32 protein-coding genes are annotated in these 45522 nt (G+C 43.1%); 12 read left to right on the plus strand and 20 right to left on the minus strand.

Annotated features, from left to right (window positions below; all coding sequences use genetic code 11):
• Window positions 1-169 precede the first annotated feature (169 nt).
• Both HUZ36_RS20360 and HUZ36_RS20365 read right to left on the minus strand, forming a co-directional pair.
• A complete protein-coding gene (locus HUZ36_RS20360) occupies window positions 170-2290 on the minus strand; it encodes an ATP-binding protein (RefSeq protein WP_368659809.1) in 2121 nt (706 codons plus the stop codon).
• A gap of 134 nt (window positions 2291-2424) precedes the next feature.
• Window positions 2425-3945, minus strand: coding sequence for a CYTH and CHAD domain-containing protein (locus HUZ36_RS20365; protein ID WP_176033836.1), 1521 nt, complete (start codon window positions 3943-3945; stop codon window positions 2425-2427).
• Between the two features lie 298 nt (window positions 3946-4243).
• Between HUZ36_RS20365 and HUZ36_RS20370 the strand changes: the two genes are divergently transcribed.
• On the plus strand, window positions 4244-4855 hold the full coding sequence (locus HUZ36_RS20370) for a TIGR04211 family SH3 domain-containing protein (protein ID WP_225740757.1): 612 nt from the start codon (window positions 4244-4246) through the stop codon (window positions 4853-4855).
• A gap of 145 nt (window positions 4856-5000) precedes the next feature.
• Here HUZ36_RS20370 and HUZ36_RS20375 read toward each other — a convergent pair whose 3' ends face one another.
• The 5 genes from HUZ36_RS20375 to HUZ36_RS20395 all read right to left on the minus strand — a co-directional run bounded on the left by HUZ36_RS20375 (window position 5001) and on the right by HUZ36_RS20395 (window position 12247).
• Window positions 5001-5660, minus strand: coding sequence for an outer membrane beta-barrel protein (locus HUZ36_RS20375; RefSeq protein WP_176033837.1), 660 nt, complete (start codon window positions 5658-5660; stop codon window positions 5001-5003).
• Window positions 5661-5857: 197 nt separating this feature from the next.
• Window positions 5858-7288 carry an alanine/glycine:cation symporter family protein gene (locus HUZ36_RS20380; RefSeq protein ID WP_176033838.1) on the minus strand — a complete coding sequence of 477 codons (1431 nt, stop codon included), beginning with the start codon at window positions 7286-7288 and terminating at the stop codon, window positions 5858-5860.
• Window positions 7289-7333: 45 nt separating this feature from the next.
• Window positions 7334-8245: a citrulline utilization hydrolase CtlX gene (gene ctlX, locus HUZ36_RS20385; RefSeq protein WP_176033839.1), complete on the minus strand. Its 912-nt coding sequence runs from the start codon at window positions 8243-8245 to the stop codon at window positions 7334-7336.
• A gap of 84 nt (window positions 8246-8329) precedes the next feature.
• Complete coding sequence (locus tag HUZ36_RS20390; RefSeq protein WP_176033840.1) at window positions 8330-9706, minus strand: alkaline phosphatase PhoX; 1377 nt, start codon at window positions 9704-9706, stop codon at window positions 8330-8332.
• A gap of 135 nt (window positions 9707-9841) precedes the next feature.
• Window positions 9842-12247: a TonB-dependent receptor gene (locus HUZ36_RS20395; RefSeq protein WP_176033841.1), complete on the minus strand. Its 2406-nt coding sequence runs from the start codon at window positions 12245-12247 to the stop codon at window positions 9842-9844.
• Between the two features lie 66 nt (window positions 12248-12313).
• Between HUZ36_RS20395 and HUZ36_RS20400 the strand changes: the two genes are divergently transcribed.
• The 4 genes from HUZ36_RS20400 to HUZ36_RS20415 all read left to right on the plus strand — a co-directional run bounded on the left by HUZ36_RS20400 (window position 12314) and on the right by HUZ36_RS20415 (window position 17842).
• Window positions 12314-12805, plus strand: coding sequence for a Fur family transcriptional regulator (locus tag HUZ36_RS20400; protein WP_147390289.1), 492 nt, complete (start codon window positions 12314-12316; stop codon window positions 12803-12805).
• 11 nt (window positions 12806-12816) lie between these two features.
• On the plus strand, window positions 12817-14151 hold the full coding sequence (locus HUZ36_RS20405; RefSeq protein WP_176033842.1) for a dihydroorotase: 1335 nt from the start codon (window positions 12817-12819) through the stop codon (window positions 14149-14151).
• Between the two features lie 285 nt (window positions 14152-14436).
• Entirely contained in the window at window positions 14437-15357 is a 921-nt protein-coding gene (gene folE2 / locus HUZ36_RS20410) for a GTP cyclohydrolase FolE2 (RefSeq protein ID WP_176033843.1), read from the plus strand.
• Window positions 15358-15697: 340 nt separating this feature from the next.
• Window positions 15698-17842 carry a M3 family metallopeptidase gene (locus HUZ36_RS20415; RefSeq protein ID WP_176033844.1) on the plus strand — a complete coding sequence of 715 codons (2145 nt, stop codon included), beginning with the start codon at window positions 15698-15700 and terminating at the stop codon, window positions 17840-17842.
• 271 nt (window positions 17843-18113) lie between these two features.
• Here HUZ36_RS20415 and HUZ36_RS20420 read toward each other — a convergent pair whose 3' ends face one another.
• The 3 genes from HUZ36_RS20420 to dinB form a co-directional block, all read right to left on the minus strand.
• Entirely contained in the window at window positions 18114-19646 is a 1533-nt protein-coding gene (locus HUZ36_RS20420; protein ID WP_176033845.1) for a M17 family metallopeptidase, read from the minus strand.
• Window positions 19647-19715: 69 nt separating this feature from the next.
• Window positions 19716-21401 carry a carbon starvation CstA family protein gene (locus HUZ36_RS20425; protein ID WP_176033846.1) on the minus strand — a complete coding sequence of 562 codons (1686 nt, stop codon included), beginning with the start codon at window positions 21399-21401 and terminating at the stop codon, window positions 19716-19718.
• Between the two features lie 110 nt (window positions 21402-21511).
• Window positions 21512-22567, minus strand: coding sequence for a DNA polymerase IV (dinB, locus tag HUZ36_RS20430; protein WP_444428459.1), 1056 nt, complete (start codon window positions 22565-22567; stop codon window positions 21512-21514).
• A gap of 221 nt (window positions 22568-22788) precedes the next feature.
• Between dinB and HUZ36_RS20435 the strand changes: the two genes are divergently transcribed.
• The 4 genes from HUZ36_RS20435 (at window position 22789) to HUZ36_RS20450 (ending at window position 25721) form a co-directional block, all read left to right on the plus strand.
• Window positions 22789-23841 carry an aldo/keto reductase gene (locus tag HUZ36_RS20435; protein WP_147391080.1) on the plus strand — a complete coding sequence of 351 codons (1053 nt, stop codon included), beginning with the start codon at window positions 22789-22791 and terminating at the stop codon, window positions 23839-23841.
• An 81-nt stretch (window positions 23842-23922) separates the two neighbouring features.
• Window positions 23923-24435, plus strand: a complete 513-nt coding sequence (locus HUZ36_RS20440) for an NUDIX hydrolase (RefSeq protein WP_147391079.1) — start codon at window positions 23923-23925, stop codon at window positions 24433-24435.
• Between the two features lie 73 nt (window positions 24436-24508).
• Entirely contained in the window at window positions 24509-25198 is a 690-nt protein-coding gene (locus HUZ36_RS20445) for a hypothetical protein (RefSeq protein ID WP_176033848.1), read from the plus strand.
• A gap of 40 nt (window positions 25199-25238) precedes the next feature.
• A complete protein-coding gene (locus tag HUZ36_RS20450; RefSeq protein ID WP_128731297.1) occupies window positions 25239-25721 on the plus strand; it encodes a LabA-like NYN domain-containing protein in 483 nt (160 codons plus the stop codon).
• A gap of 86 nt (window positions 25722-25807) precedes the next feature.
• Here the strand turns inward: HUZ36_RS20450 and HUZ36_RS20455 are convergent, their stop codons facing one another.
• The gene (locus HUZ36_RS20455) at window positions 25808-26518 is read right to left on the minus strand and encodes an SIMPL domain-containing protein (protein ID WP_147391077.1); all 711 of its coding nucleotides are present in this window, start codon (window positions 26516-26518) and stop codon (window positions 25808-25810) included.
• A gap of 253 nt (window positions 26519-26771) precedes the next feature.
• Here HUZ36_RS20455 and HUZ36_RS20460 point away from each other — a divergent pair, with 253 nt between their 5' ends.
• Together HUZ36_RS20460 and HUZ36_RS20465 are read left to right on the plus strand one after the other, a co-directional pair.
• Window positions 26772-29438, plus strand: a complete 2667-nt coding sequence (locus HUZ36_RS20460; protein WP_176033849.1) for a bifunctional acetate--CoA ligase family protein/GNAT family N-acetyltransferase — start codon at window positions 26772-26774, stop codon at window positions 29436-29438.
• A gap of 241 nt (window positions 29439-29679) precedes the next feature.
• Window positions 29680-30627: an ion transporter gene (locus tag HUZ36_RS20465; RefSeq protein ID WP_128731002.1), complete on the plus strand. Its 948-nt coding sequence runs from the start codon at window positions 29680-29682 to the stop codon at window positions 30625-30627.
• Here the strand turns inward: HUZ36_RS20465 and HUZ36_RS20470 are convergent.
• The 3 genes from HUZ36_RS20470 to HUZ36_RS20480 are packed head-to-tail and all read right to left on the minus strand — an operon-like array spanning window position 30622 to window position 35739.
• Window positions 30622-35091: an EAL domain-containing protein gene (locus HUZ36_RS20470; RefSeq protein WP_176033850.1), complete on the minus strand. Its 4470-nt coding sequence runs from the start codon at window positions 35089-35091 to the stop codon at window positions 30622-30624. The genes HUZ36_RS20465 and HUZ36_RS20470 overlap by 6 nt on opposite strands.
• Window positions 35092-35110: 19 nt before the next feature.
• A complete protein-coding gene (locus tag HUZ36_RS20475; protein ID WP_128731004.1) occupies window positions 35111-35536 on the minus strand; it encodes a GNAT family N-acetyltransferase in 426 nt (141 codons plus the stop codon).
• A complete protein-coding gene (locus HUZ36_RS20480) occupies window positions 35536-35739 on the minus strand; it encodes a DUF3283 family protein (protein ID WP_125250475.1) in 204 nt (67 codons plus the stop codon). Before HUZ36_RS20480 ends, HUZ36_RS20475 begins: the two co-directional genes overlap by 1 nt.
• Before the next feature lie 163 nt (window positions 35740-35902).
• Here HUZ36_RS20480 and HUZ36_RS20485 point away from each other — a divergent pair, with 163 nt between their 5' ends.
• Window positions 35903-36592, plus strand: coding sequence for a transporter substrate-binding domain-containing protein (locus HUZ36_RS20485; RefSeq protein ID WP_254879608.1), 690 nt, complete (start codon window positions 35903-35905; stop codon window positions 36590-36592).
• On the opposite strand, the gene HUZ36_RS20490 is transcribed toward HUZ36_RS20485, so the two are convergent.
• The 6 genes from HUZ36_RS20490 to HUZ36_RS20515 all read right to left on the minus strand — a co-directional run bounded on the left by HUZ36_RS20490 (window position 36576) and on the right by HUZ36_RS20515 (window position 45190).
• The gene (locus HUZ36_RS20490; RefSeq protein WP_125250476.1) at window positions 36576-36824 is read right to left on the minus strand and encodes a DUF1289 domain-containing protein; all 249 of its coding nucleotides are present in this window, start codon (window positions 36822-36824) and stop codon (window positions 36576-36578) included. The two genes, HUZ36_RS20485 and HUZ36_RS20490, sit on opposite strands and share 17 nt — an antisense overlap.
• Before the next feature lie 304 nt (window positions 36825-37128).
• Window positions 37129-38553 carry a dihydrolipoyl dehydrogenase gene (lpdA, locus tag HUZ36_RS20495; protein ID WP_176033851.1) on the minus strand — a complete coding sequence of 475 codons (1425 nt, stop codon included), beginning with the start codon at window positions 38551-38553 and terminating at the stop codon, window positions 37129-37131.
• Window positions 38554-38764: 211 nt separating this feature from the next.
• A complete protein-coding gene (aceF, locus tag HUZ36_RS20500; RefSeq protein WP_176033852.1) occupies window positions 38765-40654 on the minus strand; it encodes a pyruvate dehydrogenase complex dihydrolipoyllysine-residue acetyltransferase in 1890 nt (629 codons plus the stop codon).
• 11 nt (window positions 40655-40665) lie between these two features.
• Window positions 40666-43332, minus strand: coding sequence for a pyruvate dehydrogenase (acetyl-transferring), homodimeric type (aceE, locus tag HUZ36_RS20505; protein WP_176033853.1), 2667 nt, complete (start codon window positions 43330-43332; stop codon window positions 40666-40668).
• A gap of 70 nt (window positions 43333-43402) precedes the next feature.
• Window positions 43403-44152, minus strand: a complete 750-nt coding sequence (pdhR, locus tag HUZ36_RS20510; RefSeq protein WP_125250480.1) for a pyruvate dehydrogenase complex transcriptional repressor PdhR — start codon at window positions 44150-44152, stop codon at window positions 43403-43405.
• 285 nt (window positions 44153-44437) lie between these two features.
• On the minus strand, window positions 44438-45190 hold the full coding sequence (locus HUZ36_RS20515) for a substrate-binding periplasmic protein (RefSeq protein ID WP_128731010.1): 753 nt from the start codon (window positions 45188-45190) through the stop codon (window positions 44438-44440).
• Window positions 45191-45522: the final 332 nt, after the last annotated feature.

A 45522-nucleotide genomic window follows, 5' to 3' on the forward strand; every position in this document is an offset into this window, starting at 1 on the left:
AAGCTGCTTTATGTGGCAAGACTTTACTAAATATCGCGATGTAAAATCGCTCCCACATGCAGTGTATAAACTCAGGTAGGAGCCACTTTATGTGGCGAGACTTTACTAAATCGCGATATAAAATCGTTCTTATCTGTACTACCTAGCTCTAGGTAAAGATAGACTAACATTACTCACAAGGTATAATAACACTCACTTTCAGCCCGCCTAATTCGCTGTGCGCTACTGTGATATTGCCACCGTGCAAATCAACCAACTTTTGGCAAATGGATAAACCCAGACCTGAACCACCAAGATCTCGACTACGAGACTTATCACACCGGAACAAGCGCTCAAACAAACGCCCTAAAGCTTCATCGTCCACTCCAGGACTTGAATCTTCAATGACACAGTAGAGTTGCTGATTCCGATAGCCAATATCCACGGAAACTTCACCTGGCTTGTCGGTATAATTTACGCTATTGCGAGCTAAGTTATTAAATACTTGAGCCAGCCTTGTTACATCAATGTCGATTTCCAGATCGTCTGGAAGTTCAATATTGGCGTTAAATTCAAGCCCTTCATCCGTCACAAAATCATCAATATCTTCTACAAAGCCAATAAACGCTTGTTTGGCATTGGCACGCTCTAATGCAAGATTAAGACTGCCAGTATCGGCCTGCGCAAGTTCGTAAATATCTTTGATTAAAGTGTTAAGCGTATCGAGGCGGCGGTTAAGCACTTTGTAGCTCTGCTTTGGGTTTTCCACCAAATTATGTTCCAATGATTCAATATGTAGTTTAAGTACAGTAAGCGGCGTTCTCAATTCGTGGGATATATCAGCAAGCAGTTGCTGTTTTAAATCCAAAGCTTTGTTGAGTAATTGTTTTTCCAGCTCCAGTGCACGACGTTTGTTTCTCGCTAGTAATAAAAACGCACTCAAGAAAATAATTAAAACACCGACTCCGGCTGCCGTAACAATTTGCTGGATGCGCTGCTCGGCAAGCTCAACCTCACGTTGTGTTTTTAGACTCTGTAACTCAAATTGGTTTTTCTGATACTCTGTATCCAATTGATAAGCAAGCGCTTTTTGGCTAGCTTCTTTTTCTAACTGAGAGATCTTGGATTCGGTATATTGCAACTGATAGTTAAGCGCGGATTCAAAGTCACCTTGTGCACTATAAGCGTCTTTTAAGACACGCAATGCGGTTTCTTTGAGGCCAAGATATGCTTCTTCTTCAGCAACGATCTGCTTCATGCTCTCAATAAAAAATTCAGCACGCTCTGGCAACACAATTTGTGCATACGTTGTCATCGTTTCTTGATAAAGAACTTTACTTTGGATAGGGTCGATAAGCTCAAGTGCCTGCTCAACAAATACTTTGGCTTCTGTTTTGTTACCTTCTTTGAGTTTAAGCTCAGCAAGGTTGCTCTTGGCCCAACCTTGATTTCTGGTATGTTTATGAGATTCAAAAATTTCGTAAGCCTTTTCAAACGATGCCTGCGCTTCATCAAAACGCTTAAGTTTGATTTGCTCACGACCGATACGGATCAAGGTATAAGCCGAGTAAACAACAGATCCACTTTCAAGGTCGTAATGATAGGCTGTTTGATAGGCTTGAAGAGACTTCTCGTGATCCCCAATCACCTGATGGGCTCCACCTAGGTTATAGTAAACTTGGGCAAGTAGTGCCGTATTTTGTTGTTGTTGACTTTTCAACACCGCAATTGATTGCTGCAACAATTTAAGTGCTTTATCTGGTAAAGAAAGGTCGGAATAAACGTCAGCTAATTGGGTGATAGACGAAACCTGTAAATCCGCAAACTCATATTTTTTTGCCACTTCAATCGATAACTCATAACTCTCTATAGCATCTTTATAACTACCATTATTTTTGTAAGCACCCGCACGGAACCGATAAGCATGGCATAACAACCGATGCATATTAAGTGCAGATAGCTGAGACACAGCTAAGTCTAAATAGCTAATCGCATCGCTGAACTTCCCCTCTTTGAGCATGAGGTCCCCATAGGTCAACGAGTACTTTGCCTCATATTGTGGCAAATGATACGTAAGCAATATTTGCTTGAAGCGCTCAGCCCAGCGGTGCGCATCCTCTAATTTAAAATCATTTTTTAATGCGACGGTTACTTTATGGTGTACCTCTGCTATTTCTTCAGGCGCAAGAGTCGATTCAAGCACCAAATCAACTTTTTGCAGAGCTTGCTCGCGAGTTTCTTTTTGCTGAAGCTCTTTGATGAAAACTTCATATAAACGTTCATTTGCTTGACTAAATGGTGCTAACAACACACATATCCAAAGCAAAGTTATTTTAATATATGACACCATTTTGCCTTTTTAATTGTCGCTCAAGTCGGTTTAGTTTAAAGGGAGTATGCATGACAGTACACATTAAAAAAAGCGGGTTGCCCCGCTCTTTTTAATCAACACCAATAAGGTTCAGATAGCATTGAAGATTGCCGGCTTTGTTCCATGGCACTCACTAAAAAATCAGATTTTTGTTTTAGCCACACTTGTACTTCTTGTAATGCGTCAGAATTTTGGTTTTGGCAAAGTTGATGCAAATAAGCCAAGGTTTCAAGTTCATAGATGCCATACACCACATCAATCCATGGCGTTCTAAATGCTTTGCGTGCTTCTTTATCGTAAAGTTTGCCTAGGCAATTGCCACTAAGCAGCGTGTTTTCTAGTTTTGCTCTTACTTGTAAGTAATCATATTCTGATAGCGTTTTTTCTTGCGGCAACAGGCTTTTCAACGCTTGCCAATCTTTATCAAAAAGTTGATTAGCAATATCAGTAACTGGCAGCTGCGCTGCGCTCAGTGCCTTTTGATCCCAATTTTTACGCCAAGCTCTATCAACCAACCAGCGCGTCAACGAGAGGATCAACCGGTTATAACGGGTACAATGAAATAAGTCTTCAATGTCTGTCGGTGTTGGCTGTACATCCTGTAAATCGGTGATCACATGAGCTAACTCAGGAAATTGATTTAGCTTTTTATAATAAGCATGACGCTTTGAAGTATAAGTTTTAAGGTGGATGGCATTCTCAACCCAAGCCAACTCTGACAACAACCACTTCAACTCATTGCGAATACTCTCAGTTAAGCTTTTATCCACGATATCATCAAATAGCCAAAACGCATGACGAATAAGTGAAATGCCATCAATGACTCGCTTAAGTGTTTTTAAGCTCGGTTTATTGAAATAACACTGTTCATGCTTTTGTACAAATTGGATCCCGTAGCTTACCGTCGCGATGAGTGCTTGCTCTTGCGTCGCTTGAGATTTAAGAGGGACAAAACCTATAAATTTATTTGGTTTCAGCGGCTTGTCGTCCGCTATTCGATAACCTCTAGCTGCTTTAGAGTATAACCCTAAGCGCATGCCTGCTTGTTTTATCAGGTGATCAGCCAAAAGAAATAAATCCTCTTTATTTCCCTCAATTAATTCTATCTCGAGCTCATTGATTGGCTCAATTTGGCCGTTCGCGGCGATCTCGCCTTTATCTAATACCGCTTCTATCTTAGTACCAGAATCCGTCTCCAATAGCCATGTACGACGAATAAAATTAGTACTGAAGATCGGGAATATATTCTGCGTAATGGATTCCAACTGCATGCCATGAGGCCAAATGTTAGCATCAAAAGCATGTAAGTCTGGACGCCCTGACTGAATAGGTAAGTTATATTCAGGCCGCTGATGTAACCCACCAACAACCTCTCCTGCAAGTTTAATTGTTTGTTCACACTCATCGTTACAACAACGAGTTCTTAAACCAATATCTAGCGCTCGTAATTCACGATTGGGCGTATCAAAGTAAGCATTCGTTAAATTTTTAGCGGGTTTGTTGGTGACCGTTTTTGCAAACTGTGTGAGAAGTGCAGGGATCAGCGGAACTTCATTATCTGAAACCAAGAATTTCAGTTCTATTTCAGTGTCCATTAGGGCAGTGTTTTACCTATTTGTCTACGGGAAGATCAAAATATACAAAGGAAGCCGAGTTTGCAATCTTTTTATCTGATGAAAATCCCGCTAAATATGTGCTAAATCAACAAATAGTTTGGATAAATTCGCTAAATGTCGGGATTTTTGATACGTAAGCTTAGCTCTCACGCTTTAGTAATTTCCAGTATGTAATCAATTATTTCGGCTTATTCAAAATAAACAAAGCCTTGCTATTAAGCTGTGAAATCCCTACTATTTTGTAAACTTTACCACCCTAAGAATAAAAGGCCCACGCATGTTCAACCTTAAGCAATTTATCATTGCGAGCCTGCTCTTAATAAGCTTTACCATTTTTGCTGAAGAGCCTGCCGACACTACCCCAGCAAACCCACCGCAGCCAAATGGCTATATAAGTGACAATCTTTATATTTTCATGCACACAGGTCCAAGTAAAAATTATCGGATTTTAGGCTCTGTGGATGCAGGCACACCAATCACTATACTTAGTGGCGCTGAAGATGGATTTGTCCAAATTAAAGATGACAAGGAAAGAGAAGGCTGGGTAGAGAGTAAGTTCATTACCACTGAGGCCGGACTAAAACAACAGCTTGAGAACCTGAATCAAACGCTGGTTGATACTCAAACAGCGCTCAATGACGCTCAGCAACAACTGCCCATCTTACAACAAAATAATACCAATTTACTTGCCGAAAACGTAGCGTTACAAGAGACCATTTCCGGACTTGAACAGCAACTTCAAGATGAACGCTTGTCACAGCAGCAAAAAGTCCAAAAAGAACAGCACCAGCTGCTGACTTACGGAGGTATCATCGGGATTAGTGGCATCATTATCGGTGTGATCCTGACACTATTTTTATCTCGTAGAAAGCGCTACGATGGCTGGTGATAGCTAATCATCGCTGGGTTTGGGTAATCTCATCATTGAGAAGAGCCCAAACCCGATTACCAAAATAGATGATACAAAACCAATCAATTTGACCAATTTTAAATAGATCCCTGACGCTAATTTCTCAGCGACGAGAATCTGCGGTTTAAAAAGCCCAACCGAGCACTATGGATAATTCGTGTAAATTATGCTCATACTTAACGATGCCCCCATACTCATATTCTTGCGACTCTTTAATATTTATAAGGGCGTATTCTAAACCTGCATAGAGATTGTCTGTAAGTTGATAATTAAATCCTACAGCAGTATAAATATCATTACCACTATCACCTGAGCCGGTATTATCTGGAGAAACTAATTGTGCGGGGAGCACATCTTTGTATTTCCAGTGTGCAATTCCCACTCTTATATTCGCATTAACTTTGTTAGACAACGCTATTTTACCCTTAACTCCAAGTCTTAGAGATTCAGTATCAATAGGCAAGACAACGTTATATGAAGTTGTAAAGGGACCCTCATTACTTCCAGGGATTGTGGTAGACCTATGAACTGTATATTCGGCAGGTGCTTCCCCATGATAGTGTTTAGAGATTTCAAGAGCTAACTGCTCGGTAAGCTCGAAACCCAGTCTAAGTCCAAATGAATCAGACATGGCAGATGACGCGCGCTTACTTCCGTCAAAGTCGTCCTTCGCATAAAGTTCACTATTGGCTTTACCAATAAGTGCTTCTGAGTATACGTTGATCTCAGCTTCTGCATAAATAGGTAAGGATAGTAATACCAATCCAAATAGTTTTATTTTCATTATCACATCAAAATTTACAGATTAAAAAAAGAGCAATATTTAATTTAAAATATTGAAATAAAAAGCGCGCGGCAGTATACACTGAATATAAAAAAATTAAATAGAGTAAATGATAGAAAATATAACAACACTTTTACTTCAAAACTCCTGTGAATAAACTGGGGTAAAAAGCCCTCCATAACCCTTCTTTCAACGTTTTAAGCTGAGTGATTCTCACGACTATTATCCCAAACTCCTGACTCGGTTACTCCTTGTATTTTTACCTTTTTGGTGTCAAATACCGGTGCTTTACCTTTCATACTTTGACTATGGTAATCGGTTGTAACCGCCAAAATAGTAGGCGTAAGGCGGACAATCGCGATGACGTTAACTACGGTCATTAACCCTAGTGCAATGTCAGCTAGATCCCACACTTGCTTAAGTGTCGCAGAGGCGCCCCAAAGCATCATACATAAGTAACACGCGGTATAGATTGAACGACCAACTTTATTATCTAAATGGAATAAATGTAAGTTACTTTCAGCGTAGGCATAATTTGCTACTACGGAAGTAAAAGCAAATAAAGTGATTGCTGCCGCGACAAAATACACGCCCCCTGCGGCAAAGTGGGATGTCATCGCAGATTGTGTTAGGCGTATACCTTCCATCTCACTGCCGATATCGATATCGGCTAAGAGAATTATCACAGCGGTACAGCTACATAGTACGATTGTATCAAAGAAGACCCCTAGCATTTGAATATAACCTTGAGTCACAGGGTGGTTGGGTATCGGTGTCGCACTGGCTGACGCGTGCGGCACACTTCCCGCTCCAGCCTCATTTGAATAAAGGCCGCGCTGAATGCCATTTTTAATGGCTGCACCAAGAGCGCCAGCTCCCGCTTCTTGCAAACCAAAAGCACTGCGCAAAATATCTAACAGCATGCCCGGCACTTGCGAGTAATTTATCACTGTGATGACGATGGCAACGAGCACAAAGACTAATCCCATTACGGGCACCACTTTTTCGGCAAATCGAGCAATCGCTTTAAAGCCACCAAGGATGATTGCACCTGCAAGTACAGTGATCACAATACCCGAGTACCCAGTTGGGATATTAAATGCGTAATTAAGCGCGTCGGTAATGGTGTTCGTTTGCATTGCGCTGAAGGTAAAGCCGTAGCCCAAAAACAAACACAGTGCGAAGCATATGGCCAGTGCCCTACTACCTAGCCCCATTTGGATATAATAGGCAGGGCCTCCTCTAAATTCGCCTTGACTATCACGTACTTTATAGACTTGACCAAGCACACTTTCAGCAAAACCGGTTGCCATCCCCAAAATAGCTATCATCCACATCCAAAATATAGCGCCACTACCGCCAAGAGAAATAGCGACCGCCACACCTGCCAAGTTCCCAGTACCGACCCTTGCGGATAGCCCGGTACATAATGCTTGAAAAGAACTGATATTATCTTTATCGCCTTTGCTACTGCCTTTTAATAGGCTAAACATGTGGCGAAATTTAACCACTTGTATTCCTCGCAAAAGAATAGTGAACCAGAACCCTGCAAATAACAGGATATAAATAAGTATCTGGCCTTCTCCCCATAAGAGCCCATTGATACTCTTAACTGCACTTTCAAACATAGGCGGTTCCTATTTTATTATTATTTGCCATTTATCTAGTATTTTTTAACGGTTATTTAAATGGACTCCAGCAATCATACAACGCACCGAGCCACCTGCGGCTTCAATTGTCGGTATATCAATAGCAACTAGCTTAGCTGACTTTTCAATGGCAGTAATTTGCTCTGGTAATAGCGCCCGATAAGCCGTAGTAGAAAGCGCAAGTATGCGACCGGTGCTCCCTTGCAACTCAATTGCGTTGCCACAAAAATGTTGGATTTGCTCATAAGATAGCTCAATTAGCGTGTGACCGCTTTGCGTTAAACAGGCAACAAGTTTTGTCCGCTGATGTTCAGGCACCATATCTAGACATATCATGGCGAAGTCGGTCGCAACACACATTAAGACATTAGTGTGATAAACCGATACTTGGTTTTTATCATAGGCATTAAATATCTCGGCTTGTAGCCCCAATTGCTGACAAACCTGATTAACTAAATCTGTGTTGGTGCGCTTAGACTTTACCGCATAGGCCACTTTTGTTTGATGGTCGATAACCATTGAGCCGGTGCCTTCAAGGAATATTTCTTCAGCGGTTAGATGACTATAGTCATTGATATTTGTCACCTGATACTGAGCACGTAAAAAATCGATAATGTCGCTGCGCACTTCAAGCCGTCGATTTGGTGCATACATAGGATAAATCGTCAATTGACCATCACTATGAGTCGAAAACCAATTGTTAGGAAATACTGAATCAGGAGTCTTCGTAGAGGTGTCCTCAAATAAGTGCACTTTCACGCCAGCTAATTCTAACGTGTGCACTGCGTTACTGACCTCAACATAAGCTCTATTGTTAGGGTTGTTTTCGCTACAAGCTTGCTGAAAAGCGTTATCTTGCATGGTTTGGGGGTTTGAAGTGAAATGGTGTGGGCGGATCATCACCACCGCTTGAGGTGCTTGGAATATTGTTGTCATACTGCACTCGTTATTTTGGTGTTGTCATATTCCTCACCAGTGTAACCACACCAAAAGATAATTTAAATTGTCCAAACAAGTTAATTATGTACTGGATTCATTGAAGCACTCCCAAGGTCCAACAATCGCTAGTGTCGTAGTTGGTGAGTAGACATTGACAAATAACGTACCTCCATCTGGTGAAAAACAAGCGCCTGCAAGTTCAGTTTGCTTGGTTAATCTAGCAAAATTGTAAAGTTCACCATTTGGTGTCACTCCTCTTAGGTAGTTATTTACAATATCCGAGTACTGATCCTCACACACAATTAAATGACCTTTTGGTGATACAGTGAGATTATCACCAAAGTTATAGAGAGACTGGCTAGTGCTTTCCACAAATAAAGATAGCTTTCCTGGACTGAGATGTTCTTTTTCTGTCCCTTCAAATTCAGATGGCTGATATTTCATCACTTGCCCTAGCTGCTTTTTCCCACCATTGGTGCAGCAGAAATACAGTTCTTTTTCACCCCAATGGATCCCTTCACCTCGAGCAAATAACGCTGCTCCACTTCGATAAGCACGGATCCGTAAATCGTCTTTAGCACTTTGCGGGTCGTCCAAATCTATCCACTCAACGATAAACTCCTGATGAAGTGGCATCGCTTTTTTATTCCAATTTCGACTATCAAATTGCGGGCTTTCTTTCACAACCAACGCTTGTAGTTTCCCGCCTTTGTGAAGCTTTGCTTTTTCGTTTGGAATAAAGCGGTAAAACACACTGTCTCCCCGGTCTTCCGTGAGATAAACAATACCTGTTTTGGGATCAACAGCAGCAGCTTCATGATTAAACCGCCCCATTGCTTTTAGAGGTTGTGGCTTAATTAAACCCTTTGCAGTCGCTGGTACTTCAAAAATATATCCGTGATCTTGTGTAAAACCATCATTTTTAGTTGCAGTTGTTTCTTCACAAGTAAGCCAACTCCCCCAAGGCGTTATTCCACCAGAGCAGTTGCGAATAGTGCCAACCAAGGATAAATATTCTTGTTCTTTTTGACGTGTTTTTAGGTTATAGACAATATGACTTGTGCCACCTGGAAGCGCGATGCCTGAGCCATTTGTATCAAAAGCAAGCTCACTTTTATGTTGGCGAATACTATTATCAGCTTTTGCTAAATCTGTTGGTTTCAATTCATGATTGCGGATCAATGCAACCCGCTCTTCATCTAAAGCAATACAGCCCATACCATCGGCTTTATCTGGTACAGTAAAACCATCGGACATTTCATCCCCAAGGCTTGATACTATTTGATAACTGAAACCTTGGGGCAAATCGAGTAAGCCATTGGGGTCAGTGATCAACGGTCCATACCCAGCTATCATCGTGTTAAAATCTAATAGTGGCACTCTGCCAAATGCGCTTTTAGAAAGGCCAATAAATGCGAGGGTGCCTGCCCCCCTTAAAAACCCTCGACGTGAAACCATAATTTCCCCTGCTGATTGTGAATCGTGTCGGTAATAATCTAGTGCTACACATAGTTAAAATCTATGTTGTTGCATAACTCAGTGACTTATGTACCTGTATGGCTTTAGCTAACAGGTACATAATGATTGAGATTCTTAAAAATAGCCGCGAATACCAAGTGCAAAACTGCGACCCGGACGAGGACCAATATCTTTTAAAAATGAGCTATGTACTCGAGCTTCTGTATCCGTTAGGTTACTTCCCCTAAGATAAATAGAGAGATCTTGATTGAACACCGAAAGATCATAAGAGATGCTAGCATCAACTAGGGTATAACCGTCGGTCGTGGTTTCTTCTGGTGCAATCCGGTCCTGCTCTTGATATCGAGTAATATGGATATGTGCACTGAGGTTATCCGTCTGATAACTAAACTGCGACCCAAAGCGCAGAGGTGGTGTACGAGGTAAATCGCCGCCTTCTTCTAACCTGGCACGCACAAAGTCTGAGAAAACATCAACTTTCAACTCGTCGGTCAATTGCCAAGCAACTTGCGCTTCAAAACCGTGCAAAACCACATCATCTGTCTTGAATAAATAAATAGGTAATTCGGAAGCATGATCGTGCTCATGTTCATGATTATGGTCGTGGTCGTGGTCGTGACTATGGCCATTCTCGGCGTAAAACCCAGTTTCTATTTGATAGTAGTAGTTATCTACTTGGTTGTAAAAAGCATTAAAAATAAAGCCTATATCACCTTGGGTTTTTCGCACTGTAATATCAATATTGTGCGACTTTTCTAGCGCTATACCTTTCTCATCGAGTTCGAAATGACCGTACTCATCCATTTTAAACAAAGCACCAACTTCATAAGTGCTAGTTCCTATGTGCGGACCAAAGGAAAATAACTCCGATGAAGAAGGAGCTCGTTCAGAGTGTGAAACAGATAACCCAAGGTTATAATTTTGCGCAAAGTCCCATACAAGACCCGAAGATAAACTGATAGGAGTAAACTGGTGCTCAACCGCATATATCTTTGTTGCTTCTGAATCGTGACCGATGTGGTCATGCATTTCAGTATCGTGCGAGTGGGCATCAATACTCGGTAAAGGCACATTACTTGCGGTGATCTCCACTTGCTCAATACGACCACCTAACTGCACTAAAAAATCACCAAATCGCCTTTCCTCCATTACTCCTATCGCAAGTGTTTGGGTATCAGATGGCGGCGTAAACGCCTCACTACCTTGAGCTTCAACATCACTGTGTTTGTAATGTAAGCTTACGCCACCAGTCCAAGCGGACAGAGGCTGATGTAGTAAATCAACTTTTAACTCATTGGTATCATTCTTAAATGTTGTTCCAACCATGCCGTGCTCAACTTCAGCATGTTCATACTCTGTAAAACCAGCACGCACATTCACTTTATCAAGCCAACCTTTGTTAAACTTGTACTCGCTTAATAGTTGCACTTTTGTTTGTGTTAAGTCGGCAAAAACCTGCTCTTCAGCCTCATTATGTGCTTCTTCATCACCATGCGTATGTCCCGGAATGCCGTATTTGCGGTTAAATTTCTCAACAGCCACACCGACATAACCTTGATCAAATAAGTAACTTGAGCCAACAGTAAAACCATCAGACTCTTCAGCACTATTTGCTACTTTATAGTGATGTTCATCATTGTCATTCCCTTCACTATGCTCATGAATTTCAGCAGGAACAGGTACTTCGTAATCATTAGATTCTCGCCAGAATGCATCAACATATAAGGCCACAGAACCAATACCCGATGTCGCATTAAACGAGGCTGTATTTTGGTCATCAACAGAATTACTTTCCAGATTCCATTCTCCGCGAGTTGTATTATCGGTTGGAACTCTTGTATCGACGACGTTAACCACTCCTCCAATCGCACCGCTACCATAAAAAAGAGTTGCAGGTCCTCGCAACACCTCGATTTGTTGAGCCGTTGAGGCTTCGGAGGCGACTGAGTGATCAGGACCAACCCTAGATACGTCACTGACATCTAATCCATTTTGCGTCACCAACACTCGCGGGCCACTCAAACCTCGAATAATTGGTGTACTCGCTACTTTGGCGTGAAAATTTGTATTGACGCCAGGCAGTTTTTCTAAGCTATCCCCTAGTGTAGCGGTTTGCTGTCGACGCAATGTTTCACCTGACAAAACACTAACTGGAACTGCCGATTCCATCGCCGACATATGTACAGGGGTAGCAACAATATCTATAACTTCTATTGGAGAACGATTTAACATTAGCATTGCGTTTTTAACGCCACCTTGATCCAGAGTGAGCGCCTTATGCAGGTGAGCAAAACCAGGTGCTCTTACATGGATTTGTTTATTTCCAAGCCCAACGCCCGAAATTTGAAAATGACCATTGTTATCTGTGAGTACGCGAATATCAGTTCCTTCGACCTCAATTGATGCATTTGCAATCCCTTTACCAGCTTTATTGACGACTGTACCTTCTACGGACTTTGCTACAAGGCTTGGTGGTAACAGTGCAGCAACGAGCAAGGATATTGTTGATAGTTTAGACATAACGACTCCAATAAATGTTATATTGTATCAATTATGCTTGATATGTTATATTGTATCAATAGTTGAATGAATTATGTCGTCATTGCCGTGAACAAAACTCAACGAAATTTTATTCTCAAACAGGCTCAAGCAAAATGCCAATCGTTAGGGCTGCGTTTAACTGAAAAACGACAGGGCGTGCTTGAAATATTATTGCAAACAGTCGAGCCGCTATCAGCGTATGAACTTACTGACAAATACAATAAAAGCACCAACTCTCCCATTCTAGCAATGTCCGTGTACCGCATTCTTGAATTCTTAGAATCAGTCAATCTGGCACACCGGATCCATTCTGCAAATAAATATATAGCCTGTAAGAGTCTAGATGGTGCGTGCCATCACCATCTATCCGTGATCTTAGTCTGCAAATCCTGCCATCAAATAGAAGAAATAGATTCTGTTCAAGAGGCTGCCAAGCATCTATTTAAAGCGGTAGAAAGCACTGGATTTTCAGCTGCAAATGCACGCTTAGAGTTGCCTGGCTTATGTAACCTTTGCAAAGCCAAACTTGACAAATAGGTCCCTACAATATGAAAAGCACACTGATAAAAAATGCAATTGTGGTCAACGAGAATCAATCACAAGAATGTGATGTACTTATCGTTGATAACAGAATAAATAAAATTGAAAGTTCAATAACGGCACAGTCAAATGACTATATTGTCGATGCGACAGGTTATTTTCTACTCCCTGGAATGATAGACGACCAAGTACATTTCCGTGAGCCCGGCTTAACACAGAAGGGGAATATAGCCTCAGAATCCAGAGCTGCTGTGGCAGGTGGTATCACCAGCTATATGGAAATGCCAAACGTAAGTCCTGCAACTACAACCATTGAAGCTCTTGAACAGAAATACGCGATTGCGTCTAGAAGCTCGCTGGCAAACTATAGTTTTTACTTAGGGGCAACCGAAGATAATTTAGAACAAATAAAACGTTTAGATGCGAAGAAGTACTGCGGTGTTAAAGTTTTTATGGGGGCATCAACAGGCGATCTACTCGTTGAGCATCCACAAGCTCTCGACGCAATTTTCAGAGAAAGTCCAACCCTAATTGTCACCCACTGTGAAGATGGAAGAGTGATTGAAAAGAATTTATCCATGTGCATCGGACGCAGTGGCAGTTTAACAATTCTAGATCACCCCATCATTCGTGACGTCGAAGCGTGTTATTCATCCTCTTCGTACGCTGTATCTTTAGCGAAACAATATCGTAGCGATTTACATGTACTGCATATCACAACAGAAAAAGAATTGAGCTTATTCCCTTCAGGCGATATTCGCGACAAACATATTACGGCAGAAGCATGTGTTCATCATTTGTGGTTCAGTCAAGAAGATTATGCACTGCAGGGTAACCTAATAAAATGCAACCCAGCGATTAAAGCGAAAAGCGATCGTGATGCTTTGTTAGCAGCAGTGCGTAATAATCAAATAGATATTATTGCTACTGATCACGCGCCTCATACTTGGCAAGAAAAGCAACTCCCCTACCAGCAAGCACCTGCGGGTTTGCCTTTAGTTGAACATGCATTGTTAAGCTTGCTCGACCATGTGCATCATCAGCGTTTATCTATAGAGCAACTCGTTGAGAAGGTGGCACATAATCCAGCGTTAAGGTATCACATTGTAGATAGAGGCTTTATTCGTGAAGGATACTATGCTGACTTAGTGCTCGTGAACCCTCATCAAGAAACGCTCACTTGCCATCAGAAAACACACTATCACTGTGGCTGGACCCCATTCGACGGTCACCGTTTTTCAGCTAAAGTTTTAAAAACTTGGGTGAATGGCAGTCTCGTTTATGACGGCCAACAACCGCTTAATACACCCAAAGCCGCTATGCCACTAATTTTTAATCGCTAGGGCATGTTTACCTTTCAAGTTTGTTTTTGCAGCAGTTTGATTGGTATTTGTACAAGACAGAGCCTGCGTAGCATAGTTATTCTATGTGAGTCAGGCGAGAACACAGTAGAAATGCTAATCAAGCGCTGCCCTTTGGGTTCAGCTGAGTGCGCTTTGTTCATTGTTGCTCAACTTTTGCACAGATTACTAGGCGGCAAGTCGAGCGTCGCGACCAAAACACACTCAGGAGAACAAAAATCAAACAGCAAAGATCAACAGGCCCTAGAAACCTCACCGGAAATGACTATGACAGTATCTTTACCTGATGTTGCCTCTGGGCAGCTTGCAACAACAGCTTTACCGCTAAAGTGGGTCGGTATGGAAAAAATTGCCATACCTTTAGAAGTAGAAATATCAAGCACCTCTTACCAAAGGGTTAACGCTCTTGCAAATATTTTTGTTAGCCTTGATAAACCTGAGGCGAAAGGGATCCATATGTCCCGGTTATACATTCGCTTGAGAGAGATACTAAGTACGACTCCTTTGAATATTAAAACGATTGAAGCGTTATTAAAAGAATCGGTTCAATCTCAGCAAGGATTGAGCAAAGCAGCCAAGCTTGAGTTACAGTTTGAAGTAACCATAGATAAACCAGCATTGTTGAGCGATCAATTCGGCTATCAAAGTTACCCTATCACGCTTAATTGTGAGTATATAAACTCAGAGCTTAGCTATGAGTTGTCACTTACTATTGCCTATTCAAGTACCTGCCCTTGTTCAGCGGCACTTTCTAGACAAGCATTAAGTGAAGAGATCGAAGAACAGTTTTCCCATGAGATGATTTCAAAACACGAACTAATGACGTGGATAACCTCTCTAAAAGGGAGCATTGCCACACCTCATAGCCAGCGTTCTTTCGCTTACGTAACAGTAAAACTAACAGAACGGATGTTACCCCTCATTCCAAACCTTATAAAAGCGCTAGAACAAACCATTGGCACGCCAGTTCAAACTGCGGTAAAACGCGAAGATGAACAGGCATTTGCGAAGCTAAATGCAGAAAATTTAATGTTTTGCGAAGATGCTGCGCGCAGAGTCAAGCAATTTTTAGAAACATGCCCTCAATTTATAGATTACTGGTTTAAGGTAGAGCATCAAGAAAGTTTACATGCTCACAATGCAGTCGTCGTTGATCATAAATTTCCAACACATCAGTTGTGCGGATAATCTCTTGTCTCACTTTAGGCTTGGATACACAAAAAGCTAACCGCTATTTTAGAGTTAGCTTGTCTTATCTGAGAATTTTAGAAGTAGCTCCGCTAGGCGATTGAAGCGGTAATTTCGCCCGCTAGCAAGAGTAAATATACGTATTAGAAGTAGATTTGAACGTAGTCAGAATCAAAGTTAACGGCTAGGAAGGCATTTACTACTCTACGTTTAGGCTACGCAAACAAACGGAACGTAAAACTGAAAATCGTTATAACACCATTATTATGCGATAAGTTGCAATATAAAACACAAGAAGTTGATATATTATAACATAACAAACAATACAAGAAGAATGTTTATGAAAAAGACTGTCATCGCAGCTGCGATTTACTCCACACTGTTTGTCTCAGGTTGCTCTAATTATTCAACTGAGATGACATCTGCCGTCTCTGCAGAAACAGCTTATATAAATCCATTACTCAATGTCAGCACCTTGACCTATCAAACTCCAATGTTTGATAAAATAAAGGATGAGCATTTTATGCCAGCATTTACATTAGGAATGGCAGAACACCTTGAAGAAGTCGAAAGAATAGCAAGCAACCCAGCAACGCCTACGTTTGAAAACACCTTAGTTGCAATGGAAAAAAGTGGTGCACTGCTAAAGCGAACCAGTAGTGTATTTTTTAACTTAATAGGCACAGATAGCTCGGTAAAGCGTCGTCAATTACAAAAAGAACTAGCCCCAATGCTCGCAGAACACCGCGATAACATCAATTTGAACGCCGCATTATTTGGCCGTATAAAGTCGCTTTATGATAATCGTAACTCACTCGAACTGGACTCAGAATCAAAGCGTTTATTGGATGTTTACTACACCAACTTTGTGCGAGCTGGCGCAAAACTAAGTGCTGAAGATAAGGAGAAAATTCGCAAAATCAATGAAGAACATTCATCTCTAACTACCCAGTTTTCACAAAACCTATTAGCAGAAACGTCTGCCATATCAGTGATTGTTGATGATAAAGCCGCATTGGACGGTTTAACAGAAAGACAAATTCTTGCCACTAAACGCGCGGCTGAAGCAGCAGGACATAAAGACAAGTACTTAATAGGTATTACCAACACAACTCGTCAGCCTATTTTAGCGTCTTTAACCAACCGAGCACTTAGGCAACAGATTTGGCAAGCTTCTGCTTATCGTGCTCAGTCAGGTGATAATGACAATACTCAGATTATCATCCGGCTGGCACAGTTAAGGGCTGAAAAAGCAGCGCTGTTAGGGTATAAAAGCTGGGCAGACTACGGCCTAGAAAAGCAAATGGCTGGAAACCCTAAAGCAGTTTACGACATGCTTGGTAGCATGGTGCCGGCCGTTGTTTCCAACGTGGAAAAGGAAGCAGCAGATATTAAAACGCTTATTCAAAGCGAAGGTCACTCGTTCGACATCAAACCTTGGGACTGGGCATACTACGCTGAAAAAGTTCGTCAATCTCGTTATGACCTAGACGAAACAGAAGTGAAAAAGTACTTCGAATTTAATAACGTCTTAGAAAATGGTGTTTTTTATACCATGAATAAGTTGTACGGCGTAAGTTTCAAAGCTCGCCCTGACTTACCTGTATATCATCCAGACGTTAAGGCTTATGAACTATTCGATAACAATGGTGAAAGCCTCGCGATATTCTTTGCCGACTATTTTGCAAGAGAAGGTAAACGTGGTGGAGCTTGGATGAATTCATTTGTAGGGCAATCTGAGTTATTAAACCAAAAGCCTGTGGTTATCAATGTCATGAATATTGCAAAGGCACCTGATGGTGAGCCAACCTTTGTGAGCTACAATGAAGTGACAACTATGTTTCACGAAATGGGACATGGCTTACACGGGATGTTTTCTGACGTAAAATATCCGAGCCTTGCTGGAACCGCTGTTTCTCGTGACTTTGTTGAGTTTCCCTCAACCTTTGAGGAAGACTGGGCTGCACATCCTGAAGTTATCAGTAACTATGCAAAGCATTACCAAACCGGCGAGCCCATCCCAAACACACTGCTTGATAAAGTGATCCGCTCACGAACTTTTAATATGGGCTACGATACCTTGGAGTACATGGCATCTGCGCTCTTAGATATGGAGTGGCATACAATTTCCCCCGAGCATGCTCCCACTGATATCAATGAATTTGAACAAGCGGCACTGGAAAAGCATGGAGTCGCCCTCGATTACGTTCCACCGCGTTATAAATCAGCATTTTTTGCGCACTCTATGGGAGGCGGCTATTCTGCTGGTTACTATGCCTATATGTGGAGTGAAATATTAGCAGCCGACGCCTATGCATACGTGCAAAAGCTCGGTGGCCTTAAACTTGAAAATGGCGAAAAATATCGTAAACATATTTTATCAGTTGGTAACTCAAGACCTGTAATGGACTCTTACAAAGCATTCCGCGGAAAAGAGCCGACGACTGCAGCGCTTTTAAAGCGCAGAGGGCTAGATCCCAAATAGTCTTCTCTTTAATTTGACCCAACCAAAAAGGGAAGCTGCAATGCTTCCCTTTTATCAATCTTATACCAGTTGTATTAAGTAAATGATCTATCTTGAAGCGGGAAAATAGCTTTAGTAGCACCGCTCTCGCGTCCTGCTACCGCTAAGGTACCTATATCCATATAGGCAAGGCAAAAATTTTGCTATTTAGTTGTTCTAAATGAGAAATTTTTAACGAAGCTAATATGCTATTTCACCCTTCAAATTGATTATAGAATTAATTCAATTGGTATTAAATACAATACCTTGCAAATAAGCTTGCTACGGTTGCAGCAGTTGGCTTGCCATGCTGCCAGTCTCCGCCTTCAACACCACTACCTGCAATATCCATATGTACATACGGAATTGGCAACTCGGCGTTACAGCCATGCTTGTCTAAACCACCAACAATTGCCAAAAATGCCATTGGGAATTGGTGACCACGAGCTGTCACGGCCGATGGTGCGTTGTTGCTCGATAGTACATCGTCTGCCAGGGTGCGTGGTTGGACAAAATCATAATCTTCGCGTCGGCTGCGGGACACTTCCGCACAGTCAGCCCACAGGTCACCCATATCTGCAATCTTACGAGATACGTGTGCTGCTCGTGCAGGACCATTCTCAACGTAAGCACTGTAAGGACCCATAGCGCGTGCTGCATGACCTGTCAGTGTTGCAACCGTAAAGATCTCAGGGTTTTTCTCACCCAGAGCTAAGTCTTTTGCCTCGCTGAGCAAGTCGCCCATTGCCAAGCGACCTTCAGCGTCGGTATTACCAATACGAACGCGAACCCCTTCCCTGCTCTCAATGATTTCATCTGGTACGAAACAGTCAGAACCAATCGAGTTACGAACCACGGCAAGGTAAGCAATAACCTTAACGCCTTTTGGCTGATACTTAGCAACCGCTTCCATAAAACCAACCACTGACGCCGCACCACCTTTATCTCGGCTCATGCCTGCCATAAAGCCACCTACTTTAAGGTCGGCACCACCGGTATCGTAAACAAGACCTTTACCAACAAAAATAAGAGTACGCTCAACATCACCTTCAGGCTCGTATGCCATTTTTACAACACGAGGGTGATGGCGTTCAACGGCGTAAGACGCACGCGCCACAGTACTGAGTAAAGGATACTGCTCATCCATAATTTTACGATCAGCGATAACCTCTACGCTTACCGCAGAACCTTGGAACAGCTCAACGCAGTAATCAGCAAAACGTGGCGGTGCCATGCGCTCAGGCTCGGTACCACACAGATCACGCGCAGCATACTGACCAGCCGCGATTGCGCTCAGTTGATCGCAGCTTTGTGCTGATGCTTCAAAAACATAAATCGCCTCGATTGGCTCAATTGCATCACCACGGTACTCACGAGCTTCTAATGGCTGCCATAAACCTTGGCATGCACCTAAAAAGCTTACAGCACGAGCATTTTCGTAACGAGCATCGGCAGGCACATTAACAACAGCAAGCACAGGTTTTACAGCACCTGCTGCTTTTGCTTCTAAAATGCCGGCTTTTGCTGCCTCAAAGAAACGGCGCACATCATCATAATCTCTATCAAGTGGCCCAGTTGGTGCAATCACTAAACGGTTGCCCGGCACTTTGTCTGAAACAAGTAAGCTTGCCTTTTGAGCAATACGTGCATCAACGGCTAAAAATGGCGCCGCAACTTCGTCGAGCTGTGCACTGCCGAGATTTTGGATATCATGAGTAACAACAACGATAGCATCAGCATCGCTTTCAAATAAGGTGTTGCAAGGTAATGCAATTGGAAAAGACATAAAAACGGCCCTTTTCTATATTAGAATTAGGGCCGACTATAGGTGATTTATGAGTAAGTTCCAAGGGAACTACGACATATCACGGGCTTCATCTGGTTTTGCTTTGGTTTTGCTTATCACCGACCAAGCTTCTAACATCACCAAAATACTGACCACCAGCACGATAACGTCAAGCACAACCAACAGCCAGTTGCCTTTTTGATAGTATTCCCCTAGCTTGATCACACCAGCAAAGAACGCCATTACCAGTACGAATACCATTGGGATTAAAGTGTACTTGGCGGGACGCCCTAATTTGATAAGGTACACTGAGATAACCAGCAGAGTTAAGCTTGCCAAGATTTGGTTAGTCGAACCAAACAGCGGCCAAATCACCATACCACCACTACCTGATGCGCCCCCTGCGCCAAAGGCAAGTAACAAGCAACACCCTACAGCAAATAAAGTTGCGACAATACTGTTGTTCAAGAACTTGATGTTATAGATCTCGCCCCACTCTTGGATAATATAGCGCTGTAGCCTAACGCCAGAGTCCATCGTCGTGCCTGCAAAAAGAACAACCATAACCGCAAGTAGCGTTGACGCGATTTCAACAGGTAACCCCCAACCTGTACTGATAAGGTTTGAGCCACCATTTATGAAAGCTGATACGCTACCGGCACCAAGGTGACTATAAATTTCGTGCCACTCTTCTGGCGATACTGCAAGCATCACACCACTCACGGCGACTAACGTAATAAGTGCTAGTGAACCTTCACCAACCGCACCTAAGTAACCTACAAAACGGCCATCTTTTTCTTTGTCTAGTTGTTTAGAACTCGTTCCTGAGGAGACAATTCCGTGAAAGCCAGATACCGCACCACAGGCAATCGTTACGAATAGTAGCGGGATAATGCTTGGGGTATTTTCGACCGTTTGGGTATTAAATGCCGGTGCAGTAATATCTGGCATCACCACAAACACTGCTCCGTATAATAAAACCAAGCCAACCAGCAACTGCATACCATTAATAAAATCACGTGGCTGTAATAACATCCACACAGGTAGTAATGATGCCACCGCTGCATACATAAATAAAATGATGATCCAGTTTGCTTTATCACCGAGGCCAAACATTTCTGTTGGTAAGGTGATAGGCATGCTGCTCCCCATATAAATGGTCGCGTAGAGCACAATAACTCCGATAATACACAGCGGCACTAGCGGCACTTTTCGTTTTAGCAATTGACCGATGATAAGCGCTACAACAATAGCCGACCAAGCTGGGAATACCGCATTAGGATTACCCACAAAAGAGTTTGCAATCACCACGCCGAATACTGCATTAACCATGAGCAGTACAAGGAAGACCACAATCATAAACAATGAACGAGTACGCTTACCGATGACGCTTTCTGACAGCGCCCCCATCGATTTACCTTTATGGCGAGCACTTGCCCATAGCGCGCCCATATCATGAACACCAGCAAAAAATATAGTGCCAAATACAACCCAAAGCACCGCTGGCACCCAGCCCCAATAAACAGCAATAGCAGGACCAACAATGGGTGCCGCACCTGCGACTGAAGTAAAGTGATGCCCCCATAGTACCACTTTATTCGTCGGTACATAGTCAACACCATCTTCCAATTCATGAGCTGGCGTGACAAAGTTGTCATCCATTTTAAAGATTTTTTCAGCAATAAATTTGGAATAGACAAACCATCCAAATAACATCCCTATAATGCCGAAAAGTACGATCATTATGGATTGCATAATGCTTACCTCTTGTTGTTGTTTTAATTACACGCACATTGCGTGATTAGTTTGTTCCACGACAACTTCGAAGCTAGCATAAAATAAATTATTTGCAGTTATCTTTTAGTCTAACCATCAAAAAGCCCAAGCTGTGCTTGATCACCCGGTTTTTCATTTAAACCAATATGCAACCCTATCAGACGAACTGGTTTAAATTTTTGCCGTGACATAGCTTCCACCAGCAGCTCTTCAAAAATGGCCAGATCAATATGTTGATATTGGCACTCTTTCGTAGTTTGAGTGAAATCGTAAAATTTCACTTTCACACCAAGCTTATTAAATCCACGTGTTAGATAAGGCTGTGCTCGGCGTGTAAGCTCTGGCAAGAGCTTTTCTGTGATGACCTGCTTAAGCGTAGCTAGGTCGAGCGTGTCTTCTGCAAAAGTAGTCTCAACACCCACAGACTTACGCACCCGGTCAGTCTCAACCCGGCGCTCATCTATGCCTTGGCAGCGTCGCCACAACACAGTGCCAAACTTACCAAATGACTGGCGTAATTGCGCTTCAGATAGCGCTTTAACATCATTCCCATATTCAAGCCCCATCGCAAGAAGCTTCTGTTGCGTCACTTTGCCTACACCAGGGATCTTTTTAAGGGGCAACGCATCAATAAAAGCGCTTACTTGGTGAGGGGGAATAACGCACAGACCATTGGGTTTGTTTTCATCGCTGGCAATTTTAGCCAAAAACTTAATCGGTGCGATCCCAGCAGAAGCGGTTAAACCTGTTTCTTTGAATATGTCTGCTCGAATTTGTTCAGCAATAAGGGTCGCACTACCACAACATAGCTCGCAGTCTGTAACATCAAGATAAGCTTCATCCAAAGACAATGGCTCAATAAGCGGCGTATAGCGAGAAAAGATAGCTCGAATTTGCTGTGAAATTGCTTTGTATACGTCCATTCTTCCAGGGACTATGACTAGCTGCGGGCAGAGTTTTTTCGCTTGATAATTCGACATAGCAGAGCGCACCCCATATTGCCGGGCAATATAATTTGCCGTCGATAGTACCCCACGGTGACTTCGTCCACCGATAGCCATAGGTACTTTTGCAAGCTCTGGATTATCACGCATTTCTACCGAGGCGTAGAACGCGTCCATATCAATATGAATAAATTTACGCACGCCAAAACACTGTCTAAATAAACAGTGTTTATTATGTGCTAATTTTGCAACTGTTGCAATCTTGAACATAGGTCACAATGATCTGGACTATACTTGTGTGGATGTCTGTTGCAAGTTGCACTGCAAAACAGAGATAATGCTAACAATATCAATACAGTTCAAAGCACTAGATCCGTTACTTTGGCTATATTTAATCATTCAGTAATTAATCAGGAGCCTGCATGAAGTACTCACGACTTGGTAGTAGCCCACTTGAAGTTTCACGCATTTGTCTTGGAAGCATGACTTGGGGCGTACAAAACAACCAGCATGATGCCGACGAGCAGATCAATTATGCACTAAGCCGTGGTATTAACTTCATTGATACCGCTGAAATGTATGCAGTTCCCCCATCACCAGATACCTATGGTAAAACCGAGGCTATCATAGGTAACTGGCTAAAACGCCATCAAGAAAAGCGCGAAAAGCTCGTTGTTGCAACAAAAATTGCAGGTGCTGGCTTACCTTGGATCCGTGAAGGTAATGCCATTACAGGTAAGGCCGTGATCCAAGCCGTAGACGATTCTTTAGCGCGCCTAAATACCGACTACATAGACCTGTATCAGTTACATTGGCCAAATCGCACCTCCCCGCACTTTGGTAAGCAATGGCCTGGTATGTTGCCACTCACAGCTCTTAACAGTGATGAAGAACGTGAGGGGATGTTAGATATTTTAGAGGGGCTAGCAACATGTATTCAAGCCGGAAAAATTAACCATTGGGGCCTTTCAGATGATACGCCATGGGGAATTCACACCTACCTTAACTTGGCCAAACAACACAATTTGCCAAAGCCTGTCTCTATTCAAAATGAATTTAGCTTGTTACACGCAAAGGATTGGCCATACCTCATTGAGAGCTGTGTGAACGAAGATATTGCCTATTTACCTTGGTCACCGCTTGCCAGCGGAATGCTAAGTGGTAAGTATTTAGGCGGCGCAAGACCCGAAGGCAGCCGCTGGACTTTGGTACAACGACAGGGCTTATTCAGAGACACGCAATTAGCTCAAGAAGCCGTTGCCAAATATGTAGACATTGCCAACGAATTCAATATGACCTCGGCTCAGCTGGCACTGGCATGGTGCAACCAAGTCGATGGCGTGACTTCAACCATAATTGGCGCTACGACCATGGCACAACTTAAAGAAAATATTCACGCGTTTGAAACTCCCTTGTGTGCAGAAGCCTTAGCAGAGATTGATACTGTATTCAAAGCGTATCCAGCACCATTTTAGACCATCCAATCGCGATACGCTGAGGCTTAGCGTATCGCCTTATCACACTATCCTTAAATATCTAGATTGAAGTTAAACCCCATGCAGAACCTTAATACTACTCCAGCCATTCCACTTCAGGGTACTTGTTTTACCAGAAAAACCGCTCGCGCTATCGTCCTTAGGGGTAGTGATATTTTACTGCTTTACACCAAGCGTTATGACGATTACACCCTACCAGGTGGTGGCGTCGACGAGGGTGAAAGCTTAGAAGCAGCATTGGAGCGCGAGCTAAAAGAAGAAACGGGTGCAGTATCCATCACAGGGGTGACGCCGTTTGGCCGCTATGAAGAGTACCGCCCTTGGTATAAACCCGATCATGACAATATACATATAATCTCTTATTGCTATGTTTGTGAGATTTGTGGCGAATTTGATACCCCTACCATGGAGGATTATGAACACGCCAATGGTATGAAACCGGTGTGGATCAATATAAACCAAGCCATCGCGCATAACGAAGCAAAACTCAATGATGCGAATAACAAAGGGATGTCCGTTTTACGTGAACTCACCTTGCTAAAACATATTTCCGCACAATTAGTCACAGATTAATTTGCCTATTGAGGGAACAATTAAGCCTTTATTAAACTCTAACCCCGCACGACTCAAGGATTTAATAAGAATAATGCGGCTGCTCCAAAACAACCTGATTAGTTTCACCATCATCGGCTCTATTTTGCTGCATCTACTGCTCGGGTGGTACCTGCAGCAAAGTACCTACGTCCCCTCAAAGCCGTTGCCAATTAAAGCAATGAAAACCTATTTGGTTATTGAGCCTACTAAGCCTAAGTCGGAGCCTGTTAAGACCCCGGCGATCACTGAAGATAAGCCAGTAAAAGAGTTAAAACCAACACAGCTGGACAACACGGTTGAAGTATCAACAGCGACACAAGTAGAACCAACAAAGCCAGCGGTTGAAAATACAACCAAGCACGAGGCCAAAACGGCCGTCACCACGCAAGCTAAAAAGCTAGATCATCGAAAAGCAATCTCGCAATTTCGCCAGCAACTTTTAGAGCGCTCGGCCAGTGATAGTGTTCTTAGCCCAAATCAAGCAAAGCCGCAGCGGATCACCGTGCCTAAAAGGCATCAAACTACCGCTGCGAGCATGCAAAGAGAACAACTCGAGTCTACGCCTCAATACACCGTCTACCGCGAAAATGGCCTGTGTTATGCTGAGGTTAGACCCGATCCGAGTATTCCGACACCGGAGGGGTTAAATAAGAATTGGCGTACTGCGCCCCGCCCTTGCGATGGCGGAGCCATTAAAAAAGCCTATGATGCCGCGATGACTAAATGGCTAAACAAGCGCTAATCTTGCTATCATAAAGCAAACCTATTGCTAAGAGTCCGTTATGGAAAAAGTCACCATTTTAGTCGATGCTCAAAATGTTTATTACACCACCAAGCAAGCCTACCAAACGGGCTTTGACTATAATGCGTTTTGGCGCAAAGCAACGGCTGATCGCGAGGTATATCAAGCCATTGCCTATTCCAGCGAACGAGGTGATGATAAACAAAGACAGTTCCAGAATATCTTACGAGCAATAGGCTTTGAGGTGAAATTAAAGCCTTATATTCAACGTGCCGATGGATCAGCGAAGTGTGATTGGGACGTTGGCATTACAATAGATGCGATGGAGTGCGCAGCAAAGTCCGATGTGATAATTCTAGTTACTGGTGATGGTGACTTTGATTTACTCGCCAGTAAACTTAGAGATAAATACCATACTCGAGTTGAAGTTTACGGCGTGCCGCAACTTACCGCTGCTTCTTTGATCCGTGCTGCCAGTGAGTTTATTCCAATCGAAAACGAGTTATTAATTGGCAAGAAATAAACAAGCAAAACCCCTTTGATAGAAGGAGCTTTGCTTGTTTGACGAATTTGTCATTTTTGCTCGCTTAGCCGCGTAATAAACGCGTTTTAATCCGATAAGTAATATTCCACACTCGTTACCACGCGCACGATTTTAATTTGTGGTGTGTTACTGTCTCGATCACGAATACTAAACTGCCCTTGCCTTGCCGATTTTATTTTGCCAAGCACAGAGTCAGAATCTTTAGCAAATTTTACCGCAACTTCTCGCGCTTTTTGCGTCGCTTCTTGCACCATTTCAGGCTTAATATCATTAAGACCAGTAAACAAATACTCTACTCGATTTTGATAGTCATCTTTAGTGATAGCAATACCTTGTTTTGCCAGTTCATTCAGCTGACCCAATGCTCGGGAGACTTTATCAGGATTATTAGAATATACCGTAACTCCGGCCTTTGCTACATAACGAAACCCTTGATTATTTTGGCCATACTCTTGAGCATATTTGTCTGTGATAGAAGGTGCCGACACCGATAGCTCAGACGCATCAAACCCCTGCAAGGTTAGAAATGCCCGAATGGCTGCATTTTTCTTTTCGGTGCGCTCAACAAGCGTTTCAAGGTCGTTATCGGCATCACGATAAAACACCGGCCAAATTACCGTATCTGCTTTAACTTCTTGTTCAGATAAGCCCTTCACACTAACGGTTCGCTCCATGCCTTTTACTGCAATAATGGTGTCTTTTATCAACCAACTACTTATCACCACTGCCAGTGATAATAGCGCGGCTGGGGCTAAATATTTACTCATAGTCGACATCTTTCTATCCTCGGGGTTATGCCTTCGTTGTGACTTTCAAACTCTTAAACCTATATGCTTAATTAAGTGCGCTATCTTAAGGTGAAAAAACCTGACTTAGTCAGCGTCAGAGTGGCTCCTTCAAATTGAGCGAGTATTAAGTCTAATTGGTATTATAACGGGGGTAGATCAAAGTCTACCACTGTAGCGCTCGAAAACTGCCAGCAAAATGGTAGAGTGATAGATATGAGCCGAGGCTGAATTAGGAATCAATATGAGCGTAAAACGCATTAGCCAATTTTTTAACCCAAAATCAATTGCCGTAATTGGGGCCTCTAACCACCCTGATCGCGCTGGCTTTATCGTGATGCGCAACTTGCTTCAAGGCGGATTTAAAGGGCCAATTATGCCTGTTAGCCCAAAACACGTGGCGGTGCATGGTGTACTGGCTTATGAAACCATCAAACAGCTTCCGAAAGTCCCCGACCTCGCCGTCATAGCCACCAACAAACAAACGCTGATTAAAATAATCACCGAACTGGGAGAAATAGGCTGTCAACATGCTGTTATTATTGCCGCAGGTCTTGATAATCAGCATAAACAACAGCTAAAAGAAGCAGCCAAAGAAGCAAAAGTAACATTACTTGGCCCAAACTGCCTTGGATTATTAATTCCTCATTTGGGAATTAATGCCAGCTTTTCTCATACTGTAGCAGCACCTGGAAAGCTCGCCTTTATTTCACAATCTGCGGCTGTCTGTTCCACTATTTTAGATTGGGCACAGCATAAAAAAATTGGTTTTTCCTATTTTGTTTCTGTCGGGGATTGTCTTGATATTGACTTTGATGAGTTACTTGATTTTTTAGGTCGTGATCCGAAGACACAGGCCATATTACTTTATATTGATAATATCGATGATGTTAGGCGGTTTATCTCCGCAGCAAGAGCGGCGGCCTTTAGTAAACCTGTGATTGCTATAAAAACGGGAAAAACCAAAGCTGGTGCTATTGCCGCTCTCAATCATACCGGAGGAAATACCTCAGATGATGCTGTGTATGATGCTATGTTTCAGCGCGCAGGTATGCTGAGGGTAAATGATCTGAGAGAGCTATTTGCTGCCACTCAAACCCTTGCCCTGCACCCCAAATTGCTGCAAGTAGAACAGCTAACTATATTAACCAATGGCGGTGGCCCTGGCATTATGGCAGTGGATACGCTGCTGCAAAACTCCGGCAAATTAGCCGTGCTCAGTGAGCAGACTAAGCAAGCACTTAGCGCCCTGATCCCACAGACCGATCATGCTTGCAACCCCATCGATATTTTTGGCGATTCCTCACCAAAGCGCTACCAACAGGCGCTAGAGATTTTGCTCAAGGCAGATGAAGTTAAAAATTTACTGATCATTCATACTCCTTCAGCCTTAGCTCCAAGTACGGCCTATGCCGAAATTATTGCCGAAACCTTGGCTAAAATTCCAAAAATGGCACGCCCTTATGTAATGACAAACTTTATGGGAGAAGAAGCCGCTTACGCGGCAAGGCTAGTGTGCGCTAATGCAAAAATCCCAACTTATCGCACGCCGGAGGGAGCTGTCGGTGCATTTATGCACTTAGTTAGCTATCGTCGTAACCAAAAGCACCTCACCCAAACACCAGAATCTTACAGTGATGAGACTCACCTTCAGCATAAACAGAGTAAAACGCTGATCAATGAGTTTTTAGATGCAGGTGCCGCTAAACTTGCAACACATCAGGCATCCCAAATACTTGCCAATTACGATGTAGAGTGTATCGAAACAAGAGTTGCCTTAACCCCCTCGGAAGTAAAAGAACAAGCTCAGAGACTAGGATTTCCAGTTGCGCTTAAACTCATTAGTCATGATATTCCCTCTAAATCTGAAGTCGGAGGCGTAGTACTTAACCTCAATGATGCTGAAGAAGTTGAACAAACTGCATTTGCCATGCTGCTGCGGATCCGTGAAGCTGCACCCGATGCCGAAATTGAGGGCTTTTCATTACAAAGAATGGCAAAACGTGCTGGTGGGCAAGAATTAAGAATTGCGGTTAAGACCGAGCCTGGTGTTGGTCCAGTGATCTTATTAGGCGAAGCTGGTACCGGCTTAAACTTTTCACAAGCAGCAGTAGCTTTACCGCCTTTGAATATGAACCTTGCCAAATACCTTATTGCCGCAGCTCACGATAAAGGCGTCATAAAGGAGCGCGCTTTACCTGAGAAGGTAGACAAATACCGCCTGTGTGCCTTACTCACTAGAGTGTCGCAAATGGTGGTTGATCAGCCCGATATTAGAGATATGGAGCTCAATCCCATACTAGCCTGCTCGGGACAGTTTCAGGTATTAGATGCCACTATCTCCTTGAAACGTTATCAGCCAGTTGCAGGACGTAAGCGTCTTGCAATACGCCCATATCCTAAGGAGTTGGTCAGCACCGTCACCTTAAAAGATGGCCGCCCCGCAACACTGCGCCCTATTCGTCCTGAAGACGAGCGAGCTCATCAAGAGTTCGATCAATCTTTGACTAAAGAGGATAGATATCGGCGTTTCTTCGGTGAATTACCGCAGTTTAACCATGACCAGCTGGCAAAAATGACACAAATTGATTACGACCGTGAGATGGCCTTTATTGTCACTATACCGAATAAATCTAGCTACCAAACACTAGGGGTGTCTAGAGTCTTGATGGATCCTGATAATTTAGTTGCAGAGTTTGCCGTGGTCGTGCGTTCTGATTGTCAGGGGTTGGGACTTGGCAGGATTCTCATGGAAGCGGCTATCACGCACTGCCGAAAACAAGGCGTTGAGAGTATTGAAGGGATCACGTTACCGGAAAATAGTGGCATGATAGGCCTTGCCAAAAAACTTGGATTTACGGTTTCGCGAGATTTCGAAGAAGGCACCATCCAGATGGTGTTACATTTTTAATCATACCAATTTGCTTAATTAAGTGGTCTATTTTGAGGCGAGAAAATCTTGTCGATAACTCCGCTACCGCGTCCTGCTATCGCCAAGGTACCTACATCCGTGTAGGCAAGGCTAAAATTTTGCTATTTAGTTGTTCTAAATGAGAAATTTTTAAAGCTGTTAGCGTCAGATTTACTCCTTCAAATTGAGCAAGTATTAAGTCAAATTGGTATCAAATAGGGTTTGGAGAGCTAGCATTTTGATGCAACTTCACATCAGAGAAAAAACCGCTGCGGTTTTAGAAGCAACAGGTAAATATCGCAAAGTTGGTCGCGCGGTTGATATATTTCTTATTACTCTCATTCTTACGAATGTTGTCGCGATTGTACTTGAATCTGAGCGAGACTTAGCGAAGGCATATCATTATTACTTTCTCACCCTGGAGCTTGTCAGCGTTGCCATATTCGCAGTGGAATATCTGCTCAGGCTATGGTGCTGTGTAGATAAACTCGACTATCGCCACCTTGATTTACCAAACTGGAAAAAGCGCCTTAAGTATTTAGTATCACCTCTTGCGCTGATCGATCTAATCGCAATATTACCCACTATTTTAATGGCATTTATTGCCTTTGATTTGCGTTTTTTAAGGGTGATCCGCTTACTGCGAATTTTCAAACTCACGCGTTACTCAAGAGCAATGCAACTATTACTCGCAGCATTTAAAGAAGAGTCTAGCTCTTTGTTAGCAGCATTTTTTATTATGAGTGTTGTGCTCATTATGGCTTCTTGCGGTATTTATTTAATTGAGCATGATGTCCAGCCGGATAAGTTTGGCTCAATTCCCAAGTCAATGTGGTGGGCTATGGCGACACTCACCACTGTAGGTTATGGTGATGTTGTCCCTATAACCCCATTAGGACAATTTTTTGGTGGTGTGATCACCTTACTCAGTATGGGAATGGTGGCGATCCCTACAGGCTTGTTGGCATCAAGCTTTGCAGATCAGATGCGAAAGCGTAGAGATGCTTTTCATGAGGCTGTGCTACATGCTTTAGTGGATGGTGAGGTTGATAAGAATGAAAAAGAACACCTAGAAGCGTTAAGACTTGAATTAGGGCTGAGCCAGCTAGAAGCCAACCAAGCTATTAAACTAATGGCAAGCCAACGTGTGCATCACATGTATTGTCGTCATTGCGGCAAGCGGCTATAGCCGCTGCTGCATTTTTAGCATTTCAGCCACCTGCTCACCAGCTACCGCGGGACTATATCGGTATCCCTGATAGTGATCAACATGCTCTGCTGTTATTCTTTGCAGTTGAATATCGCTCTCTACACCTTCAGCAACACACAAAAGCCCTAACCCATGGGCTAGATTCACACACGAGCGAACAATTAAATAACTCTCTGGTTGCTCTGAAATTTGCTCAATAAACTGCTTATCTATTTTTATTGCATCAAGTGGCAACTGCTGCAAGTAAGTCAATGAGGCATATCCAGTGCCGAAATCATCCATATAAATGCTGCAACCCAGTGACTTGAGCGCCTTCATAATTTCTACTGCACTTTCAATGTTGCTCAGCATCGCGGTTTCTGTAATTTCAAACGTCACATATCTCCCGTCCACTTTACTGCGCTGCAACAGACTTGCTATCTCTTCAACGAGCCCTTCATAGTCAAAGTTAATCGCAGATAAGTTAACAGATACATATACATCTGGTTGTATGGTTTGCCAGTGTCTCAACTCGATTAGCGCCCGCGATAGTGTCTGTAGTGTAAGCTCTGTCACTACACCTGTTTGTTCAGCGGCTAACGCAAATTCTTGGGCACAAAACTCATCATTGTCAGGCCAACGCAACAAAGACTCAAAACCTAGCAACTTGCCACTTTGAACATCGACAATAGGTTGGTAGTGATTACTGAACTGATTATTTTTTAGCGCGTTCATCAATGCTTGTTCGACTTCCCGTGAGCGCCTTACTTTGCCGTTCATTTCTTCACGGAAGAATTGATAAGCTGAGACTTGTTTTATGAGCACATGATCAAGTGCTGCTTTTGCCGCTTGGCTCAGGGCAAAAGCATCTAAGGCATCATCAGGATACATTGCAATTCCAATAACAGGCTGCATTGCTACACTTTGACCTGACACATTAAATGGGTTGGCAAAAGAGTGAAGTAGGCACTGCACATACTGCTGAACCTGTTCAGGGTGATCTAATCCCTCCATCAATACATAAAACAACTTGTCTTGACCAATGGCTAAGCTGTCTAATTCACGAAAACAACAACGTAGCTTTTTCGCCAGCAAGGGTAATAATTCGGCCACAAAATCTGTACCGTAAATATCATGAAGGTGTTGCAAACGGCTAAACTTGATAACCAGCAAAGCATGTTGAGTTGGGTGAACTTGAGATTGCTTAATCACATGTTGCACTCTATCCATCAATAGCGCTTTGTTGGGCAGGTTAGTTTGTAAATCATAATTAGCTAATTGATATAGTTCTTTTTCACTGCGCTTTTGTTGACTAATATCAGTTAACACCACCACATAGCTGTGTAACTCCCCCTCGCTATTGGCTACTGCAGATATTTTCACTAAAACATCACGTTCATCACCATTTGGTAGGGTTACAACCTCTTCGGAGCTAATGTGTTGGTGCACAGCCAAAGCCATCGTTTTTCGCAGATACATTATGCGCTTTTGCCGCGATACACCAAGTTTCACGGCAGTACTAGAAGACGGGATTGACTCCAAGTTGAAAGCATTTTGCATCGCTCTATTGCATACTTGAATACGTAAATTTTTGTCTAGGATCATGACCCAATCACGAGTTTGCTCAAATGCAGCGCCAAATAGTGCTGCCCGCTCCTCAAATAAACGTTCACGCGTCAAGTTAGTATAAGTTCCAGCTACTTGAGTGGGATTACCATCTTCCCATTCCAGCACTTTGCCAAAGTCTTTATACCATCGCCATTGCCCTTGGCTGTCTTTTAGGCGGTATGTACAATCGATAAACCCTTTATTTGTAGTCACAAACTCTAGCCACTGTAGTCTGAACATTGCCCTATCTGCGGGATGTATTTTTTGCAGATAATCGTCAAGTCCGACACTTTCAAGATCGTAATCTAGTTCATTGATAAGTCTCGGTTGATAAATTAACGTGCTCCCAGCATGCCACTCCCATACCCCTGAGTTACTTCCTTCAAGTGCCATTTTTAGCCGAGCCTCACGATCTTGTGTGGCTTTGTGGGCAGCTAAGATAAGCTGCTCAACGCGATATTTTCGATAACTCCAAAGCGACAATAGCATCAGCGTTAAAAACACATAACCCGCTATCGCAACTGGTGAGCGCCACGCAGGATAATTAACCTTTATCGTCAATTTTGCAGGAGGCGTATAGTCGCCAGTAAGGGGGTCTTTTGCCCATACTTTTAGTGCGTACTCACCGGGATTCAATTTAGGAAAAACAACTCGATTTTGATTGCGGCTCAGGATTTTTTGACCACCCGATATCTGGTATTCATAGATGATCCTATCTTGATAGCTAAATGCCATTGCTGAGAAAGACACCTCTAAGCCAATATCGTCATGTTCTAATTCTATATGCTCAAACTGCTTCAAACCCGCTTTTTGATTTGGCCGAGAAATTAAGTCCACACTGGTAATATTGACATGATCCAACAGCGGTTTTTTAGGGCGGTTATCCTCAGGAGCAAAAAGCACAAAGCCCTTGAGCATGCCGTAGCCAATCCTACCATCTTGCAACACCACAGAGGCACCGCCATTAAATTCATTAGAGAGAATGCCATCTTCGGTAGTAAATTGTTGCAGGTGCAAATTATCTGGGTCAAGCCGCCAAATCCCCTTGTGTGAAGACATCCATATCATACCCTCGTCATCTTGGCGCATTTCGTACATCAATGTATCTATTTTATGTGCTTTTAAGTCAATATTATAAATTGGCTCGTAACCGTCTAATGTCATACCGATTAAACCAAACGAAGATAAAGACAACCACAAGATGTTATTTTTATCTATCGTATATGTGGTGATGTCCACCGCAAGGTGCTTGTTTGCTTTTGGGGCTTTGTATATTTCTGTTAGTGTTTCACGCTGTGGGTCGTACTGAAATAGCACCCCCGCATTATAATAGAGTGGCTTGGTTAAATCGTTTGGCAAAGGTGGATAAAAGCCATAAGCAAGAAACGGATCAACGCCTTCAAAAGATTGCTTTAAATGCGTTAATTCTGCGCTATCTATATCATAAACAAACATTCCTTTATCGCTATTCACAAAGTAGAACTTACCATTATTTAATAGCTGTCCACCTTTGACAAAAGCGGTTAATATCTCTTGGTCTTGCGCGTTATTGGCTTTTGGCCTAGTTAACTTATGTGTAACGGGATCGAATACAAATAGGCCTTTTACGGTAGTTAGCCACAATTTATCTTTGTATTGAGCTATCCTCCATACAATAAACTCAGAGAGAATATCATCACCCATATATCCTTTAAAAAACTGTTTGGTCTCTCTCGTTTTTGGGTCGTACCGGGTTAAGCCATCATTTGTGGCTAACCAAATATAGTCTCGCGTTTCGTGCATTGCCCAAACATTGCTGTGCGAGAAGCCTTCGCCCGTTACGGTCAAATCGCTAACATTGTCAAAGGCTAAGGTGCTATCCGGTAAGTAAAATGCACCATCCTCTTTGGTCGCAACCCAGATCCCGCCGTGGTCATCTTTTGCAATGTCGATCACACTGGTATTCGAGGGAAGAAATACACTTGACGATAAACGCTTATCACGAACAGCCGTACCCTCGGAAATATCGTAATAAACGAGTCCCTTATCTGTTCCGAGCAGCAAGGTTTGCTGATCGTGCTGAAGTATCTTCCAGATATTCAAATCAGGAAGTAGCGTTTTAAATGTTACCTTGGCGTCAAAATCTTGCAGCAGTTGCGAGATATCAAGCTCATACATACCCTCAACTGCGCCAAGCAGCAGCTTGTCATTATTGAGAATAAATAGCGATTTAGTGTTAGTTTGATAAGGATGTGCAACATCCGAAATGTGCTCAAGCTGACGCAGTTTTTTTGTTGGTAAATGATACGCAAACAAACGCTCTGATGTAGCAATAAATAAAATATCTTGATGTTGATTAACAGCTCTAATAAAGCCATTGTCTTCATTCAATGGCAGGGTAACTTCTGTCACTAATTGACCAGAACGAATATCAAGTGTCGCCACTTCATTTGTTCTGACTGCCCACATGTGCTGATCATCTTTGGTTAGCACTAAGTCAACCATATTGTTGTAAAACTCTCCCTCCGTTGAGGGAGGCTCAATGTACTTTCGGTAGCGGTCGGTCGTAGGGTCATAACGCAATAACCCTGCGATGGAAGTAGTGATCCACACACCGCCTGAATTATCCTGATAAATATAGTTAACCTGCACTTTATCAAGCACCCCGTCAGGCCCCTCTACTTCTAAAACTTGATAGCCATCATAACGGTTAAGCCCTCCCTCTGTTGACAACCATAAATACCCCTGCTGATCAATTAACAGTGTATTTACGTAACTCTGGGAGAGCCCTTCAGCGGGTGATAATCGAGAGATTTGTACAGCATTTGCTAATGAAGAAAACAAAACAATACAAAAAATAAAGCACAGGCGAAACATAAAAAGCCAAAGTTGTTAACTAGGCGTAATACATTGCCACGAGTTGACGATTTTGTCCAAGATAACTCGCCAAGCGTGACGCAAGTTCATCGGGAAGCGGTTGCGCCTTATCACAAAACCCCAGCGTGAGGTAAAAGGAGCGTAGATGGGTATATGCGAAAGTATAAACTGGACTATGTGGATTAGTTCCTTGAAACTGGCTCAACGCGTCAGTAATAAGTGCCTTTGCAATACCCCGACCACGCCACGACTGGCTAACATACACACCTACTAGCAACCAGTGTTCTGCTACTGGTTGCAATCGACATGCAGCTATAATACCAGTGGTGTCTTTAACGACCCAAACAAGATCATGCTTTGCCGCTCTTCCTCTTGCTCCATGTGCATCATAAAACTTATTCACCAAAGGAGTCATAATAGGCGCTAAGCGCTCTATGTTATACATCAGGCAAGCATCAAACTGAGATAGTATTCAAACTTTTGCTTTAATATGTCTTGCTCAGAGAGAGGGCGTTGATTAATCGCATCATAGATTGCTTCGCGACTTTTTTTGCCACGCTTTATTTGGTAAGCCCAAAATGACGCTTCATATTCAAGCTGGATCTGATACTTTTCTTGCCTTGGCAACAAACACAAGTTATGGCTCATCGTGCTATTCGAAGTAGATTATGGATGGCTATAGTTTATCATAATGACTTCGTGGGGCAGCAGCAAAAATTTCTCCTCTCCCCCAACAAGGTATGCCTTTATACAATAAAGTATGTATAATCGAACGCAGAGTAACCATTTGTAGCATTTAAAAGGAGCCAGATTGAAAGCTACACTCCTGTGTTTAGTCCTTGTCGTTTTGTCCGTTACTTGTACCGCAAGTGAAATACCAAAAGTAATGAGATTCAACAAACCGCCTCAAACACCACAAGCGTTATATGTCATTGAGTTGATGGAGTTGGTTTATAAAGAGCTCGGCATTGAGATGAGACTTGAGGAGTTCAATCATAAAAGCTCTCTGATAGCGGCAAATGCCGGTAATTTAGATGGCCAACTTGGTCGAGTGGCAAGTATCGAGGATGATTACCCAAACCTCAAGCGTGTAGACTATCCTTTATTTCAATTTACATTGCAGTTATTCACGCTATGCAGTGATTGTACACTAAACAACCTAAGGTCTCTCACTATCCGCAGCGGTTATCCCGTCGCCAGCACCTACTTGAACAAACATGGCGCTGATGCGTATATCATCAATGTAAAAAGCGTGGTTGCTCAGCTTAATTTAGTCATGCAGAGACAAGTCGAAGGCGCTTTGCTCCTCGATTTTCATTTAAAACCTCACCTGCGCAATATTAATGAAGACAACTTGCAAATAAAGGACTTAGAAGTAGTTGAAAGTTTTCATTTTGTGCATAAAAGGCATGCAACATTACTACCTCTTATCAAAAAAAAGCTCTCAGAGTTTGAGCAAAAAGGTGTGATAGATATGCTCAAGGCTAAATATCAAATTTAAAGTTTTCTCCTCCTTGCTCGTCTACCTGCCCCGCTTTCGCTTTACGTTGTAGGTATCGTTTATAGCGCTGCTGACATAATGCAATCACCTTACGCTTTTGCTCATTATTTAATGAATTCCATGCAAAGCGCTCTTCTCGACTACGATAACACCCGACACAATAACCGCGATTATTTACCTGACAGATCCCCTTACACGGACTTGGGATCTCAAATATCTCAATTTGTTCCATGTATAACTCAACCCCTTTGCCCCTTATCTAAGCATACTGCTTAGAAGCTGCGCTGCCAAGGTTATACCAATTTGACTTAATGCTTGCTCAATTTGAAGGAGTAAATCTGACGCTAACAGCGTTAAAAATTTCTTATTTAGCACAACTAAATAGCAAAATTTTTGCCTTGTTATCGACAGATTTTCTCACCTCAAAATAGACCACTTAATTAAGAAAATTGGTATTATAAGGCGCGAGTTAAAACCTAGCGCACCAAAAACAAAAAACCCAGCGCAAGGCTGGGTTTTTTAAAAGCTCAGAAAACTTACTTTTTCTTCACGGCTTTTTTGTTTGGTAGATCAGTAATTGAACCTTCAAATATTTCAGCAGCTAGACCGATTGACTCGTTTAGCGTTGGGTGAGCGTGGATAGTAAGCGCTAGGTCTTCACCATCAGCACCCATCTCTACTGCTAGGCCGATTTCACCAAGCATTTCACCAGCATTGATACCAACCATAGCACCACCGATCACACGGCCTGACTCTTTATCAAAGATAAGCTTAGTTGAACCTTCAGTACGTGCAGAAGCAATCGCACGACCAGAAGCCGCCCATGGGAATACCGCAGTTTCAATGCTTAGACCTTGCTCTTTTGCTTCTTTCTCTGTCACACCAACCCAAGCGATTTCTGGATCTGTGTATGCAATTGAAGGAATACATTTAGGATCGAAGTAGTGCTTCTTACCAGAGATAACTTCAGCAGCAACGTGACCTTCATGAACCGCTTTGTGCGCAAGCATAGGCTGGCCTACGATGTCACCGATAGCGAAGATGTGATCAACGTTGGTTTTCATTTGCTTGTCAGTGCTGATGAAGCCACGCTCATCAACATTTACGCCCGCTTTGTCTGCGTCGATTAGCTTACCATTAGGTGTACGACCAACAGCAACTAGTACTTTGTCATAACGAACTTGGCCTTCTGGCGCTTGCTTGCCTTCGAAAGATACATAGATACCGTCTTCTTTCGCTTCAACAGCAACAACCTTAGTAGAAAGCATCACGTTAAACTTGTCTTTAACGTACTTTTGGTAAATCTTGATAACGTCTTTGTCAGCCGCAGGTACCAGTTGATCAGCAAACTCAACTACGTCAATCGCTGAACCTAGTGAACGGTAAACAGTACCCATCTCAAGACCAATGATACCACCACCTAGTACAAGTAGCTTTTCAGGTACGTCTTTAAGCTCAAGTGCACCAGTAGAATCAATGATACGCTCATCTTCAGGGATAAAAGGTAGGCTTACAGGCTGAGAACCTGCTGCAATGATTGCATTATCGAAAGTTACTGTTTTCGCGCCGTCAGCACCCTCAACCGCAATGGTGTTAGAACCTGTGAACTTACCGTAGCCGTTAACGACAGTAACTTTACGCATCTTAGCCATACCGCTAAGACCGCCAGTTAGTTGACCAATTACAGACTCTTTCCATGAACGGATTTTGTCTAGGTCGATTTGTGGAGCACCGAAAGAAACACCGTGAGAAGCCATTTCAGCTGCATCGTCAATTACCTTTGCAACGTGAAGAAGGGCTTTTGAAGGGATACAACCAACGTTCAAGCACACACCACCTAGCGTGTTACGAGATTCGATTAGTGTAACGTCTAAACCTAAGTCTGCTGCACGGAATGCCGCAGAGTAACCACCAGGACCACCGCCTAGTACAACAACTTGAGTTTTGATTTCGTTGCTCATGTTATTACCTTAACTGTTATTTGAACGGGTTTACTCGTTAAGAGTAGCCGACCCAAAGTGCCTGCCAAACACCCGATTCGGGGCACAGGGCAGAGAGAGTTATTATTGCTCGAAAGTGTATCATTCACACTCCCTATTGTCCCGCCTAAATATCAAGCGGAACAATAAAATACAAGAAAACCGCATCACCTAAGTGATGCGGTTTCTATTCTTACATTACTAACTGGCGAATATCGCTTAGGTAGTTTGCAAGAGTCACAGTAAAGCGAGCTGCTAGTGCGCCGTCAATGACACGATGGTCGTATGAACAGCTTAGCGGCACCATTAGGCGCGGCTCAAACTCTTTACCATTCCATTTTGGTTTGAAGTCTGACTTAGACACACCAAGAATCGCCACTTCAGGAGCATTAACGATTGGCGTAAACGCCGTACCGCCGATCCCGCCAAGGCTTGAGATAGTGAAACAGCCACCCTGCATGTCAGAGGATGTCAGCTTACCATCACGTGCTTTCTTAGAGATTTCCATCAATTCGCGTGATAACTCAATGATGCCTTTTTTATTCACGTCGCGAACAACAGGAACTACAAGACCATTTGGTGTATCAACTGCGATACCGATATGAACATACTTCTTCAGAATTAAGCTCTCACCATCTTCAGATAGCGAAGAGTTAAACGTTGGGAAGTCTTCTAGTGCTTTTGCAGCGGCTTTCATCACGAATACTAATGGCGTGATCTTCACACCCATTTTCTTCTTCTCTGCAAGTACGTTCTGTTCTTTACGGAACGCTTCAAGCTCAGTGATATCGGCTTCGTCAAACTGTGTAACATGTGGGATTTGTACCCAGTTACGGTGAAGGTTTGCACCTGATAGCTTGTTGATACGAGAAAGCTTCTTCTCTTCAACTTCACCAAACTTGCTGAAGTCTACTTTTGGCCAAGGAATAAGACCAAGTTCACCGCCGCCAGTGTTGCCACCTTTTGCGACTTGACCAGACTCAACTTGCTTAACCAGCTCTTTCACGTAGTTTTGTACGTCTTCTTTTAGTACACGGTTCTTACGACCTGTACCTTTAACACGAGCTAGGTTAACTCCAAACTCACGCGCTAAACGACGTACCACAGGTGATGCGTGGGCATACTGATCATTGGCCACAAAATCATCTTTTTGTGCCGATGCTTTTGGAGCTTCAGATTTCGCTGCTGGAGCAGCTGATTGCGCTGGCTTTTCTTCAGCTTTAGCTGCTGCCTGAGGTGCAGGTGCCGCGCCTTTCACTTCGAATACAAAGATTAAAGAGCCCGTTGATACTTTATCGCCAGCATTAACTTTGATGGCTTTAATCGTACCTGCGAACGGTGCTGGCACTTCCATTGAAGCTTTGTCGCCTTCAACCGTGATAAGCGATTGCTCTTCTTCAACGCTATCGCCTACAGCAACCATGATCTCAGTGACTTCAACTTCGTCACCACCGATATCTGGTACGTGTACTTCTTTTTCAGCTGATGCTGCTGGCGCTTGTTCCTGTGCTGGTGCTTGCGCTTCAGAAGCTGCTGGCGCATCACCGCTACCTGCAACTTCAAAAGTGAAGATCAATGAACCCGTTGACACTTTGTCACCCGCGTTGATTTTCACGGCTTTGATAGTACCTGCAAATGGTGCAGGTACTTCCATTGAAGCCTTGTCGCCTTCAACCGTGATAAGTGATTGCTCTTCTGCAACAACATCACCAGCTGCCACTAAGATTTCTGTGACTTCAACTTCATCGCCACCAATATCTGGTACATGAACTTCTTTCACTTCTGTTTGACCTGAAGTGCTGGCTTCTGGCTTGGCTTCTTCCGCTGGCTGTTCTGCAGCTGTTTCTTCACCTGCTGCTTCAAAAACCATAATCAAAGAACCAGTCGAGACTTTATCGCCTTCGGCTATTTTGATTTCTTTCACCGTACCTGCCACAGAGGCAGGTACTTCCATTGATGCTTTGTCGCCTTCAACCGTGATAAGCGATTGTTCTTCTGCAACCGTGTCACCTACGCTTACTAGGATCTCGGTTACTTCAACCTCATCGGCACCAATATCTGGAACATGAATTTCGATTGCCATTACTCGTCCTCTTATGCGTAAAGTGGGTTAGTTTTGGTGGTGTCGATATCAAATTTCTTGATAGCGTCAGTCACAGCTGATTTTTCAATCTTGCCTTGCTTAACTAGCTCACCAAGTGCAGCAACTACTACGTAACCTGCGTTCACTTCAAAGTGACGACGTAGGTTTTCACGGCTGTCTGAACGACCGTAGCCGTCTGTGCCAAGCACTTTGTAAGATGCGCTCGGCATAAATGCACGTACTTGATCAGCATAGTTTTTCATGTAATCAGTAGCTGCAATAGCTGGCGCATCGCCAAGCACACTCGTGATATAAGGTACTTTTTGCTCTGCTTCTGGATTTAGCATGTTAAAGCGCTCAGCATCTTGACCGTCACGAGCAAGCTCGTTGAATGACGTTACAGAGAATACATCAGAACCGATACCGTAGTCGTCGCTTAGAATTTGCGCCGCTTTACGTACTTCGTTCAAGATAGTACCCGAGCCCATTAACTGAACCTGTGCTTTGTCGCCAGTGTAGCTTTCAAGCTTGTAAATACCCTTACGAATACCTTCTTCAGCGCCTTCTGGCATTGCAGGTTGATGGTAGTTTTCGTTCATGAGCGTTAGGTAGTAGAACACGTTCTCTTGCTCTGGACCGTACATACGGCGGATACCATCTTGCAAAATAACCGCTACTTCAAATGCAAACGTTGGGTCGTAAGAAATACAGTTCGGCACCGTACCTGCTTGTATGTGCGAGTGACCGTCTTCGTGCTGTAGACCTTCACCATTTAGCGTTGTACGACCAGCGGTTGCACCAAGTAAGAAGCCGCGCGCTTGTTGATCGCCCGCCATCCACGCCATATCACCTACACGTTGGAAACCAAACATTGAGTAGTAGATATAGAACGGGATCATTGGTAAATCGTTGGTGCTGTATGAAGTTGCCGCAGCCACCCATGAAGACATCGCGCCTAGCTCATTGATACCTTCTTGTAGTACCTGACCAGAGGTTGCTTCTTTGTAGTAAGAAACAATATCGCGGTCTTCAGGCTTGTAGTTTTGGCCATGTGGGTTGTAAATACCGATTTGACGGAATAAACCTTCCATACCAAAAGTACGTGCTTCGTCAGCAATAATAGGTACGATATTTTTACCAATACTCTTATCTTTCAACAAGATATTTAGTGCACGAACGTAAGCCATCGTTGTTGAAATATCACGTTTTTGCTCTTCAAGTAGTGGTTTAAACGCATCTAGTTCAGGTAGCGTTAATGCTTCTGTGAAGTTAGGCAGACGCTTAGGCGTGTAACCGTGCAGCGCGTTACGGCGAGCATGTAAATACTCGTGCTCTTTTGAGCCCTCTTCCAGCGTTAAGTATGGTAGGTCTTGTAATTGCTCGTCAGACACTAAGTCATCTAGGCCTAGACGTGAACGTAGATGCGCTACGTGCGTCATGTCCATTTTCTTAACTTGGTGAGCAATGTTCTTACCTTCAGCCGCAGCACCCATGCCGTAACCTTTTACGGTTTTAGCTAAGATAACTGTTGGACGACCTTTGGTTTCTTGTGCTGCTTTAAACGCCGCGAATAGCTTAGATGGCTCATGACCACCGCGCTTCAACGCGAAGATTTCTTCGTCAGTCATATCAGCAACCAATGCTGCGGTTTCTGGGTAACGACCAAAGAAGTGCTCGCGTACGAACGCACCATCTTTTGATTTGTAGGTTTGGTAATCGCCATCAACTGTTTCGTTCATCAGTTGTAGTAATTTACCTGTGGTATCTTTAGCAAGTAGCTTGTCCCAACCAGAACCCCAAACCACTTTGATCACGTTCCAGCCAGCACCTTTAAATAGGCCCTCTAGCTCCTGAATGATCTTACCGTTACCCATTACTGGGCCGTCAAGACGCTGTAGGTTACAGTTGATTAGATAACATAGGTTGTCTAGCTTTTCACGGGCAGCGAATGAAATTGCACCACGTGATTCTGGCTCGTCCATTTCACCATCACCAAGGAAGGCATAAACGCGTTGCTCAGAGGTGTCTTTTAGACCACGGCCATCTAGGTATTTAAGGAAGCGCGCTTGATAGATAGACGCGATTGGGCCTAGACCCATAGAAACCGTTGGGAACTGCCAGAATTCAGGCATTAATTTAGGGTGTGGGTATGAAGAAATACCGTTACCGTCGACTTCCTGGCGGAAGTTGTCTAGCTGCTCAGCGCTTAGGCGGCCTTCAACAAATGCACGAGCATAAATACCCGGAGAAATGTGGCCTTGGTAATATACTAAATCACCACCGTCCTTCTCGTTTGGTGCACGGAAGAAGTGGTTGAAACACATTTCATAGAATGCAGCTGACGACTGGTAAGAGGCCATATGCCCGCCCAGCTCAAGATCTTTCTTCGACGCACGAAGTACGATCATAATCGCATTCCAACGGATGATAGAGCGAATACGACGCTCAAGGTTCACATCCCCTGGATACGCAGGCTCTTGATCTGCTGGGATAGTGTTGACATAGTTAGTCGTAGTGCCTGTTGGCATATCTACGCCATCAAGACGCGCTTGCTCTAATACTTGCTCTAACAAGAACTGAGCGCGCTCTACGCCTTCTTCTTTTACGACCGACTCAAGCGCCTGTAACCATTCTTGGGTTTCTAGCGCGTCTACGTCAATTTTATTGACTTCAGACATATGGAGTGTTCCTTATGTTTAAAATACGAATTTATTCTATTTGTGCCAATTCTTACTGAATCAAGCCCGATTACTGCTGCTTAGTTCTACGCAGTGAGCGCTCTATTCGCGAGCGCTCTTTACCAGCTTCTAATAACGCTTCTTCGATAAAGGCTAAGTGGGCGTTACTAGCAAGTCTTGCTTGTTCAGGGTTACCATTGATCACCGCATCTAATAACAACTTTCTGTGCTCACCGAGCTGCTCACTGACGTCTGATTTTTGCACCAAGACAGTTAAGTTTTGCAGCACGTTTTGCTCAAGCAATGACTGCATCCCTTTTACAAGATGAAGCAGGACGACGTTGTGCGACGCTTCTGCAACGGCAAAGTGAAAAGCATTAATTGCCCTTGCCTTTTGCATCAGGTCATCACCTATCTGTGCTATGTTGTCAAAGCTTTGTTGTACCTTTGCAAAGTCATTCTCTGTGCCCCTGAGCGCCGCATAGTAGGCTGCAATGCCCTCTAGTGCATGACGGAACTCAAGTAAATCGAACTGAGATTCAGGGTGTTTACTGATCAAATCGAATAATGGATCAGTTAGCCCCTCTTCAAGCTGATTCTTAACATACGTACCACCACCTTGACGACGGGTTACAAGCCCCTTTGCTTCCAATTTCTGGATAGCCTCACGTAGTGATGGACGCGACACTTCAAATTGCTTAGCTAGCTCACGCTCAGGCGGCAACTTTTCACCCGGTAATAACGAGCCCTCGAGGATCATATTCTCAAGCTGTTCTAGTATTACGTCCGATAGCTTTGCTGCTTTAATCTTTAAAGACATTGAAATAACGCCAATTTTTTATGATGTGACCTAGCCAGCTCGCTGACTTATTTTAATCAATTTGGTAAGAATTAACTTCATAGGTAAATTGGTCATACCAAATTTGCACAATACGTTATCAAAATCCATGACAACTGTCAAAATTCAGCTCAATTCAATAATAAGCTGAGTGTAAAAACAACAGTTAAAGTGCATAAACTTTAACCAAGAATCACGAAAATTTAAAAGGTGATTTAAATGGTCAGACCAGATAAAGATTTAATGAGGATAGCTTATAGAAGACAGTTATGATTCAAGCGCACGTTCACAATGCGCTTTAAAACGCGCAACATAGTCCATATCACTTAACAAGGTCTTTAATCCCCTGTTGTATGGTGCCAAATATTCACTATGGTGTTTGTTGATAAGTAAATACCCATGCTGCACAAAAGCTGGCTCGGGTTGGGCGACCAATAACTTTGCATCGTCAACAGGAAGCTCCTTTAGATAAGCCTTAGCTGACTTTTCATCCATGATCATAATATCGGCGCGCTCTCTTAAAATAAGTGCAATATTCTTACTTGTATAAGTCGCATAGGATGTTTTTATTGCATACGTATCAATAGCGTCTAATAAAGCTTTAGGATAAGTTAAACCCCGGTTTAGTAACAACTTATGCGGCTTTAGATCGGCGTAACTAGTAAACTGAAAATCAAGTGTTTTATGGTGATAAAATCGCGCGGTTTCTTCTGTCAGTGGATACTCAGTATAGTGATAGTCTCGGCTACGTTGCTCATTGTAATACCAATAAGCACTACCAACATAGGCCGCTTTCATCCCTTCTTGATATGCTCGCTCCCAAGGCATGAATAAAAACCGCACTTTGATATTTGAAAGTGCAAATGCGTCTCTTATTACCTTGGCCACACATCCTTGGTCTTGTTGTGCCTGATCTAAATAAGGCGGCCACTGTCCAGTGGTAATGTTCACATGAGCTTCAAGCGCTCTCGCATTGCAACTGATACAAACCAGTATCACTATCAACCAAACTGCTTTCATCTGCACGCCTATTTATTTTTAGAAAGAGTATAGGCGACAATTTTTGTTATGGGTACATTATTGAGAAAAAAGAACCGTTTATACCAATTTTCTTAATTAATTGGTTTATTTTGAGGCGAGAAAATCTTGTCGATGACACCGCTTCCGCGTCCTGCTCACGCCGAGGTATCTACGTCTTGTAGGCAAGGCAAAAATTTTGCTATTTAGTTGTTCTAAATAAGAAACCTTTAATGCGGTTAGCGTCAGATTTACTCATTCAAATTGAGCAAGTATTAAGTCAAATTAATGGAATGGACTCTCTCCACTCCCCATCGGCGTCATAATGCGCCATA

It is taken from the genome of Pseudoalteromonas sp. McH1-7 (assembly GCF_013366255.1).
GTDB lineage: Bacteria > Pseudomonadota > Gammaproteobacteria > Enterobacterales > Alteromonadaceae > Pseudoalteromonas > Pseudoalteromonas peptidolytica.

Excerpts from the sequence above, each read along its gene's own strand:
- HUZ36_RS20365 (WP_176033836.1), bottom strand. The coding sequence starts at position 3,945 with ATGGACACTGAAATAGAACTGAAATTCTTGGTTTCAGATAATGAAGTT.
- HUZ36_RS20370 (WP_225740757.1), top strand. The coding sequence starts at position 4,244 with ATGTTCAACCTTAAGCAATTTATCATTGCGAGCCTGCTCTTAATAAGC.
- HUZ36_RS20375 (WP_176033837.1), bottom strand. The coding sequence starts at position 5,660 with ATGAAAATAAAACTATTTGGATTGGTATTACTATCCTTACCTATTTAT.
- HUZ36_RS20380 (WP_176033838.1), bottom strand. The coding sequence starts at position 7,288 with ATGTTTGAAAGTGCAGTTAAGAGTATCAATGGGCTCTTATGGGGAGAA.
- ctlX (WP_176033839.1), bottom strand. The coding sequence starts at position 8,245 with ATGACAACAATATTCCAAGCACCTCAAGCGGTGGTGATGATCCGCCCA.
- HUZ36_RS20390 (WP_176033840.1), bottom strand. The coding sequence starts at position 9,706 with ATGGTTTCACGTCGAGGGTTTTTAAGGGGGGCAGGCACCCTCGCATTT.
- HUZ36_RS20395 (WP_176033841.1), bottom strand. The coding sequence starts at position 12,247 with ATGTCTAAACTATCAACAATATCCTTGCTCGTTGCTGCACTGTTACCA.
- HUZ36_RS20400 (WP_147390289.1), top strand. The coding sequence starts at position 12,314 with ATGAATTATGTCGTCATTGCCGTGAACAAAACTCAACGAAATTTTATT.
- HUZ36_RS20405 (WP_176033842.1), top strand. The coding sequence starts at position 12,817 with ATGAAAAGCACACTGATAAAAAATGCAATTGTGGTCAACGAGAATCAA.
- folE2 (WP_176033843.1), top strand. The coding sequence starts at position 14,437 with ATGACAGTATCTTTACCTGATGTTGCCTCTGGGCAGCTTGCAACAACA.
- HUZ36_RS20415 (WP_176033844.1), top strand. The coding sequence starts at position 15,698 with ATGAAAAAGACTGTCATCGCAGCTGCGATTTACTCCACACTGTTTGTC.
- HUZ36_RS20420 (WP_176033845.1), bottom strand. The coding sequence starts at position 19,646 with ATGTCTTTTCCAATTGCATTACCTTGCAACACCTTATTTGAAAGCGAT.
- HUZ36_RS20425 (WP_176033846.1), bottom strand. The coding sequence starts at position 21,401 with ATGCAATCCATAATGATCGTACTTTTCGGCATTATAGGGATGTTATTT.
- HUZ36_RS20435 (WP_147391080.1), top strand. The coding sequence starts at position 22,789 with ATGAAGTACTCACGACTTGGTAGTAGCCCACTTGAAGTTTCACGCATT.
- HUZ36_RS20440 (WP_147391079.1), top strand. The coding sequence starts at position 23,923 with ATGCAGAACCTTAATACTACTCCAGCCATTCCACTTCAGGGTACTTGT.
- HUZ36_RS20445 (WP_176033848.1), top strand. The coding sequence starts at position 24,509 with ATGCGGCTGCTCCAAAACAACCTGATTAGTTTCACCATCATCGGCTCT.
- HUZ36_RS20450 (WP_128731297.1), top strand. The coding sequence starts at position 25,239 with ATGGAAAAAGTCACCATTTTAGTCGATGCTCAAAATGTTTATTACACC.
- HUZ36_RS20455 (WP_147391077.1), bottom strand. The coding sequence starts at position 26,518 with ATGTCGACTATGAGTAAATATTTAGCCCCAGCCGCGCTATTATCACTG.
- HUZ36_RS20460 (WP_176033849.1), top strand. The coding sequence starts at position 26,772 with ATGAGCGTAAAACGCATTAGCCAATTTTTTAACCCAAAATCAATTGCC.
- HUZ36_RS20465 (WP_128731002.1), top strand. The coding sequence starts at position 29,680 with ATGCAACTTCACATCAGAGAAAAAACCGCTGCGGTTTTAGAAGCAACA.
- HUZ36_RS20470 (WP_176033850.1), bottom strand. The coding sequence starts at position 35,091 with ATGTTTCGCCTGTGCTTTATTTTTTGTATTGTTTTGTTTTCTTCATTA.
- HUZ36_RS20475 (WP_128731004.1), bottom strand. The coding sequence starts at position 35,536 with ATGTATAACATAGAGCGCTTAGCGCCTATTATGACTCCTTTGGTGAAT.
- HUZ36_RS20480 (WP_125250475.1), bottom strand. The coding sequence starts at position 35,739 with ATGAGCCATAACTTGTGTTTGTTGCCAAGGCAAGAAAAGTATCAGATC.
- HUZ36_RS20490 (WP_125250476.1), bottom strand. The coding sequence starts at position 36,824 with ATGGAACAAATTGAGATATTTGAGATCCCAAGTCCGTGTAAGGGGATC.
- lpdA (WP_176033851.1), bottom strand. The coding sequence starts at position 38,553 with ATGAGCAACGAAATCAAAACTCAAGTTGTTGTACTAGGCGGTGGTCCT.
- aceF (WP_176033852.1), bottom strand. The coding sequence starts at position 40,654 with ATGGCAATCGAAATTCATGTTCCAGATATTGGTGCCGATGAGGTTGAA.
- aceE (WP_176033853.1), bottom strand. The coding sequence starts at position 43,332 with ATGTCTGAAGTCAATAAAATTGACGTAGACGCGCTAGAAACCCAAGAA.
- pdhR (WP_125250480.1), bottom strand. The coding sequence starts at position 44,152 with ATGTCTTTAAAGATTAAAGCAGCAAAGCTATCGGACGTAATACTAGAA.
- HUZ36_RS20515 (WP_128731010.1), bottom strand. The coding sequence starts at position 45,190 with ATGAAAGCAGTTTGGTTGATAGTGATACTGGTTTGTATCAGTTGCAAT.